The organism is Mesorhizobium sp. B1-1-1, from assembly GCF_006442955.1.
Taxonomy (GTDB): Bacteria; Pseudomonadota; Alphaproteobacteria; order Rhizobiales; family Rhizobiaceae; genus Mesorhizobium.
This window is the reverse complement of record NZ_VFWW01000020.1, coordinates 1-56,540: the sequence shown is the minus strand read 5'-3', so window position 1 is coordinate 56,540 and position 56,540 is coordinate 1. Positions and strand designations below refer to the sequence as shown.

Genomic DNA, 56,540 nt, shown 5'->3' with positions numbered 1-56,540 from the left:
TGGCCGCGCGCGGCGGCTGCGCCGCGACGCACGACTCCGGCCCTGGCGGCTCCGCCGCCGGGCGCGCCCGTCCCCGTGGCTCCGCCTCCCGCAGCGCCGGACGAAACCGTCGGCTCGCTTGAGCCGGGCGTGGCCGTTCCCGAGGCTTCGCCTGCGGTCGCCGGCGCGGCGACGGCGCCAAACCCTGCCGCGACTCCGAAGGCGGCCCGGCAACGTGACTATGTGGCCTCGATAGCGCCGGTGCGTTGACGATGCTCATGGACCCTCTCAATCCGTTCTCCAACGCAAAGGGCGGCGCGGCGCTTACCCTCCTGGCGTCGGTGCACGGCGACAGCAACCAGTTCGGTGGCGTGGCGCCTCAGGCTGGTTCTGGCAGAGCGCCGTCGTGCTCCAGCAATGACCTTGTCTTCGGTCGGACCGGAGAAAGCGACGTTGCTTCAACTTTGATCGATCCCGAGGCCCGAATATTAGGCAGCACTTGCGATGATCTCCCCACATTACGAGGGGACTGTAACAATGAATCCGCATTCTGTCTTTGTTGCGGGCGTCGTCTTGGCGTCGGCGCCTGCCCAGGCCGGCAACGAACTGGTTATCCTGGCCCAGCACGGGTTGTCCAATTCGCTCATGCTCGGCGTGAGCGGCAGCCTCAATGCGGTGTCCGTTCTTCAGGCCCACCACGGTCTCGGCGCGGCGAACGTGATCGACGTCAACATCGAGAGCGATTTCAACGGCGGCCCGCTTGGCCCGTCCTTCATCGGAGCGATCCTCTCGGCTGGCTTCACGCCCGGTTCGATCACACAGAGCGGATTCGACGACCACATCATCGCCAGCGTAACCGGCAGCTACAATCTCTTCGCTTTCGCGCAGGAGGGCAGCGGCGACCGGCTTACAGCCTCGATCTCGGGCATGGCAAATCAGGCAGCCGTCACCCAATCCGGAAGAAATAACGTCGTGGGATTTTCACAGTCCGGAAACGGCAATACGGTCAGCGTCTCGCAGACATCCTGGTGACGCAACACAGGGAGCTTGTTCGCATCATGCGCAAATCTACGGCTGTTCTGGCGAGCGCTCTGGTCTTATGTTCCTCTCCGGCCTTTGCTGGCGACAATAACGTCCTGAAGATCATCCAGACCAGCCCTCCTGGCGCGCTCGAGGGAAACGTCCTGTCGTCAGACCAGTCGCGCGCCACCGGTTCGCTTGTCGCCGGCCCGACGCAGCAGATGATCGATAACGCGCTCGGCGGCACGCTTGCTGTCGGCGACCTGTACCGGATGGACCAGGCGACTGCGCCGTCCGCGCTTCAGACAGGCCAGGGCAACACCGCAACGCTGACCATCGAAGGCGATGGTGGTCAGTTGTTTCTTCTCCAGGACAATTCGGCTGGCGGGACGTTGGGCAATTCGGCTCAGTTGAGCGCATTTGGAGCCGATTCCCTTGGCGCCGTCCTGCAGCTCGGCGATGGCAACGATGCATCGCTGACCGTAGGCGGTGGCGCAACCGGTCTGATCGTGCAGAACGGCAGCGGCAATGCCAACTCACTCACCGTGGGTTCTGGTGGCAGCGGCGAGATAGTTCAGAACGGCAACGGCAACACCTTCTCCACGTCCGTGGCGGCCAACACCGCCGTGACCATCACGCAGAACGGCAACAATCTTAGCCCGGTAGGCGTGACAGGCATGCAGGTGTTCTCGACGGCGCCGGGAACAGTTTCGATCACCCAGACCGGTTTCTAGCGATGCGCGGCGCGGCTGCACTCGTCGTGGGTCTTGCCGCCGCCTGCGGTGCAGGCGGCGCGGTGGCGCAGCACGGAGGCGCCGTCGCGGTCCCCTCCATCGCCATCGTGCCCACGGGCGCCGGGGTCCAGATCACTGCATCGGCCGTCGGCCTTGGCGTTGTGGAGATCGAGGGCTCGGTTGAGATCGACCGGACGGGCGGCTCGGGCACGATGACCACGCGCCAGAACCGCACACTGAGGCTCTCCGCCGGCCAATCCCAGGACATAGCCAGGACTGCGCTGTCTCTCGCCAAGGGCGACCACATCTCCATCAGGGTTGTTCTCCGGCAGGACGGCAGGGTCGTCGGCCAGGCCGAGGTTTCGGCGGGCGAGCCCTGAGGAAGTCGCTAGCTCCCTAATTTTCGACTTTCGCGCAGCGGAGAGGGCATCATGAAGGTTGCGAGATTTTTGACCGTCGTTCTGGCCGTGGCGGGCATGTCGTTCCCGGCCACGGTGGTACGGGCGCAGTCCGTGGACCAGTTCGTTCAGGCATTCAGCGGCACCTGGCAGCTCGTTGATGCGCGCTATTCCAACCTTCCCTCAACTTGCCACATGGCGCTGGGGTCGACAGCCGATGCGAACGGCCGCTTCGCCATTAAGGGGCTGGGCTGCCGCGGCGATGCCGCTCTGGTCAGTTCCTGGGGCGTGAGCGAGGGTCAGATGGCCCTGTTCGATGCGGCCGGAGCGGTGATCGCCCGTCTTGGCGGCAACCAGCGGCGGATCAGCGGCACCAGCGTATCGGGCGCTCCGCTGATCTTCGAGAAGGTCGGTGTTGCCGGAACGGCGGCCATGCTCAAGACTGCCAAGCGGGCCGGGGGCTGCTTCTATTCGGGCTTCACCGGCAAGTGCGCGGATGCGGCACAGGCCGCGCCTCCCGCGCCGGAAGGCGCCAGCGTCCAGGTCCTGGTTAACCTGAACGTCCGCGCCGAGGCGCGCGACGACGCCGAGGTGGTCGGCGTGGTTCCGTCGCAAACCTGCGTCACGACCGAACTGTGCATGACGGCGACCGACGGCGCCTGGTGCCGCGCCAAGTTCGGGGAGAGGACCGGATGGATGCGCAAGTTGGCCTTGCGCCAGAACCGCTGGGCCATCGTCACCTTCGACAACTCTTGCCCCAAGCAGGGCGGCTAACTCTCTATGAGGTCTTTCGGTACGCGGACGTGAACATAGTAGATGCCATTTCGGATGATTGTGTTTGGTATCTTGCGCATGTCGTCCATTCCTCGACTGTATCACAGCGTGTGTGACAGTCGAGGTGGGTCAAACCCTTGGAAAATAACGCTTCAGGAAAATCAGCGGCTTAGGGGGAAATGGTGCCCAGAGGCGGATTCGAACCACCGACACGCGGATTTTCAGTCCGCTGCTCTACCAACTGAGCTATCTGGGCCTGTTCCGGCTAACGAAAACTCGCGCTCCGGATTTCATGGAAGCGCCGTGGGCGTCCCTTGAAAGCGCGTGGGTTATAGCATGGGAATCCGGCCTGTCCAGCGCCCAGATGTGGATTTCCGGCAGGAAAAGAAGTGCCGCCCGATGCGCTGGTTTCCGCGCCACGCCGCCGCTATCTGGCGCCCGCCAATCCCTTGCGAAAATCCGTAGGTGTCATGCCGGCGAGCTTCCGGAACGACTTGTTGAAGGCGCTGAGCGAACCGAAGCCCGAATCCATCGCGACCCTGAGCACATTGGCGTCCTGGTGCATGAGCAGCGCCTGCGCATAGCTCAGCCGCAACAGGTTGACATACTCGTTGAGTGTCATGCCGGTCGATTTCTTGAAGATGCTCATGGCGTATTTGGGATGGAGGTCGGCGGCCGCCGCTATGTTCATGCAATCGATGTCGTAGAGGAAATTCTCGGCGATGAAATCGCACATGCGCCCGACATTGCGCGACGACTGCTGGTCGAACGGGCTGCCCGCTTCCTGTCCAGCCGCGTTTTCCGGCACCAGCCTGTAGGGCTCGAACCGCACCCGCTCGAGCCGCAGCAACAGTTCGTTGACGGCGTGCTCGGCCTTGGCCGGGTCGCCGGAGCGGGCGTAGCGGTTCCATCGGTCGAAATTATCGTTGTCGGACTGATCGGTGGCGCTGGTCACCAGCGTGGCACCCGTCATCAGCCGGTGACGTATGTCAGCCGGCAGATGCAGCCGGAAGAAATGCACCAGCGGCAGATGCGCGCCGGCATAGATGGCGTCGTCGCTCAAATCGTCCATCTGGTGCGGCAGTCCGCCCCAGAACAGGCACATCTCACCGGCCGAAAGCGAGATTTCGTGGTCGTTCATGCGGTAGTGCACGCTGCCGCGCACGATGAAGTTCACCTCGACCTGCGCATGCCAATGCGGCTTGAGCATCACCAGGGGAGCGGTGTGGAACATCTGCAACAGCAGCGGCATTCCTTCCACGCTGCTGGCGCCAGGCTGGTAAAAGGGCCGGTCCGGCATCTTACTTTCCGCCAATTTCGTATTCCCTTTGTCGGGGACAAGCCTTCCGCGCCGCATAGTCTAGCCCGGCTCGCAGAGAGAGCAAATGAAATGGGAGGATTTCAATGCGCATCACACTGTCCTGCGCCGCGCTCGCGCTTGCCTTGGGTTCAGCCCCGGCCTTCGCGCAATCGGGCGAAATCACCATCTGGAGCTGGAACATCGCCGCCTCGTCGCTGAAGGCGACGATTGCCGGGTTCAACAAGCTGCATCCTGACATCAAGGTCACCGTCCAGGATCTCGGCAACCAGCCGACCTATGACAAATCGATCGCCGGCTGCGCCGCCGGTGGCGTCGGCCTGCCTGATGTCGTCACCATCGAGAACGGCGAGGCCGAGAATTACTGGAGCCAATTTCCCGATTGCTTTGTCGACCTGCACACGCTGGGCTACAGCGCAGAGGACCAGGCGAAATTCCCCGATTTCAAGCGCACCGAGCTCGAAGTCGGCGACAAGGCCTATGCAATGCCGTGGGATTCCGGCCCGGTCGCCGCCTTCTACCGCCGCGACTTCTACGAAAAGGCCGGCGTCGATCCGGCGTCGATCAAGACCTGGGACGATTTCATTGCCGCCGGCAAGAAGATCCAGGCCGCCAATCCCGGCGTCACGATGACCAACGCCGACTTCAACGGCGACACCGAATTCTTCCGCATGATCTCCAATGAACAGGGCTGCGGCTATTTCTCCGAGGATGGCCAGTCGATCACGGTGAACCAGCCGAAATGCATCGATACGCTGGCCAAGATCAAGGAGATGAAGGACGCCGGCGTCATCTCCTCGGCCGACTGGGGCACCAAGATCACCAACAACACCGCCGGCACCGTCGCCACCCAGGTCTATGGCGGCTGGTATGAAGGCACCATCCGCACCGAATCGGCTGGCGAAAACGGCAAATGGGGCGTCTACCTGATGCCGAGCCTTACCGCCGACGGGCCACGCGCCGCCAATCTCGGCGGGTCGTCGCTGGCCATCGCTTCCGGGTCGAAGAACAAGGAAGCGGCTTACGAGTACCTGAAATACACGCTCGAAACCAATGAGGGCCAGATCACCATGCTGAAGGAGTTCGGCCTCGTTCCCTCGCTGGTCTCGGCGCTGAACGACCCCTACGTCTCTGAAGGCCTGCCCTATTGGGGCGGCCAGGCGGTGTGGAAGGACATCCTCGCCACCCTGCCCAAGATCGTCCCCAGCCGCGGCACGCAGTTCCAGAGCGACGCCGAAATCATCATGCGTGCGGTGCAGACCAAATATCTCGCCGGCGGCTATCCCGATGCCAAGGCGGCACTCGACGATGCCGCCGGCCAGATCGCGGCGGCGACCGGACTGCCGGTCAAGTCATAACCTCCCAGACGGGGTCCGGGCGGGCATGCGCCGCCCGGACCCGACCTCGGCCCGCGGGGCTTCCTCGCGGGACGTGTGAAATGTCGCATGTCCCGACTAACCGGTTGCCGCTGCGCGCGGGACCACAGCTTGAAACGCCGACGAGAGGAGGAGGAGCACGATGCGCAACCGCAACGCCACGGCCTATCGTTTCCTCGCGCCCTATTTGCTGATCTTCTCCGTCTTCTGGGTATGGCCGATCATCTCTTCGTTCCTGATCTCGTTCCAGGCGACGCGCACCGTGCCCTGGCGCTTTGCGCCCGGCTTCAACTGGGGCCGGCTGATCGGCGATCCGGCCTTCTTCAATGCCTTGAAGAACACGCTGCTCATCCTCGTCATCCAGGTGCCGGTGATGATCGCGCTGGCCATGGTGATGGCCGTGCTTTTGAATTCGCCGCTCCTGAAGGCGAGGGGACTTTACCGCTTCGCCTTCTTCGCTCCCGTGGTGGTCGGCGAGGTCGCCTACTCCGCGGTGTTCCGGCTGATGTTCAACCTCGATTTCGGCATCATCAACAAGCTCCTGAACAGCGTCGGGCTGCCCAAGATCGACTGGTTCTCCAATGTCACGCCGGCCATGGCGCTGATCATGATCGCGGTCACCTGGCGCTGGGCCGGCTACAACGCCATCATCCTTCTGGCCGGCATGCAGTCCATCCCCGAGGACGTCTACGAGGCGGCGACGCTCGACCGGGTCAGCAAGCTCAAGCAGTTCTTCTTCATCACCTTGCCGCTGTTGAAGCCGGTCATCGTGTTCTGCACCGTGCTGTCGATCATCGGCACCATGCAGCTGTTCACCGAGCCGTTCCTGATCACCGAACGCGGCGGACCGGGCGGCGGCACCGAGACGCTCGGCCTGCTGCTCTATCGCCAGGGCTTCCGGTCGCTCAATTTCGGCTACGCCTCGGCCGTCGCCTACACCATGGCGGGGCTGGCGATCGCCATCACGCTGGTGCAACTGTGGCTGACGAGGGAACCGAAATGAGCTCGCTCGCCTCGGCCAGGCTGAAGCGCAGCCTCTTGCTGCATCTTTTCCTCACGCCACTGGCGCTGATCTGGCTGTTTCCGCTATGGATGATGGTCGTGTTCTCGACCATGCCGGACAACGGCATCTTCAGCCCCGGCATCGAGTTGCTGCCGCACGGCAATTTCGTGGACAATTTCAACAACCTGCAGCGCGACACCGACTTTGTCGGCGCGATTTTCATCTCCGTCTCGGTGGCGGTCACCTACACTTTTCTGTCGGTGCTGCTGACGTCGATGGCCGGCTGGGCGCTGGCGCGTTACCGGTTCGTCGGCAAGGGCTTGGTCGTCGCCATCATCCTGGGCACCATCACGCTTCCCTATGCGGTGGTGCTGATCCCGCAATTCATCATGGTGGCGCGCGATTTCAAGCTCGCCAATACCTGGGTGGCGCTGATCGTGCCGCCGCTGTTCAATTCGCTGGGCGTGCTGTTCATGCGCCAGAGCTTTTCCATGATGCCCGATGACCTGTTCGATGCCGCCCGCGTCGAAGGCGTGAAGGAGTGGCGCATCTTCGTCTTCATCGCGCTGCCGCTGGCGCGGCCGATGCTGGCCGCCCTTTGCATCATCCTGTTCCTGGCGTCCTGGAACAATTATCTCTGGCCGCTTTTGATCAACAGCCAGCCCGGCGCGATGACCGCACCGGTGGCGCTCGGCACGCTGATCGGCCTCACCAAAGTGTCGTGGGGCGGCATCATGGCGGGCGCGGTAATGCTGACGGTGCCGATGCTGATCGTGTTCGTGCTGCTGCAACGCCATTTCATTGCCGGCATCGCCGCCGGCGCGGTCAAGTAAGGGTAGGCATGGCAACCGTCACGCTCACGAATGTCGTCAAGCGCTTCGGCGTTTTCGAGGTCGTCCATGGCGCCAACATCGACATCAGGGATGGCGAGTTCGTCGTGTTCGTCGGCCCGTCTGGCTGCGGCAAGTCCACGCTGCTCAGGATGATCGCCGGGCTGGAGGATATCAGCGATGGCGAGATCGCCATCGGCGGCAAGGTGGTCAACGATGTCGAGCCGGCCGACCGCGGCATAGCCATGGTGTTCCAGTCCTATGCGCTCTATCCGCATATGAACGTGGAGCAGAATCTCTCCTTCGGCCTGCGTATGACCGGCAATCCGAAGGCCGACACCGACCGCAGGGTGAAACGGGCGGCCGAGATCCTGCGCATCAGCGAATTGATGGAGCGCCGTCCGAAGAAACTCTCCGGCGGCCAGCGCCAGCGCGTTGCCATCGGCCGCGCCATCGTGCGCGAGCCGCAGGTGTTCCTGTTCGACGAGCCGCTGTCCAACCTCGACGCCGAACTGCGCGTCCAGATGCGGGTCGAGATCTCGCGCCTGCACAAGGAGCTCGGCACCACCATGATCTATGTCACGCACGACCAGACCGAGGCGATGACGCTCGCCGACCGGATCGTCGTGCTGCGCGGCGGCCATGTCGAGCAGATCGGCCGCCCGCTCGATCTTTATGACAATCCCGACAATCAGTTCGTGGCCGGTTTCGTCGGCTCGCCGAAGATGAATTTCATCAAGGGCCGCGTCGTCGGCTGCGATGCGCGCGGGGTCGTGGTGGAACTCGCTGGCCAGGAGAAGACCCGCATCACGCAGCCGTTGAAGGGCGCCGCGTCCGCAATCGGCAGCAAGGTCATCGTTGGCGTGCGACCCGAACATTTTGGCAGCGCCGGAGAAGGCGACGCCGATCTTGCCGTCACCATCGATGTGGTCGAGCACCTGGGCGGTACGAGCTTTCTCTACGCCAGAACGGCCAATGGGGAGGACGTGGTGATCCAGCGCGACGCGGCCAAGGTCCCCGAGACATCAGAGATCATCGTATCCATCCGCAAATCCTACCTGTTCGACGAAAAAGGGCTGCGGCTGCGCTGATCGGCTGCCCTTTCCCATCCCGCAAGGAGAATGACAATGACTGCAACCACGCCCATCCGCTGGGGCATTCTCGGCCCGGGCAGCATCGCCAAGGCCTTCGCCGGCGGCGTCGCCGGCTCCCGCAACGGAAAGCTGGTCGCCATCGGTGCGCGCGATCCGGGCAAGCCGAGTTTGGCGCAGAGCTTTCCCGGCGCGCGCATTCTCGAGGGCTACGAAGCGTTGCTCACTGACGCGGAAATCGACGCGATCTACATTTCGGTCCCGCACCCGGGCCACGCGCAATGGGCGATCCGGGCGGCGGACGCGGGAAAGCATGTGCTGTGCGAAAAGCCGCTGGCGCTGACCGCCTTCGAGGCCGACGCCATGATGCATGCGGCGCGCAAGGCCGGCACCTTTCTCGGCGAGGCCTTCATGTACCGGCTGCACCCGCAGACGCTGAAGCTGGTGGAACTGATCAAATCCGGCGTCATCGGCGAGATCAGGATGATCAAGTCGAGCTTCGGTTTTGCCATGCCTGATTTCATGCCGCAGCACCGGCTTTATGCCAACGACCTCGCCGGCGGTGGCATCCTGGACGTCGGCGGCTATCCCGTCTCGATGGCGCGGCTGATTGCCGGCGCCGCGGCCGGCAAGCCGTTCCTCGAGCCGGACAAGGTGACCGGCGTTGCCCATCTTGGCCAGTCCGGCGTCGACGAATGGGCCTCCGCGCTGCTGCATTTCCCAGGCGGCATCGTCGCCGAGGTCTCCTGCAGCATCTCCCTCAACCAGGACAATGTGCTCAGGATTTTCGGCACCAGGGGCCGCATCGAAGTGCCGGATTTCTGGTTCGCCGGCGGCGACCGCGATGTCGGCCTCGGCCGGATCGATGTGATCGGCGCGGACGGCGTGCGCGAAACCATCAGCGTGAACGAAAAGCGTCACGTCTATTCCTTCGAAGTCGACGCCGCCGGGGACGCCATCCTTGCCGGCCGGCAGGAGTTCGCCTGGCCGGGCATGGCCTGGGCCGACAGCCTCGGCACCTTGCGCGTGCTCGACAGATGGCGCGCGGCTGTGGGGTTGGAGTACGAGATCGAAAAGGCCTCGCGACGCACCAACACCATCGCCGACCGGCCCTTGCGATCCGGCGGCACGGCGATCGCCAAACGCGCCATTCCGGGCCTGTCGAAGCCGGCCTCGATCGTGGCGCTCGGTTTCGAGGATTTCCGCACTTTCTCCTCGGGTTCGATCCTGCTCGATGCCTTCTTCGAGGCTGGCGGCAATCTGTTCGACACCGGCTATGTCTATGGCGGCGGCTACACCGAGACGCTGCTTGGGCAATGGCTGAAGAACCGTGGCGTGCGTGAGCAGTCGGTGGTCATCGCCAAGGGGGCACATTCGCCGCTTTGCTATCCCGACGTGATCGGCAAGCAGCTCGTCCAGTCGCTCGACCGTCTGCAGACCGACCATGTCGATATCTATTTCATGCATCGCGACAATCCGGACGTGCCCGTCGGAGAATTCGTCGATGCGATGGACCGCGAGGTCAAGGCAGGCCGCATCCGTGGCCCGTTCGGCGGCTCGAACTGGACGATGCAGCGCATGGACGAGGCGATCGCCTATGCCGAGCGCACCGGCAAGCAAAAGCCCGGCGCGCTCTCCAACAACTTCTCGCTGGCTGAAATGCTGGAGCCGATCTGGGCCGGTTGCGTGACCTCCTCCACCGATGACTGGAAGGCCTGGCTGACCGCCCGGCAGATGCCGAATTTCGCCTGGTCGAGCCAAGGGCGCGGCTTCTTCACCGAACGCGCCGGGCGCGACCGGCGCGACAATGAAGAACTGGTGCGGGTCTGGTACTCGGAGCGCAATTTCGGCCGCCGCGACCGGGCGATCGAACTTGCCGCGCGGCTGGGCAAGAGCCCGATCCATATTGCGCTCGCCTATGTGCTCAACCAGCCTTTCCCATCGGTGCCGTTGATCGGCCCGCGCACGCTGGGCGAACTGGACGACAGCTTGCGCGCCCTCGACATCGCGCTTTCACCTGCCGATCTCCAATGGCTGGACGGCGGCAGCCGGCAAGCGGCGTAGTGCATGTCATGCAAGGCTGCGCTGGACGGCGACGGGGTCAGGTCTCGTCGTCGGACACCCTGATGTCGCGCCTGGCCGGAACCCTCATGCTGGCATACATGCCGGTGGTGCGGAACTGGCCCGGGCTAATGCCGTAACAGCGGCGGAAGACCTTCGAGAAATAGTTCGCGTCCTCGAAGCCGCACAGGATGGCGACTTCCTTCACGGGCAGGAAGTCAGCCTTGGTCAAAAGCTTGGCGGCGCGTTGCAGCCGCTGCTGCAGTACGAACTCCGCGGGCGGGATGCCTTCGCTCTCGGCGAAGCAGCGCGAGAAGTGCGCCCGGCTGAGGCCGCTGATCTGGACGAGGTCCGCTACCGGCAGCGGCCTGTCGAGATTGGCGTTGATGTGGTCGATGACCGGCTGCATGGCGCTCTGCTTCTCCGCAAAGGCGTGCGAGCCGAAGACATCGTCGTAGAGCGCCATCGCCGCCTCATAGGCGATCGCTGAAGCCGCCCCCGGCGCAGCGGCCCCGTTGATGAGACGCAGGCTGCAATCGGCGAGATGATCGATCGTCTCCGGCTGCAGCCGGAACACCGGACCCGAGACGTCGAGGATCGATTTGTGGATGCGCAGCGCCTCCTCGCCATTCATCGAGATCCAGAAATATTCCCAGCGCTCGTCCTTGGCCAGCCAGTAGCGGTGGTTGTGCGGCACCAGCACCAGCAGCGTGTCGTTCTGCTGCAGGCGATAGTCGCGGTTCTCATAGCGAAGCCGGCCGCTTCCGTTGATCGTGTGCTGGAGCACGGTGAATGGCGTCTGGCCGCGCTTGCGCCCGTCCCAATCATAGATTTCGCCTTCGCGCACTTCGTAGCCGGTGCTCGTCGGCATGGCATGCAGGCGCTGGCGACCGCGCGGCAGCGAGATCGTGCGCATCGACTGTCCGTTGGCGATCAGATCCCGCAGCACAAAATTACCCTTGAAAGCATAATCCTTCTCTGGCCGCGCTCGCGAATAAGCGCATAATCCATCCCCGAAGAACGTGAAGAACCCGCGGTCGAGGAGCGGGCGGGAGGAGAAAAGCCGGAATTCGGCTCGATTGGCACGCGCGCCTTGGCGTGTGGCCATATCCTCCCTTGCTGCTCCTTGCCTAGCATCCGATCGGATCGAGGTGAAGGTGATGAGTTTCAAAATCGCTATTATCGGCGCCGGCAGCGTCGGCTTCACCAAGAAACTGTTCACCGACATACTGTGCGTGCCGGAATTCAAGGGTATCGAATTCGCGCTGACCGATGTCAGCGAGCACAATCTCCAGATGATCAAGGCGATCCTCGACCGGATCGTCGAGGCCAACAAATTGCCGACCAAGGTGACGGCGACGACAGACCGCCGCAAGGCGCTCGAGGGCGCTCGTTATGTCATCAGCTGTGTGCGGGTCGGTGGCCTCGAAGCCTATGCCGACGATATCAGGATCCCCTTGAAATACGGCATCGACCAATGCGTCGGCGACACGATCTGCGCCGGCGGCATCCTCTATGGCCAGCGCAACATCCCGGTGATCCTCGATTTCTGCAAGGATATACGCGAGGTCGCCGAGACCGATGCGAAATTCCTCAACTATGCCAACCCGATGGCGATGAACACCTGGGCGGCGATCGAGTACGGCAAGGTCGACACGGTCGGGCTGTGCCACGGCGTCCAGCACGGCGCCGAGCAGATCGCCGAGGTGCTGGGCGCGAAGTCGCCTCGGGAGCTCGACTATGTCTGTTCCGGCATAAACCACCAGACCTGGTTCATCGAGTTGCGCCTGAACGGTCGCGAAATCGGCAAGGACGAGCTGGTCGCCGCCTTCGAGGCGCATCCGGTCTATTCCAGGCAGGAGAAACTGCGCATAGACGTGTTGAAGCGCTTCGGCGTTTATTCGACCGAAAGCAACGGCCATTTGTCCGAGTATCTTCCCTGGTACCGCAAGCGCCCGGACGAGATCACCCGCTGGATCGACATGTCCGACTGGATCCATGGCGAGACGGGCGGCTATCTCCGTTATTCCACCGAGACCCGCAACTGGTTCGAGACGGAATATCCGCAATTCCTCGAAGCGGCGTCGAAGCCGATCGATCCGTCAAAACGCTCCAACGAGCATGCCAGCCACATCTTGGAGGCGCTGGAGACCAACCGCGTCTATCGCGGCCACTTCAACGTCAAGAATGACGGTGTCATCACCAATTTGCCGCAGGACGCCATCGTCGAATCGCCCGGCTTCGTCGACCGCTTCGGCATCAACATGTCGGCCGGCATCACCTTGCCGGAAGCATGTGCCGCGACCTGCATATCCTCGATCAATGTCCAGCGCATGTCGGTGCATGCCGCCATATCCGGCGACATCGACCTGCTCAAGCTTGCCGTGCTGCATGACCCGCTGGTTGGTGCGGTATCGACACCGGAGGAGGTCTGGCAGATGGTCGACGAAATGGTCGTCGCCCAAGCGGCCTGGCTGCCGCAATTTGCGCATGCGGTTCCGGCGGCAAAAGAGAGGTTGTCGAAATCCAGGGTCAAGACCCGCGAATGGGCGGGCGCCGCTTGGCGCAGCGTCCGCTCGATCGAGGAGTTGCGCGCCGAAAAGGCCGCGCTGAAGCAGGCCGGCTGAAAACCCAGGTGGCGGCGACGGGCCTGCGGGAGACAGGTCCGCCGCGGTCGCCGTCCGGGCAGAAGACGAGCAGCAGCAAAACAAAACGTCCGAACACGAGGGAGGAGACAATGAGGAACCTACGCAGCATTGGCATGGTCGCGGGACTGGCGCTGGGCGTTTCCGTCCCGGCGCTTAACGCTTTCGCCTCCGAGCCGACGGTCCCGCCGGTACCGGCGGCGTTTCCGGCCGAAGGCAAGATCACTTATGTGCCGCGCGACTCCATCCTGGAGTTCAAGGCGCTGCCCGACTATCACGAGCCGGACTGGGTGACCGAGAAATACGTCAAGGCCGGCAAGCTGCCGCCGGTGAAAGACAGGCTGCCGAAGGAGCCCTTGGTTTTCAAGACGGGCAACATGCCTGATGGCATCGGCGTCTACGGCGATACAATGCGCCACGTTATCGGCGGGCGGCCGGAAGGCTGGAACTACGGCGCCGGTCAGACGCAGGGATGGGGCGGCATCGATATCGGCCTGTCCGAATGCCTGACGCGCACCGCGCCGCTGTTCCAGGTCGAGGCCAAGGACACCGAACCGCTGCCCAACCTCGCCAAAAGCTGGGACTGGTCGGCGGATGGCCACAAGCTCACCATGCACCTCGTCGAGGGTGCCAAATGGTCCGACGGCGCGCCCTTCAACTCAGACGACGTCATGTTCTACTGGGACGACGAGGTCGTCGATCCCAATGTCTCGCCGCTCAATGGTGCCACCCAGGAAACGTTCGGCGTCGGCACCACGCTCAAGAAGGTCGACGACTACACCGTCGAGTGGACCTTCAAGGAAGCCTTCCCGAAACAGTATCTCTACGCGATGGCCTACGGCACTTTCTGTCCTGGCCCCGCGCACATATCGAAGCCGCAGCATCCGAAATATTCGAAGAACACCTACGACCAGTTCAAGAACGCCTTCCCGCCGGAATATATGAACATGCCGGTCATGGGCGCCTGGGTGCCGGTTGAATACCGGCCAGACGACATCATCGTCATGCGCCGCAATCCCTATTATTGGAAGGTCGATGAGAAGGGCAATCAGCTGCCCTACCTCAACGAATTACATTACAAGCTGTCCACCTGGGCCGACCGCGATGTCCAGGCGGTGGCCGGCTCGGGCGATTTCTCCAATCTGGAGCAGCCGGAGAACTTCGTCGCCTCGCTGAAGCGGGCCGCGGAGGCGAATGCGCCTGCACGCCTGGCGTTCGGTCCACGGCTGATCGGCTATAATCTGCGCCTCAATTTTTCCGCTAATGGCTGGGGCAACCCGGACGAGCGCGGTCAGGCGATTCGCGAGCTGAACCGCAATGAGGATTTCCGCAAGGCCGTTACCATGGCGCTCGACCGCAAGGCGCTTGGCAACTCCCTGGTCAAGGGGCCGTTCACCGCCATCTACCCCGGCGGCTTGTCCTCCGGCACCAGCTTCTATGACCGCAAGTCGACGGTCTACTATCCCTTCGACCTCGAGGGCGCTAAGGCCGAACTCGCCAAGGCCGGACTCAAGGATACCGATGGCGACGGTTTCGTGAACTTCCCGGCCGGCACGGCCGGCGGCAAGAATGTCGAGATCGTCATGCTGGTCAACAATGACTACGGCACCGACAAGAGCCTCGCCGAAGGCGTTGTCGCCCAGATGGAGAAGCTCGGGCTGCGGATCGTGCTCAACGGTCTCAACGGCACCCAGCGCGATGCCTCGCAATATTCCGGGCGCTTCGACTGGCTGATCCGGCGCAACGACCAGGAGTTGACCTCCGTCGTGCAGAACACCGTGCAGCTCGCTCCCGTCGGCCCCAAGACCAGCTGGGATCACCGCGCACCTGAAAGCGGCGAGGTCGACCTGATGCCTTTCGAGAAGGACCTCGTCGACATCGTCAACAAATTTGTCACGTCTGAGGACAATGACCAGCGCGCCGCCCTGATGAGAGACTTCCAGAAGATTTCGACGGAGCACGTCTACAATGTCGGCCTGACGGAATATCCCGGTGCGCTGATCGTCAATAAGCGCTTCTCCAACGTTCCAAAGGGCACGCCGATCTACATGTTCAACTGGGCAGAGGATTCGATCATTCGAGAACGGGTCTTCGTGGCGGCCGACAAGCAGGCGAAATACGAATTGTTCCCGGAAGAGCTGCCCGGCAAGCCTGGAGACAAGGGCCCGATGTAAGTTTACCTCCCCTGACTGAGACCTCCGGCCGCGCCGCTGGCGCGGCCGGACAAAGGCAACCTCCGAACGCACCAAAAAGACGCGATCGGCAAGACGAGGAAGCGACCGTCCATGCTGCGATTTCTGCTCATGCGCATAGCGTCGGCAATCCCGGTCCTTGCCATACTGAGCCTCGTCACCTTCGCCATCATCCAGGCACCGCCCGGCGACTATGCCGACTACATCCGCTCGCAGCTGATCAACCAGGGAGGCGCTTCCTTCGCCGAAGCCGACGCTCAGGCCAACGCCTACCGGAGCGAACATGGCCTCGATAAGCCGCTGCCCGTCCAGTATCTCAACTGGATCGGCGGCATCGTCACCCGCGGCGATTTCGGCTACAGCCTCTACTACAACAAGCCGGTAGCCGACGTCGTGGGCGAGCGCCTGCCGCGCACCCTCATCCTGGCGCTTGTGTGCCATCTGCTCGCCTCGGTGCTCGGCATCACCTTCGGCATCTGGGCGGCAACCAGGCAATACACCTGGATCGACTCGACACTTTCGGCCATTTCCTTCCTCGGCATGACGGTGCCGCGCTTCCTGATGGCGCTGATCATCGTCTATCTCCTGGTCTTCCAGTTCAACGTCTCGGAGATAGGCAGCTTCTTCTCGCCGCAATATGGCGGTGCGCCATGGTCGTGGGCCAAGTTCGTCGATCTGGTCAAGCATGTCTGGCCGGTGGTCGCGATCGCCACCTTCGGCGGGCTCGCCTACAACATGCGCGTCATGCGCGGCAATCTGCTCGACACGCTGAATGCGCAATATGTCGAGACGGCCAGAGCCAAGGGGCTGACCGGCAGCGCCGTCGTCATGCGACACGCCGTGCCCAATGCGCTGCATCCGCTGGTCATGTATCAGGGCGTGGTGCTGCCCTACATGCTGACCGGCGAAATCGAGACGGCGATCATCTTCGCGCTGCCGACCGTCGGCCCGGCGATCGTCGGCTCGATGGCGGTCGGCGACGTCTATGTCACCGCCACTTTCATGATGGTGCTGTCGGCGACGCTGATCGTCGGCAACATCATCGCCGACATGTTGCTGGTCCTGCTCGATCCGCGCGTGCGCCAGTTCGGGGAGAGCTAGATGTTGGCCCGCGATACATCGCCACCGCCGCTGCCGGCCGAAGGACCCGTCGAGAGACCCGCGCGCGGCAACGAGAGCTACACCGCGCTCGTCTGGCGCCGGCTGAAGCGCTCCTGGACCGGCATGGCGGGGTTCTGGCTCGTCGTGCTGCTGATCCTCATGGCGGTATTCGCCGAGTTCCTGGCGCCGATGGACCCGAAGGTGACCGATGTCGCCTTCGCGCCGCCGCAAACCCCTATTTTCCACGACAGGGACGGCAATTTCGTCGCCCGGCCCAGGGTCTATGCGCTGGCGGATTCGGCGGATCTCGATCCGGTCACCTTCCAGCCCATCGTCGGTCCCGACTATGATCATCCAAGACTGCTCGGCTTCTTCGTCGAGGGCGCGCCCTACAGGCTCTTCGGGCTCATTGCGGCGAACCGGCATTTCTTCGGTTCGATGAACGGCCAGCCGGTGCATTTCCTCGGCACCGACAAGTTTGGACGCGACGTGCTCTCGCGCGCCATCCACGGCTCGCGAGTCTCGCTGATGATCGCGCTGACGGTGGTCTTCATCATCACCGTCATCGGCACTACGGTCGGCATGGCTTCCGGCTATTTCGGCGGTCGGTTCGATGTCTGGATGCAGCGCTTCGTCGAACTCGTGCTGGCCTTCCCGCAGCTGCCGCTCTATCTGGCGCTGACGACGCTGATCCCGGTCACCGCGCCCACCAACGTCTTCCTCGCCTTCGTCATCATCGTCATGTCGGCGCTGGGCTGGGCGCAGATGTCGCGCGAGGTGCGCGGCAAGACGCTGGCGCTTGCGCGCATTGAATACGTACGCGCCGCCATGGCGGTCGGCGCCACCGACCGGCGCATCATCATGCAGCACATTTTCCCCAATGTGATGAGCCATGTGATCGTCGCGGTGACGTTGGCGATCCCGACGGTTGTGCTGCTCGAATCCTTCCTCGGTTTTCTCGGCTTCGCGGTGAAGCCGCCGCTGATCTCGTGGGGGCTGATGCTGCAGGACACCGCGACCTACTCCGTCATCGGCACCTATCCGTGGATCCTGTCGCCGGTCGGTTTCGTGCTGGTCACCGTCTTTGCCTTCAACGCGCTGGGCGACGGGCTGCGCGACGCCGTCGATCCTTATTGAGGTGGCTGGGATGACGCTCGCGCTCGCCGAACCCTTCGCACCTTCCGTCCGGCACGACCATGACGGACGCCAGGGAGAACCCGTGATCGATGCCCGCAACATCGAGGTCGTCTTCAAGGTCGAGCACGGCACGGTCGAGGCGGTCAAGGACGTCTCGTTCCAGCTCTATCGCGGCGAGACGATCGCCATCGTCGGCGAATCCGGTTCCGGCAAATCGGTGACGGCGCGCACCGTCATGGGATTGCTGTCCCGGCGCGCCACCGTGTCGCCGAGATCGACCGTCTGTTATGATGGGCAGAACATCCTGAAGTTCCCCGAAAGCGCCCGGCGCAAGCTGCGCGGCAACCGCATCTCGATGATCTTCCAGGAGCCGATGAGCTCGCTCAATCCGATCTATACGATCGGCAGCCAGATCGTCGAGGCGATCAGGGTTCATCGCAAGGTCGGCCGGCGGCAAGCCTGGGCACGGGCGCTCGAACTCCTGCAGCATGTCCAGATCCCGGATCCCGTCGCGCGGCTCAAGCAATATCCGCATCAGCTCTCGGGCGGCCAGCGCCAGCGCGTGATGATCGCCATGGCGCTGGCCAACGATCCCGACGTGCTGATCGCCGACGAACCGACGACGGCGCTCGACGTCACCGTCCAGGCACAGATCCTGAACCTGATCCGCAATCTGCAGAAAGAGCTGCGCATGGCGGTGATCCTGATCACCCATGACCTCACGGTCGTGCGCAAATTCTCCGACTACGTCTATGTCATGCAGCATGGCGAAATGCGCGAACACAACGTCACCGAACGTCTGTTCTCCGACCCCCAGCATCCCTATACAAAGCGGCTGCTCGCCTCCGAACCGCGCGGGCGGCCACAACCGCTGCCGGAGGGCTCCGGCACCATTCTCGAAGCGAACGGGGTGCGCGTCTGCTTCATGCTGCGCCACGGCACTTTCCTCAAACCGGACTGGCGCGAGCTGGTCGCCGTCGACGATCTCGATCTCAAGCTTTGTCGCCACGAAACGCTGGGGCTGGTCGGCGAATCCGGGTCCGGCAAGACCACTTTTGGCCAGGCGCTGCTGAGGCTGATCGATGCCAAGCGCGGCGAGATCCGTTTCGACGGCCAGCCTATCCAAGGTCTGTCTCGCAATGAGATGCGGCCGCTGCGGTCGCGCATGCAGATCGTCTTCCAGGATCCCTTCTCTTCGCTCAACCCCCGCATGACGATCGGGCAGATCATCGAGGAAGGTCTGGTCGTTAACAGCATCGGGGCGACGCGGCGCGAGCGGGTCGAGCGGGTGCGCGAGGCGCTGGTCAGCGCCGGCATGCCGGGCGACATCCTTTCGCGGTTCCCGCACGAATTCTCCGGCGGCCAGCGGCAGCGCATCGCGATTGCGCGCGCCATTGCATTGGAACCGGAATTCATCCTGCTCGACGAACCGACATCAGCGCTCGACCTCTCCGTCCAGGCGCAGATCATCGATCTCTTGCGCAAGCTGCAGGACGAGCGCGGCCTGAGTTATCTCTTCATCTCGCACGATCTCAAGGTGGTTCGCGCTCTGTGCCACCGCGTCATCGTCATGCAGCACGGCAAGATCGTCGAACAGGGACCTGTCGACGAGGTCCTCACCAATCCCAAGACCGCCTACACCGAACGGCTCGTCCGGGCCGCTTTCGACGTGGCCTGAACACATGCCGGAGGTTAGCGTGGCAAGACATTCCAGGATCACTTTCATCGGCGCCGGCTCGACCGTGTTCATGAAGAACATCGTCGGCGACGTGCTGCAGCGGCCGGCGCTTTCGGGCGCGACGATCGCGCTGATGGACATCGATCCGCAGCGGCTGGAAGAGAGTGCCGTCGTCGTCAACAAGCTGATCGCGACGCTCGGCGTGAAGGCGAAAGCGGAGACCTATTCCGACCAGCGCAAGGCGCTGGCCGGTGCCGATTTCGTCGTCGTCGCCTTCCAGATCGGCGGCTACGAGCCCTGCACCGTCACCGACTTTGAAGTGCCGAAGAAATATGGCCTGCGCCAGACCATAGCCGACACGCTCGGCATCGGCGGCATCATGCGAGGCCTGAGGACCGTGCCGCATCTGTGGAAGATCTGCGAGGACATGCTCGCCGTCTGCCCCGAGGCGATCATGCTGCAATACGTCAATCCGATGGCGATCAACACCTGGGCGATATCGGAGAAATATCCAGAGATCAGGCAGGTCGGGCTGTGCCACTCGGTGCAGGGCACCGCGATGGAACTGGCGCACGATCTCGATCTTCCCTACGAGGACATCCGCTATCGCTCCGCCGGCATCAACCACATGGCCTTCTACCTGAAGTTCGAGCACCGCCAGGCCGACGGCTCCTACCGCGACCTCTACCCGGATCTCCTGCGCGCCTATCGCGATGGCCGCGCGCCCAAGCCCGGCTGGAATCCGCGCTGCCCCAACAAGGTGCGTTACGAGATGCTGACCCGGCTCGGTTATTTCGTCACCGAAAGCTCGGAGCATTTCGCCGAATACACGCCCTATTTCATCAAGAGCGGTCGTCCCGACCTGATCGAGAAATACGGTATCCCGCTGGATGAATATCCCAAGCGCTGCATCGAGCAGATCGAGCGTTGGCAGGGACAGGCGGAGGCCTACCGTTCGGCCGAGCGCATCGAAGTCGAGCAGTCGAAGGAATATGCCTCCTCGATCATGAATTCGGTCTGGACCGGCGAGCCGTCGGTGATCTACGGCAATGTTCGCAACAATGGCTGCATCACCTCGCTGCCCCGCGAGTGCGCCGCCGAGGTGCCGTGCCTGGTCGACGCCTCCGGCATCCAGCCGACTTACATCGGCGACCTGCCGCCGCAATTGACGGCGCTGATCCGCACCAACATCAACGTGCAGGAACTGACGGTGCGGGCGCTGACGAGCGAGAACCGGGAACACATCTACCATGCGGCGATGATGGATCCGCACACGGCAGCCGAGCTCGATCTCGACCAGATATGGTCACTGGTGGATGAGCTTCTTGCCGCCCACGGCGACTGGCTGCCGGCCTGGGCACGCGTGAGCCGCAAGATCCAAGCGGCCTGATCAAGCGTCGCTCTTGCTTATTTCGGCTCGTCGGCGTCGGGTTCTTCCTCGTCGTCGCGGGCTTTGATGACATAGGCGCCCTTCAGCCAGCGGTTGAGGTCGATGTCCTTGCAGCGCTTGGAGCAGAACGGGTAGGTCTCGCGCGCCGAAGGCTTGCCGCATTCGGGGCAGGGGCGCCTTGGCCGCAGCGGCGTCACCTTGTCGTCCGCGCTCATGGCCGCGCCGAGGACCAGTTTTGATGGACCTTGAAGCCTTCGCCCGAAAGCAACGCTACGGTCTCGTAGAGCGGCAAGCCGACGACATTGGTGTAGGAGCCGACCAGCTTGACGACGAAAGCGCCCGCAAGCCCCTGTACGGCATAGCCGCCGGCCTTGCCGCGCCATTCTCCCGACGCGACATAGGCGTCGATCTCCTCGCGCGGCAGCCGCTTGAACCGCACGCGCGTCTCGACCAGCCGCTGGCGCAGTTTGCCGCCGGGCGTGATCAGGCAGATGCCGGAATAGACCCGGTGCGAACGCCCCGACAGCAATCCGAGGCAGTTGGCGGCATCGTCGAGCGTCTCGGCCTTGGGCAGGATGCGCCGCCCGACAGCGACCACCGTGTCGGCGGCCAACACCAAGGCCGGCGCGTAGTCGGTTTCCGACTTCAGTGAGGCAAATGCCTTTTCGGCCTTTTCCTTCGACAGCCTTTTGGCCAGCGAGCGCGGATGCTCGGCACGCAGCGGCGTCTCGTCGATGTCGGCGGGCAATATGCGGTCCGGTTCGATGCCGGCCTGCTGCAGGAGTTCGATGCGGCGCGGCGAACCCGAGGCAAGCACCAGCTTCAGCAAAATGCTCATCGCGGACCAGTCGGCCTTGATCTTACTTGAAACGATAGGTGATGCGGCCCTTGGTCAGGTCGTAGGGCGTCATCTCGACCAGGACCTTGTCGCCGGTCAGCACGCGGATGCGGTTCTTGCGCATGCGGCCGGCCGTATGGGCTATGATTTCGTGTTCGTTTTCGAGTTTCACCCGGAACATGGCGTTGGGCAGCAGTTCCGTGACGACACCCGGAAACTCGAGGACTTCTTCCTTCGGCATTCGATACCTTTGCTTGGATGGTTTCCCGGCGTTTAGAGCATGATGCCGAAAAGTATGAAGCGGTTTTCGGACGACATCATGCTCTACTTCTTTGATCTAGAGTCGGAAGCTGTCAGGTCGAAGAGACCCAACCGCATCCGACTCTAGCCGGAAATTCGGCGGAACCTATATGATAATCGTCGGCTTGTGAACACGCTTAATCCGTCGCGTTTTTTGCTTCTGGAAGCAAAAAACGTCGGCCTATGCGCAACTTCAGCCGTTCACGCACATCGCGATAGGCCGCGATGATCTGCTCGCGCGTGCCGCTGGCGCCGGTTGGATCCGGCGTCGGCCAGTATTCGACCTCGACGGCGAGCGAGCGGGTGAGCTCCAGCGCGGCATGGTGCGCCTCCGGCGCGAGCGTGACGATGAGATCGAAATAGTCGTCTTCCAGCTCGTCCATCGTCCTTGGGTGGCGCTCGCCCAGCGACAGGCCTTCCTCGGCAAGCACGGCATCGACGAACGGGTCACGCTCGCCGCTGCGCACGCCCGCTGAGGCGACGAAGGTGCTGGCCGGCAGCATGCGCCGCGCCAACAGCTCGGCCATCGGCGAGCGCACGGCATTCATGCCGCACAGGAACAGGATCGAACGGGGCTGCGCGCCGGCGGTCAGGGGTTAACCCCGCCAATGGAGCACGCAGACCAGCGTGAACAGCCGGCGCGCCGTGTCGAAATCGATGTCGATCTTGCCGGCGAGCCGGTCCATCAACGTCTGCGAACCCTCATTGTGCAGGCCGCGGCGACCCATGTCGATCGCCTCGATATGGCTCGGCGTCGAGGAGCGAATGGCGTCGTAATAGCTTTCGCAGATCATGTAGTAGTCCTTGACGATGCGCCTGAGCGGCGTCAGCGACAGGATATGGGTGACCACGGCGGAACCGTCGTCGCGCGTCACGGCGAAAACCAGGCGGGACTCGGCCAGCGACAGCTTCAGCCGGTAGGGGCCGGCGCCGCTGTCGTTGACCGGTTGAAAACTGTTCTCCTCGATCAGGTCGAAGATCGCCACCGCGCGTTCGTGCTCGACGTCGGGCGTCGAACGGCCGATCGATTCATCGAGTTCGACATCGATCAGCCTCGCACGGGTTTGATCGGAGCCCGACATGGCGCCTACATGTTCAGCCGGATAGCGACGGAGCGTCCATGCGCGTCGAGCCCTTCGGCCTTGGCCAGCGCGATCGCGGCGGGCGCCAGCGCGCGCAATTGCTCGGGCCCGAGCTTCAGGATCGAGGTGCGCTTGACGAAATCGAGTACCGAAAGGCCTGACGAGAAACGCGCCGAGCGTGCCGTCGGCAGCACGTGGTTGGAACCGCCGACATAGTCGCCGATGGCTTCCGGCGTATGGCGGCCGAGAAACACGGCACCGGCATTGTGCATCCGCGACAGGAAGCCCTCGGCGTCGTCGATTGCCAGTTCGACATGCTCGGCCGCGATGCGGTCGACCAGCGGCAGCGCCGCCTCGATCGCCTCGACCTCGATCACCGCGCCGAAATCGCGCCAACTCGCCGCTGCCGTCTCCGCCCGTGGCAGGTTTGGCAGCTGCCGTTCGACCGCCTCCTCCACCGCCTTGCCAAAGGCCGGATCGTCGGTGATCAGGATCGACTGCGCGGACGCGTCATGTTCGGCCTGGGCCAGGAGATCGGCGGCGATCCAGTCGGGATCATTGTCGCCGTCGGCCACGACCAGCACTTCCGAGGGGCCGGCGATCATGTCGATGCCGACGGTGCCGAACACCTGGCGCTTGGCCGCCGCGACATAGGCATTGCCAGGGCCGACGATCTTGGCGACCGGCTTGATCGTCTCGGTGCCATAGGCCAGGGCAGCGATCGCCTGGGCGCCGCCGACGCGATAGATTTCCGGCACGCCGGCAAGGTCGGCCGCCACCAGCACAAGCGGATTGATGACGCCGCCGGGTGCCGGCACCACCATGACGATGCGCTCCACGCCGGCGACCTTGGCCGGTATGGCGTTCATCAGCACCGAACTCGGATAGCTCGCAGTACCGCCCGGCACGTAAAGCCCGACCGCCTCGACCGCGGTCCAGCGCCAGCCGAGCTCGACGCCCGCGGCGTCGGTAAAGCGGTCGTCCTTCGGCCGCTGCCGCTCGTGGTAGGCGCGGATGCGGTCGCGCGCGAATTCGAGTGCCTCGATCGTCTGGTGGTCGCAAGCGGCATAGGCGCGGGCGATCTCGTCCTTCGACACGGCAATGCCGAGTTCCCTGAGGTCGGCCCTGTCGAAGCGTCTGGTAAAGTCGACGAGGGCGGCGTCGCCGTCGGCGCGCACGCGCGCGATGATCTGGCGCACGGCCGCGTCGACATCGGCCGACACTTCTCTCTTGGTGGTGAGGAAAGCGGCGAAACGCTGTTCGAAATCGGCGTCGGACTGGCGAAGCGTGATGGCCATCGCTCAGGCCCTGTGCACGGGACGCGACGTGGCTTCCCACGCGCCGCCGACATCCGCAAGGCGGGCCTCGATGCATTCGACATCGAGCATGATTGCGCCGCCTCCCGAAAAGATCAGCTCGACTATGCCGGCCGGCTTGCTGATCTCGATGAAGCTGATCGCCAGCAGCGACAGCACTTCGGCCGGCTTGTCGCGGGCTATGCCGCTGGTCTTGGCGCCCAGAACCCGATCGAAATGCAGCACGGCCTGGCGCCGTTCGTTGTGCTGGCGAAAGAAGCCCGATTTGGCCTCCCAGACGAAACGGTTCATGGTCAGCACGAAACGCTTGGCCGCGGGAAGGTATTCAAGGTCCGAGACTTTCATCACGGCGTCCTGGACATGGGCGGAGACGATGCTCAGGTCCTGGTCGTCGAGGGCGATAAGCTTAAGGCCGTTCATGCGGATTTCGCACCTGAAAATTGACTGTTCAGCCTTCTGTTAGAGCATGATCCCGAAAAGTGGAAACCGCTTTTCGGAAAAGATCATGCTCAAGCAGGAATCCGGAGGTCGTTCCGGTCCGCGCAGCCGTGAGGCGGGCGGCGATCGGCCTAAGCCGAGATCCGTTCGATCACCGCGCCGCAATTGGACAGCTTTTCCTCCAGCCGCTCGAAGCCGCGGTCGAGATGATAGACGCGGTTGACAGTGGTTTCGCCTTCGGCCGCCAGGCCGGCAATGACCAGCGAAACGGAAGCGCGAAGGTCGGTCGCCATGACAGGCGCGCCCTTCAATTTCGGCACGCCGTCGACGATCGCCGTCTGGCCGGAAAGCGTGATGTGGGCGCCCAGACGCGCCAGTTCCTGCACATGCATGAAGCGGTTTTCGAAGATCGTCTCGGTGATGCGCGACTTGCCCTTGGCCATGGTCATCAGCCCCATGAACTGCGCCTGCAGATCGGTGGGGAAGGCCGGGAAGGGCGCCGTCGTCACGTCGACCGGTGAAATGCCGGCGCCGTTGCGCTTGACGCGGATGCCGGAATTGGTCGGCGTGATCTCGGCGCCCGTCTGCGCGATCACGTCCAGCGCGGTCTGCAGCAAATCGGGACGCGCGCCCTCGAGCACGACGTCGCCGCCGGTCATGGCGACGGCCATGGCATAGGTGCCGGTCTCGATCCGGTCCGGGATGACGCGCACGCGCGCGCCCGACAGCGCCTCGACGCCGTCGATGGTGATGGTTGGCGTGCCGGCGCCGGAAATCTTGGCGCCCATGGCATTGAGGCATTCGGCGAGGTTGACGATCTCGGGCTCGCAGGCGGCGTTTTCGAGCACCGTCTCGCCCTTGGCGAGCGCCGCCGCCATCATCAGCACATGGGTGGCGCCGACCGACACTTTCGGAAAGACGTAACGGTTGCCGACGAGGCGGCCATTCCTGGTCTTGGCGATAACGTAGCCGGTGTCGACGTCGATGTCGGCGCCCAGCGCCTGCAGGCCTTCCAGGAACAGGTCGACCGGCCGCGTGCCGATGGCGCAACCGCCCGGCAGCGACACCTTGGCCTCGCCCATGCGGGCCAGCAGCGGGCCGATGACCCAGAACGAAGCGCGCATCTTTGACACCAGCTCGTAAGGGGCCGTCGTGTCGACGATGTTGCGGGCGGAAAAATTGATGGTGCGCGAATAGCCTTCATTCTGCTTTTCGCGGCGTCCGTTGACCGAATAATCGACGCCGTGATTGCCCAGGATGCGGATCAGCTGCTCGACATCGGCCAGATGCGGCACGTTTTCGAGCGTCAGCGTGTCGTCTGTCAGAAGCGACGCGATCATCAGCGGCAGGGCGGCGTTTTTCGCGCCCGAGATCGGAATGCTTCCGGCGAGCTTGTTGCCGCCGACAATTCTGATGCGATCCATGAAGACTATCCCCTCGGCCCCGAAAGCCGGTTTCAATCGTTTGAGTATCGGCCCGTCTAGACCATCGGCCAACCTGGTTCAAGAAATAGGATTTCCTGGCACCCGACCCAAGAGTGGCGGATTTGAGTTAATCTTTTTGTATTTCCTTCGCCGCGCCGACCCCGTCCGGCCGCTTGTCGGCGTCCCCGGCGCGCCGCTTGTCGGCGTCGCCGGCGCGCCGCGAGCGCGACTGTGCCTTGCGTTTCAGCAGATTCGCGCGCAGCTGCTCGGCGAGCCGGTCCTTGCGGCCGGTGCCGCCCTTTTTCGGTGGAATTGTCTTGTCGTTCATCGTCCCGTCCTAGCCGGCGGCCGGCCAGGCCGCTATTTCAGGCATAACCAACATTGTGGCGCGGCCATGTCATCAAAACGTATCCGGCAAAGGCTTTCACAGATGCTTTGCACTTGGCCTTGCGCTTGCCGGTTCGATATGGCAGAAGCCCCGCCATCAGCGGCTGCGGTAGCTCAGTGGTAGAGCACTCCCTTGGTAAGGGAGAGGTCGAGAGTTCAATCCTCTCTCGCAGCACCAGACTGCCCGACATTTTCAGCGCCATCCGTCCCATTCTTAAGCCCTTGCGGCACGAACGGGCAAAAAAAGGCGCATCCGGCACCTGAATCCGAGATTTCGCGCAAGGTTGGTTCTCGTCGCGCTTTCATGGCGGGAGCAAATCGGCCTGCTTGCTTTCCTCCGCGACGAGCGCCGGCCCATAGCGGGCGACCGCTTGGCGCCCTTCCGCCCCCCACCCGCCCGATCGGACGGTTGAAAACATCGGCATTGGCGACCCGGGCGAGTCCCGCTCCGGTCAGTGCCTTGAAGCATGATCTGGCGCGGCCGTCGTCCCGATCAGAGTCGCAGGGCGAAGCGCCGTCCGCGCAGACGGCGCTGGTTGCGGCTTCATCGGAACGCAAATGCCGATATCGGGATTTGCGCTGGTCGCCCGATCGTGATTCAAGTCGGCGATTCCGAGGGCTTTCCCGCTGGAGCGCAGCATGACCTTGATCACACGCCGTCGACTTCTGAAATCGGCAGCGTTTGCCGGTGCGGGCGGGCTCGCCGCGATGGGGAGGCTTGGCGGCTGGGCCGCCGCCACGCCCGAGCCGGTGGTACTGCGGACGGCCAAGATCCAGGCCAGGCTGGTGGAGATCGGTCCGACCCGGGACGTGCTGACCTATGGCAGCGCCGGGATGCCGCCTGTGCTGAGGATGAAAAAGGGCGAGCCCTTCGCCGCCCGGCTCGTCAACGCCATCGACGACCCGACGACGATCCATTGGCACGGCGTTCGGGTCCCCAACAGGATGGACGGCGTTCCGTTCCTGGTCCAGCCCTATGTCTATACCGGCGATCATTTCGACTACGCCTTCACGCCGCCCGATGCCGGCACCTTCTGGTACCACCCGCATTGCAACACGCTGGAGCAGATGGGGCACGGCCTGACCGGCGTCATCGTGGTCGAAAATCCCGGTGATCCGAAATTCGATGCCGAAATCGTCCTCAATCTGCGCGACTGGCGCCTCGGCGACGATGGCCAGTTCATCGACCAGTTCCGGCCGCGCGATGCCGCGAGAACCGGCACCTATGGCACGGTGCGCACGGCCAATTGGCTCGACCAGCCGCACTATGACGCGCCGGCCGGCGGGCTGGTGCGGCTGCGCGTCGCCATCACCGACGTGACGCGCATCCATGCCTTTCGCGTCGACGGCGCGGAGGCGACGGTGATCGCGCAGGATGGCAATCCGGTGCCGCAGCGTTTTTCGCCCGATGCCTTGCTGCTTGGCCCGGGACAGCGCATGGAACTCGCCATCCGCATGCCGGACGCGGAGGGCGCGGTCGTGAGCCTGCGGGACGTCAGGGGCACCAAACCCAAGGTGCTGGCGACCTTGCGTGCGGTCGGCCAGTCGCTGAAGCGCGACATTCGTGATGTCGCGCCGCTGGAGGCCAATCCGGTGGCGGAGGTCGATCTCTCCGCTGCCCAGCATATTTCGCTGGCGCTCAGCGCCACGGCCGAGAACATTCCGAGCGACGGCATATGCGGTTCGCTCGGCTACAGTTTCTGGGCCATCAACAAGGTGCCGTGGCCGGGTGACACGCCGGATCCGACCGCGCCGCTGGCCGAATTGAAGCTTGGCAGGAGCTATGTCATCGACATGGAGAACCTGACGCCGCAATCGCATCCGATGCATTTGCACGGCATGAGCTTCAAAGTGCTGTCATCCTCGACTCGGCCCGTGCAGCCGCTGATTTCAGACACCTATCTCATCCAGCCCAACGAGAAGGTGAGCCTCGGCTTCGTCGCCGACAACCCCGGCGACTGGCTGCTGCACTGCCACATCATCGAGCATCAGAAATCGGGCATGACGAGCTACGTCAGGGTGACCTGAAACCGAGCGCGTGCCGCGGCCTACTTGCGCAGTTGCGCCTCGATCTCGTCGAGCACCTTGTCTTTGCCGATGCCGGTGAGGAAGGCGAGGCCCTTGATGACCGGCTTGGTCACCGAAGCCGAGATCGGCGTCGTGGCGACGATGAAGTCGACGCTGTCGGCCAGCCCCGGCACTTCGGTCGCCTTGGCCTGCTGGGCGTTGAAGGTCAGGCCGCGTTGCTTCATCGCCTCGGTGACGGCGACGTTGACCGCGGTCGAGGTGGCTATGCCCGTGCCGCAGGCAAAGAGAATTGTTTTCTGTCTGGACATCTCTTTCTTCTCCTTGTTCAGCCGAGCACGGCCCGAACGTCGTCTAGCGTCGTGGCCGACCTCAGGCCGTCCAATGCATCTGGATTCTGGATGGTGGCCATGACGGCCTGCAGCGCTTCAATCTGCTTGTCCTTGTCATTGATGGCAAGCAGGAAGACGAAGCCGACCGGCAGCTTCTCGTCAGGGTCTTCCATGTTGGCGAAGACGACGGGGTGCTTCAATGTGCCCAAAGCGATCCCGGGCTTCAGGACATGTTCGGGATCGGTGTGCGGCACCGCGACATTGTCGGGGCGCTCCAGCGGCAGTCCTGTCGGGATGGTCAACTCGCGACGCACGACCGCGTCGGCATAGGAGTTCTTGACATAGCCGAGCGTCTCGAGCCGGCCGGCCAGGATGCGGATGATCTGCTCATTGGTCGAGGCATCGGATCCGAGCACGATCGCTTCGGGGTCCAGAAGCTGCATGAGTCCGTCAGACATGTTTTTGCTCCGTCGATAAAATCGTGCGCCCGGGGAGGGCGCACGATCATTTCAAACGTCAGGCGTGATGAGGCTCAGGCCGTGCCTTCGGCCGGCTCGTCCTCGGCGCCCGCTGCCCGTTCCCAGCCGAGCGTGTTGCGGCGATAGAGGACGAACAGTGCCGCGATGACCACGGCGATCACGACGATGCCGGTAAGGCCAAGTCCCTGGATCGCCTCGATGATCACATAGGGCACCCACAGGAAGCCGTCGACGACGGAGGTGATCTGCAGCGCGTCTGCCGGCAGCTTGAAGCCCGAGGCGACGGCAGCACTTGTGAACAGCGGCGCCAGCGCGTTGGCGACGTAGAAGCCGATCGCCAGCGTCACCGTGCCGATCACCACCATGCGGAACACATTGCCTTTGACCAATGGCGCGGTCATGGCGACGATGAAGGGAATGACCGCCAAGTCGGCGAACAGGATGACGCGGTTGCCCGGCAGGATCACCGACAGGATGATCGCGATCGGCACCAGGATCAGCGATGACGAGATCGCGGCGGGATGACCGATCAGGATCGCCGAATCGAGGCCGACGAGAAGCTCGCGGTCGCCCGTGCGCTTGCGCACGAATTCCTGCGCCGCGTCGGAAACCGGGATCAGCCCTTCCATCAGGATCTTCACCATGCGCGGCAGGAGCAGCATGACGGCTGCCAGGGTCATGCCGGTGCCCAGCACCTTGGCGAACACCGTGCCGAGGTCACCCGCATTGTAGAAAGCGATGGCGCCAAGCACGAGACCGATGATCAAGCCGAGCACGACAGGTTCGCCGAACACGCCGAACCGGCGCTCGATGGTCTCGGTGTTGATGTTGATGCGGTTGATGCCGGGAATGCGGTCCATGATCCAGTTCAGGATGATGGCGATCGGCAGGATCTGCGCGGAAGCCAGGTGCGGCACCGAAATGCCGGGCACGCCGTAGAACTGCTGCACTGCGCGCGCCGACCAGTCGGCGAACAGCAGCGACAGTGCCGCGACCAATGCCGCGATGGCGATGCCGTAGGCCAGATTGTCGGTCGCCGCCACGACCAGCGAGCCGACAAAGGCGAAGTGCCAGAAGTTCCAGACGTCGACATTGAGCGTGCGCGTCATGCGCGTCAGCAACAGCACGATGTTGACCAGGATGCCGACGGGGATGACCCACAGGCCGACCGACGAGCCGAAGGCGATGGCGGCCGCCGACGGCCAGCCGACATCGATGATGTCGCGATGAATGCCGGTGTTGGTGACGATGGCCTTGGCGACGTCGCCGATCGACGTGAACATCAGGCCAAGCACGAGGTTGATGCCGATGAAGGCGACGCCGATGGTGACAGCGGCGCGAAAAGCCTTGCTGACCTTTGCGCCCAGAACGACGGCTATGATGAAAATGACGATCGGCAGCAGCACTGTTGCGCCGAGCGTGTCGATGGCCCCTTTGAGGCCCGCAAGAATAGTGTCCATTTGTCCTCCCCTGGAGCACCGAGCCCGACCCCCGGGTTCGAAATGATGCTCCGTTGACCTCCAACGCCTTTGCCGCCAACCTCGGCGCAAAGGCACTCCCCGTTCTGCCCGCGAGGCGGAATGCGTCCCGCTCGGTGATGCGGGATGAACATTTGCCTTCGCTGGCGAACGAATGTTTTATTGAGGCAGTTCAAGGCAATGTCAATTGGCAAGTCTTTGAACCCAAGGCATCCGGGCTGACGGAGCCTTCGCCTGTGCGCTCTTGACGGAGCATTGAACGGAAAAACCCGCCTGTGCGGCGGGCCCTTGGCGCAACTCAGCACCATAGGCAAATATGTAGCATAGTTGCCCTCACCCGGTCAAGAAAAAATTCCTATCATGAGAAGCCGCCGGCACAGCGGACTGGCAGTCGTCAGGTCTTTGTCGCCGAGTTCGGAGCCCCGCTTCGGTCCAGTCGGGACTGGGCCGAGCGCCTCTATACCGCGCGATTTCATGGGAAATTGACTGTCGAGGCCAGTTTCGTTGGCAAGGAGGAGCTATTCCCTGCTAATCCGACGCGAACCAGGAAGCTGTGGACATCCCCGCATGACCAATGTCGCCTTGACCGGGCTCGCCCGCGATCTCGCCAGCCGTGCCGCCGAGGGCCGCCCGGTACGCATCGGCGTCATCGGTTCGGGCGAAATGGGCACCGATCTGGTCACGCAAGGCATGCTGATGCCCGGCATTTCGGTCTGCGCGGTCTCGACAAGACGTCCGCACACGGCACGCGAAGCGATCCGCATCGCCTATGGTGACGAAGCGATGGCCGTCGAAGCCGATACCACTTCGAAAGTCACCGCGGCGATCGAGTCGGGAAAGATCGCCATCACCTCCAACGAGATGCTGGTCACCAATCCGCTGATCGACGTCGTCATCGACGCCACCGGCAAGCCCGGCGTCGCCGCCGACTTCGACCTGATGGCGATGCAGCATGGCAAGCATCTGGTGATGATGAATGTCGAGGCCGACGTCACTATCGGCTGCTATCTCAAGCAGCAGGCAGATCGCCTCGGCGTCGTCTATTCGGTCGGCGCCGGAGACGAGCCCTCGAGCTGCATGGAGCTGATCGAGTTCGCCTCCGCACTGGGCCTGACCATCGTCTCGGCCGGCAAGGGCAAGAACAACCCGCTTAACCACGATGCCGTGCCCGACGACTATCGCGAGGAAGCGATCCGCCGCAACATGAACCCGCGCATGCTGGTCGAGTTCGTCGACGGTTCGAAAACCATGGTCGAGATGTGCGCCATCGCCAACGCCACCGGGCTGGTGCCCGATGTGCCCGGCATGCACGGCCCGAAGGCCGACCGCGACGACCTCGTCAAGGTGCTCATTCCGCGCGAGCATGGCGGGCTGCTCACGAAAAAGGGCGTTGTCGACTACACGGTCGGCAAGGGTGTCGCACCCGGTGTCTTCGTCATCGTCGAGGCGACCCACCCGCGCATCGTCGAGCGCATGGACGACCTGCATATCGGCCACGGTCCCTATTACAGCCTGTTCCGGCCCTACCATTTGACCTCGCTGGAAGTCCCGCTGACGGCAGCCCGCATCGTGCTCTTCGGCAAGCCCGACATGGTGCCGCTGCCAAGGCCGGTCGCCGAGGTATGCGCCGTCGCCAAGCGGGATCTGCTCGCCGGCGAAACCTTCGATGCGATCGGCGAGACCTGCTATCGCTCCTGGACGATGACCGTCGAAGACGCTCGCGCCCGGCGTGCCGTGCCGGTCGGCCTGCTCGAGGGCGGCAAGGTGCTGAAACCGGTGAGGAAAGGCGAGCTGTTGACGGCCGACAACGCCGCACCCGACCGGGCGACGAGACTGTTCGCTCTGCGCCGGCTGCAGGATGAGATGCTGTACGGAAAATAAGCCCGTTGTGGCGCTGTCATGACAGATGCACTATATTGTAATGGCAGATGACGCTGAGGATCGACCAATGAACCTCCAGATCAGGGACCCGCGTGCACGTGAGCTGGCACAGCGGCTCGCCGCCAAACGCAAGATTTCGATGACCGAGGCGGTGATCGAAGCTCTTGAGTCCGAACTGAAACGGGAAAGTGGACGCGCTCCGTTGGCGCAGCGGCTGGCTACCATCGCTGATGAACTCAAAGCCAGAGCTGGTCATGGCGGCCGGCCCGTAGACAAGGATGAGATCGATGAGATGTGGGGCCACTCTTGATGTTTGTCGACACCTCGGTGGTCGTCGCAATTCTTTCGGGAGAGGGAGATGCTGGCGAGTGGAGCAACCGCATCGCGGTAGCACCTCGCAAAATTACTTCCGCGTTGGTGGTGCTCGAAGCGGCTATGCGGCTTTCAACTATGCTGGCCGTTGAGCCGCTTGTCGCTGAAGTGGCGATAGAGGCTTTTCTGCGCGAGTCCGAAATCGAAATCGTTCCGATCGACGCCGGCGACGCCAAGCTCGCGGTCCAAGCTTTTTCAGACTATGGAAAAGGACGCGGGCATCCCGCCCAACTCAACCTGGCCGATTGCCTGTCCTATGCATGCGCAAAGAGTCGTGGCTCTGCTCTGCTCTACAAAGGCAACGACTTCTCGCATACCGATCTGGCCTAGGGAGTCTGCTCTATTTCCCCAGTTCGATCGACCGCAGCCGCGCCGCTTCCACCGCTTGCGTGAGGAGATTGGTCAACCGGTCCTCGCCCATCAGCACACCAAGCGCCGCCGCCGTCGTGCCGTTCGGGCTGGTCACCTGCTGGCGCAGCAGGCCCGGCTCCTCGCCGCTTTCGGCGGCGAGGGAGGCGGCACCATAGACGGTCTGCATGGCGAGCAGCCTGGCGGTCGCCGCCGGCAGGCCCGCCTTCTCGGCGGCGACGGTCAGCGCTTCGATGAAATGGAAGATATAGGCCGGCCCCGATCCCGACACGGCGGTCACCGCATCCATCAGTCCCTCCTCGTCGATGGTGGCCACTTCGCCGCTGGCCGACAAGAGGTCGGCGACGAAACGCTTGGTGTCGTCGGAAACCAGCGGATTGGAAAACACCACCATCATGCCCTTGCCAATGGAAGCAGGCGTGTTGGGCATGCAGCGCACAACAGGCGCGCGGTCGCCCAGGATTTCCTCGAAGGTGGCGACCGGCGTGCCCGCGGCAATGCTGACGAAGGTGGTGCGCCCTTCGCCGAAACGTTTGTAAGCGGCGGTGACGTCGCGGATCACCTGGGGCTTCACGGCGATGACGATGAGATCAGGCACGGCACCGGCCGGGATATCGGTGGCGTCGGCAGCCGTTCCGCATCCCAGTGCGGCCGCGCGCTGGCGCAGGTCGGCATTGGGCTCGACCACGAAAACGGACGACGGTGCAAGCTTGCCGGATTTCAGCCAGCCCGAGAGCATGGCGTAACCCATATTGCCGCAGCCGGCGAGAACAAGCCTGATCGTCATCGAAAGCCCTCCGAGGAAAGGCTTCACATAAACGCTCGCGGATCAACGGGGAAGCCCTGTCAGGTGGAGTGGCCCAATCTCGCGCCACGACCGCCGTTGCGCAGCGCGACCGGGCGCAGCGAAACCTGTCTGAGCCCAAGCACACCGAGCACGAAGAACAGCCACACCGGATCGCCGCGATGGAAGAAGAAGCTTTCGAGGAAGGCGTTGAGCGCGGCGAACAGCACAACCATCATGAAGAAGTCGCCGAGATAGATGTTTTCCTTGCGCAAGGGAATGCGCATGTAGTCGCGCAAAGGGGCGATCAGGAAAGTGTAGACCGCCACGCAAAGGGCCGGAATGCCCATCAGGACCGCGATGTCGAGATAACCGTCATGGCCGTGCACGATGGTCCTGATATCCCACGGTCGGTCGAAGGGCTGATCCTGGTTGAGCAGCAGCGGCGTTCCCCAGAAACTCTCATAGCCGTAGCCGGTCCACGGTTTCTTCGCCAGCATCTCGCCGGCGAACTCCCAGAGCGTGGTGCGCCCGGTATAGGTCAGGCCGGGGAAATAGATCGCCGCCAGCTGTTTCACCGGCGGCAGGAAAACGATGCCCAGCGTGCCGACCGCGGTAGCGATGATCGCCAGCGCGAACAGGATCGGCGTGCCGAGCCGCATGCCCATGAGGCTCGGAAACATGACGATCAGGATCGAGAACGGCACCAGGCCGGCCGTGGTCTTGGATCCGGTGTGCAGCATGAACACCATCGCCGCGACGAAAATTCCGGCGCCCCAGAACCGCTGCCCGCGCCGGAAGAGATAGAGGCCGGCGAAACTGAAGCAGGCCATGACCGGACCGGCGATGTTCTTGTGGGTGAACACGCCGCGCCACAGGCCGGCATGTTCCGGTTCTTGCGAATCGGCCGTGTGCATTGCCTCGTGCGGAAAGGCGATGAGGCCGAGGTAGGAAAGGCCCATGACCGCCACCGCGGTGAAGATGATGACCTTCGAGAAGGAGTCCGCATCGCGCGGCAGCACAAGGATCGTCGCCATGGTCAGGATGCCGATCATGGTGAAGGAGGCGGCGCGCATCGCCGAGGGCGGGTCTGTCGCCAGCACCACCGACAGGAAGAAGAAGCCCAGCATCAGCATCCAGGAAGGGCTGAGCAGCGAGCGCACGATGCGCGGGTCGGCGAAAGCCATCAGCGAAAAGACGGAAACGGCGCCGAGCGAGCCGAAGCCGAGCTGGTTGACGATGTCGCCGCCTTCGCCGGTGAGTTCCGCGCCCGCGGGCTGGAACGGGCGGAAGGACACCAGGATGACGGTGAACAGCAGCGCCGCGATCGCGGTTGCCACGCCGTCGCGCGTGAACGCGGCGCCGAGCGGCGCGCGCTCAGTTCTTTTCAGGCTGGCGGTATTGCTCATTGGCATATCCGAATTCGGCCAGCACGCGGCCCAGCGCCACATGGACAGGGTAGATTGCGGCCGCGGGCGATCCTGTCCGTGCCAGCCTGGCGGCGCCGCGAAATGGCGAGGCGGCAAGCAGGGCCAGGCTCTTCAGCAACACCTTGACGCCGGCCAGCGGGGTGCCGGCGCGTTTCTTCTTTTCGACCAGCGTCGAGATCACGCCGTTGCGCAGGCTGCGGGCGCGGATCCAGTCGGCCTCGACCCGACGGGCCGGGACTGTCTCGGTCACCCTGGCCTCGGCGCACCAGCCAAGCACAAAGCCGCGCTGCGCCGCCCGGCTCAGGAAGTCGGAATCGCCGCCGCCCATGAAATTGAATCTCAGGTCGAGGAACGGCGGCCCCATGGCGGTAAGCACGTTGCGCCCGACCAGGAGATTGCCGGACGAATAGAGCGCCGGCACGAGGCCCGTCTTGCGGTAGGGCGGCGCGAAGACCGGATGCTTGGCCCAGCGCGCATGGGCGGGATCGGCAAAGTCGGGCACTTGCGGGCCGCCGACAATATCGGCGCCAAGGCTTTCGGCCGCCCCGCACATCCGTTCCAGCCAGTGCGGATCGGCTATCTCGTCATCGTCGATGACCAGCAGGTGCCTGAAATTCGGAAAGTGCAGGATCGCCGCCTGCCAGCCGGCATTGTAGGCGCTGCAATTGCCGCGCTGATGCGCGATGATCACCATGCCCGGTATCTCGCCGCGCTCGAACAGCGGCAGCGACGCCTGGGCGCCGGCCCGAGCCTCGGCCTCGTTCTCAATGACGATGACGGCAAAGGGCCTGCCGGTCAGCTGCGCGCGCAGCGACGCCAGCGTTTGCAGGACCTGGTCCGGCCGCTTGAAGGTCGGCAAGGTGACGACGGCTTCGACGGCCTCCGTGTCAAGCCGGGGGGATCGTCCCGCGATCGATACCGAACCGTCCGATGGCAAAGGGATCATCCGTGTCAGCCGCATGGTGGGTCGAGTTCTGTTAGCACCATGACGATAACGTTTCGTTAATCACCTTTCACGGAGTGGCTCTTCAAGCCGAGGTTTTGGGTCGTCGATGCGCGCGCGTTTAATCAAGGGTTCACCGCGCTTTGCTACCGGCTGCACCACAGGATAGGTGAGATGCATCTGCTGTTCGCCACATCGATCGTGCCCGATGGCGCTCTCGCATCGGGCTACGAGATCGCCAATGCTGCAATCATCGCTGCCTTGCGGCGCGCCGGCGCGCGCGTCACCGTCATCGGCTTCATCTGGCCGGGGAAAGCCGCCGCCGATCCTGAAAGCACCATCGTTCTGGGTGCCGTCGACGTGCGCACCGAAAATGCTTCAGCGCTGCAAAAGCTTGCCTGGGTCGGCAAGGCGATGCTTTCGGGCCTCACCTTCGCGTCGGCCAAGGTGCGTGCGGTCTCCGATGCCGAAGTCCTCGCCGCCATCGAGCGCGCCGGCCCCTTCGACGGCTATGTGCTTAATTCCGTGCAGTTCGCCGGCGCCTTCGAAAAGCTCTTCGACGAGCGGCCTTCGATCTTCGTCGCCCACAATGTCGAGCATCTTTCGGCGCGGGAAAATGCCGCTGCCGCCCCGGGCATCTTCCAGCGCCTGTTGTTCCGCCGCGAGGCAAGGCTGCTCGAGAGCGTGGAAGAGCGTCTGTGCCGCCGCGCGCGTTTCGTCTTCACGCTGGCCGAGGAAGACCGTTCGGCACTTGGCGTGGCCTCCGACGACCGCTCGGCGGTGCTGCCGCTGGTGACGGGCGCCACGCCACCGGCGCGTAACGGCCGGCGCAAGATTGAGTGCGACGCCGCGCTGATCGGCACCTGGACTTGGCAGCCGAACCGCATCGGGCTCGGCTGGTTCCTGGACAAGGTGGTACCGCATCTGCGCCCGGACTTCCGCATCAGGATCGCCGGCAGCATGCCGTCTGACATCGCCTCGACGCATCCCGGCGTCGCTTTCGTCGGACGCGTGCCGGACGCCCAGGCTTTCATACGCGGCGGCGCCGTCATCCCGCTCATCAGCACCGCCGGCAGCGGCGTGCAATTGAAGACGATCGAAACGTTCGAGCTCGGCCTGCCCGCCGTCGCCACCAGCCACGCGCTGCGCGGCATCGACCATCGCCCGGTCAATTGCGCGGTCACCGACGATCCGGTCGCCTTTGCCAAGGCGCTGGAGACCGCGGCGGCCGACATAAGCGACGTTGACGGCAGCGCGTTCCACCGCCGGCAGCTCAAGGCGCTCGACGCCGCCATCCGGCTTGGCCTGGAGAAGCTCGGTCCGGTCATGCAGGAGGCGTTTGCATGAACATGCACGCCGCCCGCGCCGCATTCGGGCCCGACACATTGAAGACGATCTTCGGCATCTCCGTGCTCGCCATTCGCTGGGACGACGCGATCGCCCTGCTGACGCGGCTGATCGTGGAACGACGCTTCACCAAGGTCAGCTTCCTCAACGCCCATAACGCCAATCTCGCCTACACCGATCCGGTGTTCGCCCAGGCGCTCGACGATTTTCTCATCCTGCCGGACGGCATCGGCGTCGATCTCGCAGCGCAGCTTCTCTATGGCGCGCCGTTCCCGGACAATCTCAACGGCACCGACTTCGTGCCGGCCTTTCTGCGGTCGGTGACCCGGCCGCTGACCGTGGGGCTGCTCGGCGCGACGCGCGTCAATGCCGAGGCCGCGTCGAAGAAGCTCGCGGCGATTGCCGTCCAGCACAGATTCGTGGTCATCCATGACGGCTACTTCTCCGCTGCGCAGGAGCCGGAAATCATCGAACGCATCGCCGCGCTGCGGCCTGATATGCTGCTGGTCGCCATGGGCGTGCCGCGCCAGGAATTGTGGATCGAACGGCACATCGACGAGCGCCACTGCACGCTGCCGGTCGCGGTCGGCGCGCTGCTGGATTTTCTCAGCGGCGCCGTGCCGCGCGCGCCCTTGTGGATACGGCGCCTCAGGCTGGAGTGGCTGTTTCGCCTGGCGGTCGAGCCGGGACGGCTCTGGCGCCGCTATGTGGTCGGCAACCCCTTGTTCCTGTGGCGGGTCCTCAAACAGAAATTGTTCCGGCCCCAAGCCGGAGACGTCCGTTGAACGAGAGGTTCGTTCCGGGCGCGATCGCCGAACCCGGACTGCTTCGGGCAACGCCGACGGCAGCCATGGTGACGGCAAGCTATGCGCCGGATTTCGAGCGTTGCCGCCTGCTCTGCGAAACCCTCGACCGCCACGTCACGGGCGTCGCGCATCATTACATTCTGGTCGAAGCCCGGGACGTTAAATTGTTTCGCCGGTTGGAGAGCGCCAACCGATCCGTCGTCGACGAACGTGAGTTGCTGCCGCGCTGGCTGCATGTCTTCGACGATCCGCTTAGTCTGTTCCGGCGGCGCGTCTGGCTCAGCCTGAAGACGCAGCCGCTGCGCGGCTGGCACGTGCAGCAACTGCGCCGCATTGCAGTTGCGGCGCACGCATGCCAGGACGTCCTGGTCTTCTGCGATTCCGACGTCGCCTTCCTGAAGCCCTTCGATTGCGGCGCGTTCTGGCGCGACGGCAAGGCGCGGCTGTTCCGCCGTGACGGCGTGCTTGCGCAGGACGGTCATGACGAGCATCGCACATGGTCGCGCAATGCCGGCTCCGCGCTCGGCATCGATCCGTCGAGGAATTCGGTTCACGATTACATTTCGACGCTGATCGCCTGGCGCCGCGACACCGTGCTGGCCATGTGCAGTCGGATCGAGGAGGTGCATGGCCGAAACTGGGTCGAGGTCGTCGGCTCGGCGCGCAAATTCTCCGAATGCATGATCTATGGCCGCTATGTCGACGATCTGCTGGACGGCGCCGGTCACTTCCATGGCTCGGAAGAATTCTGCCGCGTCCACTGGACCGGTGAGGCGCTGTCGGATGATGAATTCCGTCGCTTCGTTGCCGCCATGGCGCCCGAACAGGTGGCGATCGGCATGCAGTCCTTCATCGGCACCGATACCGGCCGCATCCGCCGGCTGATCGGGCTCGACCGATCCTGATCCTGAAAAGCGAACCGGTTCTCGGAAAGACTGCCCAGATGAAGGATCAGATCGCCTTCGCCGGCTTGCGTAGCGCCGAATAGGTCAGCAGCATCGACGCGAGATAGAGTAGCAGGAAGACGACGTTGAGCGACAGCACCAGCTTCGATGTGTCGGCAATTGTTGTCAGCACATAGGTCAGCAGCAGCGCCTTGAGGGCGGCGAGCAGGCCGAGATTGAGCGCCCGCACCAGCGTCTGGCCGCGCGCGAACAGAAGCTCCGCCTGGTATTCGACCAGATTGCGCAGTCCCGGAACGCCGATCGCAAGCGCCACAAGGGGAGCGGCCTCCGAGACGTTCTTGCCGAGCGCCCCGGGGAAGAAATGCAGCACCACGGCAAGCACCAGCAGCGCCAGCGTCGAGACCGCGAACACGCCGCCTTCGATGCCGCTCTTGACCGCCAGCCGTGACAAGAGCTCCGGGGCACGCATCATGCGCTGCACCAGCATCATGGAGAAGGTGCGGATCGGGATCGCCGTCAGGTCGACCAGCCGCATGATGATGGCATAGATGCCGGCCAGGTGCGGCCCACCGATCGCCAGCACCAGAAGCTTGTCGAACTCCATCTGCAGGTAGAACAACACCTCGGCGCCGGCGACGTAGATCGAATCGGCGAGCCGCCTGAGATAGAGCTCGCCGCGCAGCCGCAGCCGTTGGCGCGGATAGAAGAGGCCGAACGCGACCAGCAGCGAGGCCGCGTTCGCGCCGATATAGAACCAGGACCACACCCAGACGCTGTGTTGCGCCCAGAACATGAACAGCACCGCGCCGGCTGCCCGCAACGCCGTCGCCAGGATCGCCAGCACGGCGGCACGGCCGAATTTGCCGAGACCGTTGTTGACGATCAGCGCCACCTCCACCGGCCGCCACAGAAGCGCCTCGGCAAAGACGATTGCCGCGAACACCGGCAGCGGCACGGTGCTGGCAAAGAAGATCAGGTAGACGATGTAGGAGGCCGCAGCGAGCAGCGGCAACGAGACGATGCCCAGCAGCAGGAAGCCTGCGGTGAAGGTGCCAATCAGGTTGGGGCGGATGGTGGCGGTGCGGTAGAGTGCCGAGATGAAGCCGAAGGCCAGAAGCCGCGACAGCATCACTCCGGCGGCCGAGGCGGTGGCGAACATGCCAAACTCGGCGATGGAAAGCGTATTGGCCAAGGCGATGAAGTAGGCGAGTGAAAACACCAGCCGCCCGCCGGCGCCGCTGATCGCTGAAAAATAGTCGCGAACCATCCCCCGTCTTTCGGCCACGAAGGTGCCGATCCGGGCGAGGGGCCGCCTCTGCGGTATGTCGCTGGCCTCAGTCATAGGTCAGGGAAAGGCATAGGCGGCAAAGTTTAACGTGCCCTTCTGAAATCTTCCTGCATCTGCTGAAATTCCAAGCAGCCGGCATCAAGCAATGCTTTCGGCCGCCTAAAATTAACCTTTTGTTTTCTATGCTTGTTTAGCGTGGCTTAACAAATGGCCGACTGCCGCTGTCTGGCGGCTGAAAGTAAGCTCCGCGACAATGGGCGACAGGGAAAATCGTGAGGACTGGAGGCGCGAGCGATCCTTGCTGGCGCTTGGCCAAGCCGTGCGCGGTGAGGACGAGGCATCGCTGGTCTCGCTAGGGGATCGGGCAAATCCGTCATGGCGCGAGGATGCCGCCACACGTCATCGCCTGGCGCGTTCGCAGCGCGAGGCGAAGATGAATCCGGCGCCTTCCGCATCCACCGCAACGCAACGCTTGCAGCCGGGCGGCGAGCCGGCTCCGGCGTCCGCCGGCATTTCGCGTTCGCACGATGGGGCCGGTATCGGCGGTTCGGACTCGGCGATGCCGTATGAAGAGACGGTTCCTGAGATCGCCTCGAGCGTTGATTCCCCGCGCAGCACATCCGAACCGCTGAGCGCGAGCGAAGCGGGAACATCTCCTGGCGAGGATGCCGACAGCCAGCAATGGAAGCCCCTGATCGATCCGATGCAGGTGGTTCGCGGCGTCGCCAGGTCCAAAGCGCTGATCATCACCACGACGGTACTGGGCGCGGCGCTCGGCGTTGCGATTGCCCTGTCGACGCCGAAGAAATACGAGTCCACCACCGAACTGATCGTCGACCCGCGCGACCTGAAGCTTACGGATCGCGATCTCACCCAGGCGGTGGTCATGCCCGACGCGGCGCTCGTCAACGTCGAGAACCAGATCAAGTTGCTGACCTCCGGCACCGTGTTGAACAAGGTTGTCCAGGAGCTCGACCTGGTCGACGACCCCGAGTTCAACGGCCAAGGCAATGGCGGCCTGGGCGTCATGTCGCTGATCCGCTCGATCCTGTTGCGCCAGGACGGACCGGGCGGTGTCGACCAATCCCGCCGCCTTTCCCTTGCCATCGTCAACCTGGCCGAGAGCGTTTCGGTCGAGCGCGGCGGCAAGACCTCCGTGATCACCATCGGCGTCACCACGCAGGACGCCCAGAAATCGGCGCTCATCGCGGAAACGATGACGAAGGTTTTCCTGCAGACTTCGGGTGAAATCCAGTCCGACACTGCCGGCCGGGCCAACAACGAACTGACGGCGAAACTCGACGAGATGCGCAAGGGCGTCGAAGCCGCCGAGCGCAAGGTCGAGGATTTCAGGGCCACCCATGATCTTGTCGACGCGCAGGGCCATCTGATCAGCGACGACCAGATGCTCAAGCTCAACGAGCAGCTTTCCGTCGCCCGCGCCCGCACGCTGGAGCTGAACGCCCGCGCGGCCTCGGCACGTCAGGTCAACGTGAATTCGGTGCTCAGCGGCACCTTGCCTGAAGAGATCAACTCCAACTCCATGAGCGATCTGCGCTCGCAATACGCAACGCTCAAACAGGAGGCTGATCGGGCAGCGGTCCGGCTCGGACCGCGCCATCCCGAGCGCCAGGCGCTCGAGGCCCAGCTCACCGGCGCGCGCGAACGCATCGTCGCCGAACTCAGCCGCATCGCGTCGTCGCTGCAGGTTGACCTGAAACGCTCGGTCCAGCTCGAACAGGACCTTGCTTCCCGCCTGGCGCAGATGAAGGTGCGCAGCGGCGACGTCAACAGCGACCTTGTCTCGATGCGCGAACTGGAACGCGAGGCCTCGGCCAAGCGCTCGGTCTATGAGCAATATCTCCTGCGCGCCAAGGAGACCGGCGAGCAGAAGAATATCAACACCGCCAATATGAGCGTAATCTCGCCCGCCTCCATTCCGCTGGAGCCGAACGGGCCGTCGCGCGCCGTGGTGGCGCTTGCCGGCCTGCTGCTGGGCTTTGCCTCCGGCGTCGGTCTCGGCGCCATGCGCGGCGCCTATGAAAGCCTGCGTGAGACCGCCAGGTCACGATCCCGCCGTGACCGCAAGATAGAGGAGCGCCGGGCGCCGCTCGATGACCAGGCATTCCGGGCGCCGCCTCCGCCGGCGCCGCCGATACCGCAAGCATCGCCGCCGCAATCACCGCCGCCGCCACCAGCATCAGTGCCGCCGCTTGCCGCGCAGCCCGGAGCCGCTGCCACCGAGGGTCCAAGCCGGATCGGCTTGCTGATGTCGAGGCTGCGCAAAGCCGTGTCCCGCAAGCCCGCCACCGAGGCGCAGGACGATGCGTTTCCCGGTGCATCTGCATCGGCCGCTGTCGCCGAAGAGGGCCGGCCGGCGAGCACTCCGGCATTTCCCGACTATCCGGCTCCGGATTCCGCCTCTGGACATCGCCCGCCAGCTCCAGACTATCCGCGGCCATCTTTTCAGCCAGACGCGGACGCCGGCTATACGCGGCCCATGGGACCGCCATTGCGGTCGCCCCTGGTGCCGCAGCAGGCGATGTATCCGGCCTCGTCCCATCCCTATGCGCAGCCCTTGGTCTATCCGCACATGCAGCCTTGGCAGACGCGGTCGGCGGCAGGCCATCCCCAGGCCACGGCGCCCTATGGCGCGCCCATGCCCTACCCGGCCGCACCCGCTCCGGCTCAGCCGTCGGCCTATCCCGCCGCGCCGCTGGAGCAGCCCGCCGCCGCCGAGAAGGGCGCCGAGCAGGCGTCGATCGAGGAAATTCGCGCCAGCCTGCGCGAATTTCGCGAGGCTGTTCGCGAGCTTACCGAGAGCCGCGCGGGCCGCCGCTATTTCTGAGCCACAAGATAGTCTCCTGTGTCGAACAAAAGCGCGCCGGTTTCGCGTAAACGGCATCGGACGGCGCTTTGACGGGATTGCGTGTTCGAATTTTCGTCAAAATGCCGCGCGGTGTCTTTGCTGGGGACGCAGCCCGGCTGGCCGGGCCATGCAGGCTTCGGCGCACGCTTGAGAAAAGGATCCAAAGCGCCGCATTTTCGGACGCGGCCGGTTTGGCGGAACGTATCGAGGGGTGATTCATATGGCCGAAGTGATTGACGGCAAAAGCGTTGCCGAAGACGTGGTGCGGACGGTGAAGACCTTGACCGCCGAGCTTGTCGCCAAGGGCAAGATCCAGCCCGGTCTCGCCGTGGTCATCGTCGGCGAGGATCCGGCGAGCCAGGTCTATGTCGCCTCCAAATCCCGCACCGCCAAGGAATGCGGCTTTCATTCGGTCCAGCACACGCTGCCGGCGGATACCTCCCAGGAGGCGCTGCTCAAGATCATCGCCGACCTCAACGCCGATCCGGCCATCAACGGCATCCTGGTGCAGCTTCCGCTTCCCGCCCACATCGACGCCGGCAAGGTCATCCAGGCGATCGCGCCGCAGAAGGATGTCGACGGCTTCCATTTCATCAATGTCGGCAAGCTCGGCACCGGCGAACTCGACACCGCTTTCGTTCCCTGCACGCCCGCCGGCTCGATGCTCCTGATCGAGCGCGTGCGCGGCAAGGATCTGTCGGGCCTCAATGCCGTCGTCGTCGGCCGTTCCAACATCGTCGGCAAGCCGATGGCCAATCTCCTGCTTGCCGCCAATTGCACCGTCACCATCGCGCACAGCCGCACGAAGGATCTGCCGGGACTGGCCCGCACCGCCGACATTCTCGTCGCCGCGGTTGGCCGGCCGGAGATGATCAGGGGCGATTGGGTGAAGCCCGGCGCAACCGTCATCGACGTCGGCATCAATCGCATCCCGGCCCCGGAGAAGGGGGAGGGCAAATCCCGCCTCGTCGGCGATGTCGCCTATGCCGAAGCGGCCAAGGCCGCCGGCGCCATCACGCCCGTGCCCGGCGGCGTCGGGCCGATGACCATTGCCATGCTGATGGCCAATACGTTAGCCTCCGCCTACCTTGCGGCCGGGTTGAAACGGCCCTCCTTCTGACCACCAGAAAGCAGCAGCTTTGCCGAACCCAACTATTCCCTTGGAACGGCCGGTCATGAATGATCCCGTTCAAGGCGGCCGGCAATTCGCATTCCTGCTGGTCGACAAGTTCTCCATGTTCTCGCTGGCCGCCGCGATCGACACGTTCCGTTCGGCGAACCGGCTGCTCGGCCGCGATTTCTACGGCTGGACGACGGTATCGGCCGATGGCGATCCGGTGATGGCGTCCAACGGCTTGCCGCTCAAGATCGACTATGCGGTTGCCGACCTTCCGCCGGTCGACATCCTCTTCGTCTCGGTCGGGCTGACCACGGAGTTTCCCGGCAAGAGCAAGGTTCTGGCGGCGCTGCGCAGCTGGGGCCGGCGCGGCAATGCGCTCGGCGCGCTGTCGGTCGGATCCTATTTGCTGGCCGAGGCCGGCCAGCTCGACGGCTATCGCTGCACCATCCATTGGGAGAACCGCGCCGGCTTCGTCGAGCGCTTTCCCGACATCAACTGCACTGGCAACGTCTTCGAGATCGACCGCAAGCGCTACACCTGCGCCGGCGGCACCACCTCGATCGACCTGATGCTGGAGATCGTGCGCGGCGACTTCGGCTCGAACCTCGCCAATGGCGTCGCCAACCAGTTCCAGCACGAGCGCATCCGCTCGGCCGGCGACCGCCAGCGCGTCGGGCCGGAGCGCGATCTCACCGGCAAGTCGGAGAAGCTCAGGCGCATCGTCGAGCTGATGGCCGACCATCTCGACGAGCCGCTCTCGGCGGTGCAGCTCGCCAAATCGGCCGGCCTTTCGGTGCGTCAGGTGGAGCGTTTGTTCCTGCGCCACCTCAACGTCACGCCCGGCCGCTACTACATGCGGCTGCGGTTGGAGCGGGCGCGCGAATTGTTGCGCCAGACCAACATGCCGATCCTCGATGTGGCGATCGCCACCGGCTTCACCTCGCATTCCTATTTTGCCCAGAGCTACCGGCTGCAGTTTGGCCGCCCGCCTTCCGAAGAGCGCCGCACCACCTACTAAGCCGCGGACAAGCCGCGTCCGGGCTTGTGTCCCAGGGTGGGCTCAAATAGCTTCAGCCGGCGGACGGGGCGGCTACTCAGGAGATTTTGATGGCGGGACTTGCACGGAGCGTCGCTGCGGCGTTTCTCCTTTTGTCGATGACGACATTCGGCTTTGCCGCGAACAAGCTCATCATCATCCTCGACGCTTCAGGGTCGATGTGGGCGCAGATCGACGGCAGGCCCAAGCTGGAAATCGCCCGTGAGTCGCTGAGAAGCGTGCTGCAATCGGTTCCCGCCGACGATGAACTCGGTTTCATGGCCTATGGCCATCGCAAGAAAGGCAGTTGCGAGGACATCCAGCTGATCGTACCGCCGCAGGCCGGCGCGGCGAGCGCGATTTCGGCCGCGGCCGACAGCATGAAATTCCTCGGCAAGACGCCGCTGACATCAGCCGTCAAGCAGGCGGCCGAAGCGCTGAAATACACCGAGGACAAGGCGACCGTCATTCTCATCACCGACGGGCTCGAGACCTGTGGCGGCGATCCTTGCGCGCTTGGCAAGGAACTCGAATCGTCCGGCGTCGATTTCACAGCCGACGTTGTCGGCTTTGGCCTTACGGCCGACGAAGGCAAGCAGATCGCTTGCCTCGCCGACAACACCGGCGGCAGGTACATCCAGGCGTCCGACGAGAAGGCGCTGCGGCAAGCTTTGGTCGAAACCGTCGCCGCACCGGCGCCGTCACCGCCCCCCGCGCCGGCGCCGGCAACCGAACCGGCGCCAGCGCCAGCGCCTGCGCCGGAGCCTGCAAGGCCTGCTTTCAATTTCCAGCCGACCGTGGTGATGGCCGAAGGCGGCGAGCCGATCACCGACGGCAATGCCTGGGAGATTTACAAAGCCAACCCCGACGGCTCGCGCGGCGAGTCCGTCACCACCGAATATGGCAGCTATAGCGGCAAACTCGATCCCGGCGACTATATCGTCGTCGCGCGCGACGACGAAGCCAAGGTCGAGCAGAAGGTCAAGATCGAGGCCGGCCAGGTCCAAAAACCGCTCTTTATCCTGAACGCCGGCACATTGATCATTCACCCGCATGCCAGCCAGGGTGCCGAGATCAGCAGCGAAGCCCGCGTCGATTTCGCCTATCCCGGTGGCAGCACCACCCATTACGGCGACACCCAGGCCATCGTGCCGGCGGGCGAACAGAAGGTGACGGTGCAGATCGGTGCCGGCACGGTGACGGAAACAATCCAGCTCGCCGCCGGGCAGACCGTAGAAAAGGACGTCGTGGTCGGCGTCGGCCAGGCCATGCTCAATGCCTACTATACGTCTGGCGGCGAGAAGGCCGACAATTCGGCCATCGGCTTTGAGATCGTCAAGGCGAAGAAGAAGATCGACGGCAGCCGCGACAGCGTCGAGCACTCCTATGGGGCCGACAGCAAGTTCTGGCTGCCGCCCGACGACTATGTGGCGGTGACAACGCTCGATCTCGCCGTCGTCGAGCAGCCTTTCAGCATCAAGCCCGGCGACAGCCAGGACGTGAAGGTCGTGCTCGATGCGGGCGTGCTCGCAATATCGGCGCCCGGCGCTTATTCGATTGAGGTGTTTTCGTCGAAAAAGGACATCGATGGCAAGCGCAAATCGCTCGGCTTCAACTACGGCGACAACTGGCAGCAGACGATCCCCGCCGGCGATTATGTCGTCGTCCGGCATATGTCGGATGAGGGTCATGACAAGGAGATGCCGGTGACAGTCAAGGCTGGCGAACGGGCCGAGATCACGGTTCAGTAGGGTTTGGTTGTCAGCAACAGAAGGGGCGGCCCACGAGCCGGCCTACCAGGCCGGTCTCGATTGGCGAACCGTCAAGTCAATCAACGACACCTACGACATTCCGGCCGTGCTGAAAGCTCGACCATGGCCGAGATGCGATGAATGTGCTGCCCGAAATCGCCGGCGCTTTAGCCGGCCGAGCGAAGGTTTACCCAGCGGCTCCAGTTACCATACCGAGCGGTTTAAGCGCCTTTCCTCTGTGGGTTTGTCGCGCTCCTAAAACCCTCGACATTTCACGAGTGAAAAGGGGATTTGCGGTCTATACGGAAATCCCGTATGATTGTAGCCCATGACGCAGGACAGGTTCGACTCTGCCAAGGATGCGGCGAACCGCGAAAAGCACAAGTTACCGCTAGCCTTTGGCGATCGGATTTTTGAGGACGACAACCATCTGATTATCCCCTCCATCCGAGAGATCGACGGCGAGGAACGGTTCAAGGTGGTCGGCATCGTCGGGGAGAAGCTGTTCACCGGGGTCTTCGTCTGGCGGGGTGAACAGCCCCGCTTCATCTCAGTGAGAAGGAGCAACAAGGGTGAAGAACGAGCATATCTCGCTACCTGCTGACCTGGCTGACGCCGAAGACTTCGACGTGACGGCCGAGGCGATGGACCGGGGCCAGCGCGCCCGCCTGATCCGCAAGACGAGGACCGGGCTTGGCCTGTCGCAGTCCGAGTTCGCCAGCCGCTTCCGGGTTCCGGTCGGCACGCTACGCGATTGGGAGCAGGCGCGGGCAACCGCGCCGGATTTCGCTATCGCCTATGTGCGCGTGATCGGTCAGCATCCGGACATGGTGGCGAAGGTCGTCGCATAGCTGGCGTTGCCGAGGAGCTTCGGCTTGCATGTCGTAGGTTTCGGCAGCTTCGCGAATTTGCCCATATGGCGAGCTGGCAAAAAATCGCGATTTTGTGGTGATTCGGAGGAATCATGAACAGCGAGCGTACGCCGCCAGCGGAGAGCAGTTGCATTCCAGAAGCACAGTGGGACGAGTTATCTACGGAAAGCCTTGCGCTTTGCCCTTTCGGCCACGTCCGATTGTCAGAAATCCTAATCTTCGCAACAAAATAACCGACTTTGACGACGATCCCCGCGACAAGCAAGTAATCCACATTTCAGCTACGGCGGCCAGGAGCCGTCCCTTTTCATTGCAGCGCGAATTCCGCTGCGTCGGTTCCAAACGCGCTGGCCCCATGGTCGGCTCGACCCACCAGCTGCCGGAATCCGGCGAAGAGCTCACGGCCAAAGCCGAACTCATTGCCGATGAGATCGGCTTCCGCCGTCCGACGTAGCGCGAATTCCGCTGCCGGTACCAGCACTTCAAGCGTGCCGGCATCGGCATCCAGCCGGATGATGTCGCCGTCGTGGATCCTGGCGATCGGGCCGTCCTCGACCGCTTCCGGCGTGACATGGATCGCCGCCGGCACCTTGCCGGAGGCGCCGGACATGCGCCCGTCCGTGACCAGTGCGACGCGCTGGCCGCGATCCTGCAGGATGCCGAGCACGGTGGTCAGCTTGTGCAGTTCCGGCATGCCGTTGGCCTTCGGTCCCTGGAAGCGGATGACGGCGATGAAGTCGCCGGTAAGCGTGCCGGCCTTGAAGGCCTCGTTCAGCCCTTGCTGGCTGTCGAACACCTTGGCCGGCGCCTCGATGATGCGCCGCTCCGGCTTCACGGCCGAAGTCTTGATGACGGCGTGGCCGAGATTGCCCGAAAGCACTTTCAGGCCGCCTGTCGGCTGGAACGCTTTCTTGAACGGCGCCAGCACCTTTTCGTCGCCGCTCGCGCGCGGCGAAGCTTCGCGCACCACATTGCCGTCAGCGCCGAGCCTTGCCTCGACCGCGTAAGGCCGCAGGCCTTCGCCCCATACCGTCTGCACATCTTCATGCAGCACCCCTTCGTCGAGCAACTCGCGAATGAGAAAGCCGAGCCCGCCCGCGGCATGGAAATGGTTCACATCCGCAAGCCCGTTGGGATAGACGCGCGCCAGGAGCGGTACCGCTTCCGAGAGGTCGGAAATATCCTGCCACGTCAGCGCAATGCCTGCGGCTGCGGCCATGGCGATCAGATGAATGGTATGGTTGGTCGAGCCGCCGGTCGCGTGCAGGCCAACCACGCCGTTGACGATGGAACACTCGTCGATCATCCGCCCGACCGGCGTATAGGCGTTGCCAAGCGCGGTGATCGCCAGCGCCCGCTTGGTCGCCTCGCGGGTCAAGGCGTCTCGCAGCGGCGTTCCCGGATTGACGAAGGAAGCGCCTGGCGTGTGCAGGCCCATGATCTCCATCAGCATCTGGTTGGAGTTGGCCGTGCCGTAGAAGGTGCAGGTCCCCGGTCCATGATAGGACTTGGACTCGGCCTCCAGCAGTTCGGCGCGGCCTGCCTTGCCCTCGGCGTAGAGCTGGCGAACCCTGGCCTTTTCATCGTTGGGCAGGCCTGTCGTCATCGGCCCGGCCGGAATGAACACCGCCGGCAGATGGCCGAAGGTCAGTGCCGCGATCACCAGCCCGGGCACGATCTTGTCGCAGACGCCCAGATAAACGGCGGCGTCGAACATATTGTGCGACAGGCCGATCGCGGCCGCCATGGCGATGACATCGCGCGAGAACAGCGAAAGCTCCATGCCCGGCTGCCCCTGGGTGACACCGTCGCACATCGCCGGCACGCCGCCGGCAACCTGGGCGATGCCGCCGGCCTCCCGCGCCGCTTCCTTGATCAGCGCCGGGAATGTCTCGAAGGGCTGATGCGCCGACAGCATGTCGTTGTAGGAGGTGATGATACCGAGGTTCGGCACCTTGTCGGCACCCAGCGCCACTTTCTCCGAGGGGCTGCACACGGCAAAGCCATGGGCAAGATTGCCGCAGGACAGCACCGCCCGGTTGGCGGTCTGGTTCGATGCGCTGGCGATGCGGCCGAGATAGCGCTCGCGGCCCGGCTTGGAGCGTTGGCGGATGCGCTCCGTGATGGCTTCGATATCGCGTCTTGCGGTCATGGCGTTCGGTCCTTTCAAGCGAGGTCCCGGAAACATCCTCCCGCCGTTTGCCGGGACCAGATAAGTCTAGAGTTAGGGTGCCCAGAAAACCTCTACAGGCCTGGGGGCGGCGTCGAGCACGGCGCGGATCGGCTTTCGCGGACCGGGTGCCACCGCGCCGTCGAAGGCGGTGCGTTTGTCCTCGCCCTCTATGTGCAGCGCCAGGAAGCCGGCATCGACGATGCGCGCCAGCGACAGGGTCAGCCGCGGCTCGCCGGCGCTTGCCGCATGAACCGGCAGCACGATCCTGTGCGAGGACGGGTCGAGCAATTTCGCCAGATCGTCGGCGTCGGGAAAGAATGAGGCGGTATGGCCGTCAGGTCCCATGCCGAGCACGGCGACGTCGAGCGGCCAGGGCAGGGACTGGAGCGCCGCATTGTCCGATCTCGCGGCATCCTCGATGCTGACGGCTTCGTGATAGAGCGGCACGAACCGTGCCGCCGCAGCCGCGTTCTGCAACAGATTGGCGGCCACCAGTCCGGCATTGGAACGCGGCGAGGAGGCCGGCACGAAGCGCTCGTCGATCAGCGTCACCGTTACCTTGTCCCAGGCGATCGGTATTCCCGACAGGGCAGCAAAGAATTTTGCCGGCGTCGTGCCGCCGGAAACGGCCAGTAACGCCGTGCCGCGCGCCGCGATTGCCTTTGCCAGCCGGTCGGCGACGCGCTCGGCCAGCGCCGCCGCCAGTTCCGCGCGGTCGGAAAAGCCATTCCAGTTGTAGCTGGCGCTGTTCAATTGCTCTCGTGCCATGTCCGCCCGTCACGTTCGATCAGCGCTATCGAGGCCGAAGGTCCCCAGGTGCCCGCCGTATAGCCCTGCGCCTCCTGCCTGGCGCTTTCCCAGGCGTTCTGGATCGGGTCGATCCACCTCCACGCGGCCTCGACCTCGTCGCGGCGCATGAACAGCGTCTGGTTGCCGCGCACGACATCCATGATCAGCCGTTCATAAGCGTCCGGCGCGCGGCCGTCGAAGGACTGCGCGAAGCTCATGTCGAGCGAAATCTGCCGCAGCCGCATGCCGCCCGGACCCGGGTCCTTGATCATGATGAATTGCTTGACGCCTTCGTCGGGCTGCAGCCGGATGACCAGCTGGTTGGCGAAGATCGGCCCGGCGCTGTCGCCGCCGAAGATCGAATGCGGGATCGGCTTGAACTCGATGACGATCTCCGAGACCCGGGTTGCCAGCCGCTTGCCGGTCCTGAGGTAGAACGGAACGCCTGCCCAGCGCCAGTTGCCGATCTCGGCCTTGATCGCGACGAAGGTTTCGGTGTTGCTGTCCTTGCCGAGCTCCTCGACATAGCCTTTCACCGGCCCGCCTGCGGAAGCGCCGGCGCGGTATTGTCCACGCACCGTGTGCTTCGGCGCCTCGTTGCCGTTGATGCGCTTGAGCGCGCGCAGCACCTTCAGCTTCTCGTCACGCACGGCGTCGGCGTCCATCGACGATGGCGCTTCCATGGCCACCAGGCAGAGCAGTTGCAGCATATGGTTCTGCACCATGTCGCGCAGCGCGCCGGCCTTGTCGTAATAGGTGACACGATCTTCCAGGCCGACGGTCTCGGCGACGGTGATCTGCACGTGGTCGATATGGGCGGAATTCCACAGCGGCTCGTAGAGCGCATTGGCAAAACGCAGCGCCATCAGGTTCTGCACCGTTTCCTTGCCGAGATAATGGTCGATGCGGAAGATCTGGCTTTCGTGGAAATCGTCGCCGACCAGATCGTTGAGCGTTTGCGCCGAAGCGAGGTCGCGGCCGATCGGTTTCTCCAGCACGATGCGCGAATTCGGCGTGATCAGATCGTGTTCTTTCAGCTTGTGCGAGATGTCGCCGAACAGCGCCGGCGCCACCGCCAGATAGAAGGCGCGGATGCAGTCGCTGTCGCCGATCGCCTTCTTCAGCCTGTCGAACCCCGCGCCGCTCGTGGCATCGGCCGGGACATAGGAAAGCCGCGCCAGGAAGGTTTTGAGCTCCTTGGGATCGATATCGGCCGCCTTGACGTGGTCGGAAATAGCCTGCTTGGCGAAAGCCCGAAATTCGTCATCACTCATCTTCGAACGCGACGTGCCGATGATGCGGGTTGGCTCGGAAAATTGATGGTCGCGCTGGCGATAGTAGAGCGACGGCAGAAGTTTGCGTTCCGACAGGTCGCCGGTGCCACCGAAAATGATGAAGTCGAAAGGGTCGACGGGGATGATCTGGCTGGTCATGGTCTATCCGCTTTGACGCCGGTCGCGAGTACGCGGCTGATATATTCTAATCGATTTAAATTTTCCAGTGCCATGGTGTCACATCGACGACCGATCGCTACATATTTGCATCGGTCCAGATGTGCGCTTGACACTGGCACCAAGCAAAGGCTTGTCGGCAAACGACAACTCCGCCAAGCCTTCGCAGTTGCAGCATAGGACGTGAATGTGACGAAAGCTAAGGGAGAATCAGCGCTTTGCCTGTCGTGGCACAGGCCATGACGCCGGCAGCCCACGGTAAAAGCCACGCGATGAACCCAGGGAGCGGAAAAACATGCGTCTGAAGGACAAGGTCGCCATCGTCACCGGGGCCGCTTCGGGTTTCGGCGAGGGCATTGCCCGTCGCTTCGCCGAGGAGGGCGCCAGGATCGTCGTGGCCGACCTCAATGCCAAGGGCGCCGAACGCGTAGCCGGCGAGATCGGCGAGGCGGCGATCTGGACCCAGACCGACGTTTCGCAGCGCTCCGAATTCGACGAGATGGTCCATGCCGCCAAAAGCGCCTTCGGCCGTATCGACATCATGGTCAACAATGCCGGGTTGACCCATCGCAATGGCGACATGCTCGAAGTCGACGAGACGACGTTCGACCTGATCACATCGGTGAACATGAAGGCCATCTATCATGCTGCCCTTGCCGTCGTGCCGATCATGGATCGGCAAGGCGGCGGCGTCATCCTGACCACGGCCTCCACCGCTGGCCTGCGCCCTCGGCCCGGCCTCACCTGGTACAATGCTTCGAAGGGCTGGGCGATCACCGCCACCAAGTCGATGGCGGTGGAACTCGCGCCGAAGAACATCCGCGTCAACTGCCTGTGTCCGGTGGCCGGCGAGACCGGCATGCTGGAAAAATTCATGGGCGCCGATACACCCGAAATCCGCGAGAAATTCCGCGCCTCGATCCCGCTCGGCCGGCTTTCGACCCCGCTCGACATTGCCAATGCGGCACTGTGGCTGGCCTCCGACGAGGCCGCCTTCATCACTGGCGTTGCGCTGGAGGTCGACGGCGGTCGCTGCATCTGACGCACACCGTCATCGCTGCGCCAAAGATCGGCTCGGCCGTGCCTGCCTTGATCGTGGCGCTGGTGCGTCAGGCGCCGGTCTTGATGTAGGTTTTGTAGACCCAGCCTGTCTTGCCGTTGTAGACGATCTGGCACCAACGCTTGCAGCTCATCACTTGCACCGAGGTCTTGGCGGGCACCGTGACGATGGCGGCCGCATTCTTCTTCGGGCCGCTACGCATAGTCACGGCCCTGAGGATGCGCCCGGTGCCAGCTGCGGCCGCTTTGCGCGGTTCGGCCTTGCTGTCGTCATGCTGCGCGGCAGATTGCTGCGACGCTACTTGTGGTTGCGCGGCCGGAATGGCGGCGGTCTGCGCGCCATCGGGACTGCTGCCCGCCGCCGGGGCCGGTGCGGCGACCTTGGCGAGCTCGGTGGCGGCGTCGGTGTCGGCAGCGGGTTGCGCGAATGCCGCCGCCGCCGGCTTGTCAGGCGTCTGCCCGGCCTTGCTCGCCGACTGGCCGGAAGCAGCCGGTGCGGTCTTCGATTGGGAGGCGGTCCAGCGCGGGTCGTTCGCCGCGAGCGCCGGAATGGCGGCTTCCGAGACAGCCACGGTCGGCGAGACCTGGTCGGACTTTCGCGCCGCTTGCGGCACCGCCGCCGCGGCCGCCGTGATCCCCGCTGCCGCGATCTTCGTCGTCTTCACCGGAACGGCCGGAATGGCTTGCTCTGGATTGGCAACCGCTTGCCGCTCGTTCGCCGGCAACGCCAGCCACAGTGCCACCGCGGCCACGCCGAGCAGCGCGGCCGTGCCGACCGCGGCAATCACCAAATGCGAGTTCGAACGGACTCCCTGCCAGAATGACGGGCGCATGTCGTAGCCGAACTGCATGGCAAAGCGCCGACGTTCCGGAGCACCGAAACTGAAGGGCTCTCTCACTCTTGCCACCTCCATAAGGGGCCGATGTTCTTCGATCAAACACCGCAACGCGTGCGTCGATCACACCGGTCCCAAATCAAACAGCGGGCGGGCCCGCAGAAAATCCCCGTCTATATTCGCCCAGAGATTGCACTTTTTGCCCGCGATTGTGGCATCAGTGCGCCATTGCTGAAGATTCTGCAACGCTTGGATGTCGCGGTCCCCACGATATTACTCAACAATTGTTAAATCCTGTCGCGCAACGCGAACCAGTTGAGCGCCAGGAAAAGCAGCGGCGCGCGCAAGCGCCGGCCACCGGGGAACGGCGGAATCTTCAAATCCTCGATCAGCTTTAGCCGGTCGCGGTTGCCGGCTACCGTTTCGGCATAGAGCTTGCCGAAGAAGTTCGACAGCATGACGCCGTGACCGGAATAGCCGCCGGCCGAGATCACATTCGGCATCACTTCCCGCACGAACGGCTTTCTCGGCACCGTGATGCCGACATAGCCGCCCCAGCCATGCGTGATTTCGACGTCCCTTAGTGCGGGATAGAGTTCCGCGATCTGGCGGCGGATATGGATATGGATGTCCTTGGGGTCGTTGACGCCGTAGACCTCGCGTCCGCCGAACAGCAGCCGGCCATCCCTCGACTTGCGGAAGTAGCGCACGACGAAGCGGGAATCATCGACGGCCTCGCCGCCCGGCAGCACGTTCGAATCCGCTCCAAGCGGCACGGTCGCGCCGATGAACGAGCCGATCGGCATGATGTGCGCGGCACTCACCGGTTCGAGCGTGCCGCCATAGGCATTGACCGCGATCAGGCATTTCTGCGCTGTGATCGTCCCCCTGGCTGTCGAAACCTTCACCGTGCCGCCGCTCGAAACAATGCCGGTCGACGGCGTCGCTTCGAACAATCGTGCGCCGGCCTGTGCCGCCGCCCGCGCCGTGCCGATCACCAGTTTCATCGGATGGATATGGCCGGTGCCGGTGTCGCGCGTCCCGCCGAAATAGGCTGTCGAGCCCAGCCGCTGCGCAGTTTCCGTCGCGTCCATGAACGAAATGTGCGGATAGGAGAAGCGGCTGGCCATGATCTCGGCATGCGCCTTGTAGTCGTCGACATAGCGCGGCTTGTGCGCAACCGAGAGCTGGCCCGGCATGTAGTCGATATCGATCTGGTTGGCGGCGGCGAATTCGAGCAGATGCGCCTTCGCCTCCTCGGCGAGGTCGAACAGTGCCTTGGCGCGGGAAAACCCGTACTCGGCCTCCAATTCCTCGGCCCAGGCGCGCTGCCCCGTGCCGAGCTGGCCGCCATTGCGCCCGGAAGCGCCGTCGCCGAAGCGATACGCCTCGATCAAGACCACATTGCTACCAGCCTTGGCCAGATGCACCGCCGCCGACAAGCCGGTGAAACCGCCCCCAACGATAACGACGTCGCAGCTCCGGTCACCGTCCAGCGCCGGATACTCGGGTCGCGGGCCGGCCGTGTCCTCGTACCAGGAACGGCCGGGGGAGATCGGGGATTGGTAGGGCATGATGCTCACGGAGTAGGGCAGTAGGGCAGTAGGGCAGTAGGGGAGTAGGGGAGTAGGGG

General features: G+C 63.8%; 53 protein-coding genes, 2 tRNA genes and 1 pseudogene (1 of these 56 running past the window's edge). 32 read left to right on the top strand and 24 right to left on the bottom strand.

Features of this window, described 5'->3' with window-relative positions:
• From FJ986_RS29445 to FJ986_RS29425, 5 genes are all read left to right on the top strand, one after another.
• Positions 1-249, top strand: partial view of a CsgG/HfaB family protein gene (locus tag FJ986_RS29445; protein ID WP_181181937.1) — the 3' portion only. The gene continues 948 nt to the left of window position 1, outside the view; 249 of the gene's 1,197 nt are visible here — the last part of the coding sequence; its start codon lies beyond the left edge, outside the window; its stop codon occupies positions 247-249.
• 267 nt (positions 250-516) lie between these two features.
• Positions 517-1,011, top strand: a complete 495-nt coding sequence (locus FJ986_RS29440) for a hypothetical protein (protein ID WP_181181936.1) — start codon at positions 517-519, stop codon at positions 1,009-1,011.
• Between the two features lie 26 nt (positions 1,012-1,037).
• A complete protein-coding gene (locus FJ986_RS29435) occupies positions 1,038-1,733 on the top strand; it encodes a hypothetical protein (RefSeq protein ID WP_140525781.1) in 696 nt (231 codons plus the stop codon).
• A 2-nt stretch (positions 1,734-1,735) separates the two neighbouring features.
• Entirely contained in the window at positions 1,736-2,113 is a 378-nt protein-coding gene (csgH, locus tag FJ986_RS29430) for a curli-like amyloid fiber formation chaperone CsgH (protein WP_140501008.1), read from the top strand.
• Positions 2,114-2,164: 51 nt separating this feature from the next.
• A complete protein-coding gene (locus tag FJ986_RS29425) occupies positions 2,165-2,905 on the top strand; it encodes an AprI/Inh family metalloprotease inhibitor (protein WP_140525780.1) in 741 nt (246 codons plus the stop codon).
• 180 nt (positions 2,906-3,085) lie between these two features.
• Here the strand turns inward: FJ986_RS29425 and FJ986_RS29420 are convergent.
• Both FJ986_RS29420 and FJ986_RS29415 read right to left on the bottom strand, forming a co-directional pair.
• Positions 3,086-3,161, bottom strand: a tRNA-Phe gene (locus tag FJ986_RS29420).
• 171 nt (positions 3,162-3,332) lie between these two features.
• Positions 3,333-4,205 carry a helix-turn-helix domain-containing protein gene (locus tag FJ986_RS29415; protein ID WP_140567748.1) on the bottom strand — a complete coding sequence of 291 codons (873 nt, stop codon included), beginning with the start codon at positions 4,203-4,205 and terminating at the stop codon, positions 3,333-3,335.
• Positions 4,206-4,309: 104 nt separating this feature from the next.
• Here FJ986_RS29415 and FJ986_RS29410 point away from each other — a divergent pair, with 104 nt between their 5' ends.
• The 5 genes from FJ986_RS29410 to FJ986_RS29390 all read left to right on the top strand — a co-directional run bounded on the left by FJ986_RS29410 (position 4,310) and on the right by FJ986_RS29390 (position 10,587).
• Positions 4,310-5,581: an extracellular solute-binding protein gene (locus tag FJ986_RS29410; protein ID WP_140567750.1), complete on the top strand. Its 1,272-nt coding sequence runs from the start codon at positions 4,310-4,312 to the stop codon at positions 5,579-5,581.
• Positions 5,582-5,741: 160 nt separating this feature from the next.
• The gene (locus FJ986_RS29405; RefSeq protein WP_140501017.1) at positions 5,742-6,602 is read left to right on the top strand and encodes a sugar ABC transporter permease; all 861 of its coding nucleotides are present in this window, start codon (positions 5,742-5,744) and stop codon (positions 6,600-6,602) included.
• Entirely contained in the window at positions 6,599-7,435 is an 837-nt protein-coding gene (locus tag FJ986_RS29400) for a carbohydrate ABC transporter permease (RefSeq protein ID WP_140513329.1), read from the top strand. The genes FJ986_RS29405 and FJ986_RS29400 overlap by 4 nt, the downstream gene beginning before the upstream one ends.
• Positions 7,436-7,443: 8 nt before the next feature.
• Positions 7,444-8,523: a sn-glycerol-3-phosphate ABC transporter ATP-binding protein UgpC gene (gene ugpC, locus FJ986_RS29395; protein WP_140501021.1), complete on the top strand. Its 1,080-nt coding sequence runs from the start codon at positions 7,444-7,446 to the stop codon at positions 8,521-8,523.
• A 36-nt stretch (positions 8,524-8,559) separates the two neighbouring features.
• Positions 8,560-10,587 carry an aldo/keto reductase gene (locus FJ986_RS29390; protein ID WP_140676754.1) on the top strand — a complete coding sequence of 676 codons (2,028 nt, stop codon included), beginning with the start codon at positions 8,560-8,562 and terminating at the stop codon, positions 10,585-10,587.
• A 37-nt stretch (positions 10,588-10,624) separates the two neighbouring features.
• Here FJ986_RS29390 and FJ986_RS29385 read toward each other — a convergent pair whose 3' ends face one another.
• Positions 10,625-11,500: an AraC family transcriptional regulator gene (locus FJ986_RS29385; protein ID WP_140501110.1), complete on the bottom strand. Its 876-nt coding sequence runs from the start codon at positions 11,498-11,500 to the stop codon at positions 10,625-10,627.
• A gap of 244 nt (positions 11,501-11,744) precedes the next feature.
• On the opposite strand from FJ986_RS29385, the gene FJ986_RS29380 reads away from it, so the two are divergent.
• The 6 genes from FJ986_RS29380 (at position 11,745) to FJ986_RS29355 (ending at position 20,727) form a co-directional block, all read left to right on the top strand.
• The gene (locus FJ986_RS29380; protein WP_140676752.1) at positions 11,745-13,211 is read left to right on the top strand and encodes an alpha-glucosidase/alpha-galactosidase; all 1,467 of its coding nucleotides are present in this window, start codon (positions 11,745-11,747) and stop codon (positions 13,209-13,211) included.
• Between the two features lie 110 nt (positions 13,212-13,321).
• Complete coding sequence (locus tag FJ986_RS29375; RefSeq protein WP_140676749.1) at positions 13,322-15,403, top strand: ABC transporter substrate-binding protein; 2,082 nt, start codon at positions 13,322-13,324, stop codon at positions 15,401-15,403.
• A gap of 111 nt (positions 15,404-15,514) precedes the next feature.
• Positions 15,515-16,522 carry an ABC transporter permease gene (locus FJ986_RS29370; RefSeq protein WP_140676746.1) on the top strand — a complete coding sequence of 336 codons (1,008 nt, stop codon included), beginning with the start codon at positions 15,515-15,517 and terminating at the stop codon, positions 16,520-16,522.
• Complete coding sequence (locus tag FJ986_RS29365) at positions 16,523-17,659, top strand: ABC transporter permease (protein ID WP_140676744.1); 1,137 nt, start codon at positions 16,523-16,525, stop codon at positions 17,657-17,659.
• Between the two features lie 10 nt (positions 17,660-17,669).
• Positions 17,670-19,337 carry an ABC transporter ATP-binding protein gene (locus FJ986_RS29360; protein ID WP_140676741.1) on the top strand — a complete coding sequence of 556 codons (1,668 nt, stop codon included), beginning with the start codon at positions 17,670-17,672 and terminating at the stop codon, positions 19,335-19,337.
• A gap of 19 nt (positions 19,338-19,356) precedes the next feature.
• Positions 19,357-20,727, top strand: coding sequence for an alpha-glucosidase/alpha-galactosidase (locus FJ986_RS29355; protein WP_140676739.1), 1,371 nt, complete (start codon positions 19,357-19,359; stop codon positions 20,725-20,727).
• A 17-nt stretch (positions 20,728-20,744) separates the two neighbouring features.
• On the opposite strand, the gene yacG is transcribed toward FJ986_RS29355, so the two are convergent.
• The 9 genes from yacG to FJ986_RS29310 form a co-directional block, all read right to left on the bottom strand.
• Entirely contained in the window at positions 20,745-20,942 is a 198-nt protein-coding gene (gene yacG / locus FJ986_RS29350; protein WP_140501037.1) for a DNA gyrase inhibitor YacG, read from the bottom strand.
• Positions 20,939-21,565: a Maf-like protein gene (locus FJ986_RS29345; RefSeq protein ID WP_140501039.1), complete on the bottom strand. Its 627-nt coding sequence runs from the start codon at positions 21,563-21,565 to the stop codon at positions 20,939-20,941. The genes yacG and FJ986_RS29345 overlap by 4 nt, the downstream gene beginning before the upstream one ends.
• 22 nt (positions 21,566-21,587) lie before the next feature.
• Entirely contained in the window at positions 21,588-21,806 is a 219-nt protein-coding gene (infA, locus tag FJ986_RS29340) for a translation initiation factor IF-1 (RefSeq protein ID WP_006200926.1), read from the bottom strand.
• A gap of 196 nt (positions 21,807-22,002) precedes the next feature.
• A complete protein-coding gene (locus FJ986_RS29335; RefSeq protein ID WP_140501041.1) occupies positions 22,003-22,413 on the bottom strand; it encodes a low molecular weight phosphatase family protein in 411 nt (136 codons plus the stop codon).
• 48 nt (positions 22,414-22,461) lie between these two features.
• Positions 22,462-22,947: a UPF0262 family protein gene (locus FJ986_RS29330; RefSeq protein WP_140501043.1), complete on the bottom strand. Its 486-nt coding sequence runs from the start codon at positions 22,945-22,947 to the stop codon at positions 22,462-22,464.
• 5 nt (positions 22,948-22,952) lie between these two features.
• Entirely contained in the window at positions 22,953-24,245 is a 1,293-nt protein-coding gene (gene hisD, locus FJ986_RS29325; protein WP_140501045.1) for a histidinol dehydrogenase, read from the bottom strand.
• A gap of 3 nt (positions 24,246-24,248) precedes the next feature.
• A complete protein-coding gene (locus FJ986_RS29320; protein ID WP_140501047.1) occupies positions 24,249-24,683 on the bottom strand; it encodes a DUF2948 family protein in 435 nt (144 codons plus the stop codon).
• Between the two features lie 149 nt (positions 24,684-24,832).
• Complete coding sequence (murA, locus tag FJ986_RS29315) at positions 24,833-26,125, bottom strand: UDP-N-acetylglucosamine 1-carboxyvinyltransferase (protein ID WP_140580338.1); 1,293 nt, start codon at positions 26,123-26,125, stop codon at positions 24,833-24,835.
• A gap of 127 nt (positions 26,126-26,252) precedes the next feature.
• Positions 26,253-26,453, bottom strand: coding sequence for a hypothetical protein (locus FJ986_RS29310; RefSeq protein ID WP_140676736.1), 201 nt, complete (start codon positions 26,451-26,453; stop codon positions 26,253-26,255).
• Positions 26,454-26,615: 162 nt separating this feature from the next.
• Between FJ986_RS29310 and FJ986_RS29305 the strand changes: the two genes are divergently transcribed.
• Both FJ986_RS29305 and FJ986_RS29300 read left to right on the top strand, forming a co-directional pair.
• A tRNA-Thr gene (locus tag FJ986_RS29305) sits at positions 26,616-26,690 on the top strand.
• A 461-nt stretch (positions 26,691-27,151) separates the two neighbouring features.
• A complete protein-coding gene (locus FJ986_RS29300) occupies positions 27,152-28,540 on the top strand; it encodes a multicopper oxidase family protein (RefSeq protein WP_140580335.1) in 1,389 nt (462 codons plus the stop codon).
• Between the two features lie 20 nt (positions 28,541-28,560).
• Here the strand turns inward: FJ986_RS29300 and FJ986_RS29295 are convergent, their stop codons facing one another.
• The 3 genes from FJ986_RS29295 to FJ986_RS29285 form a co-directional block, all read right to left on the bottom strand.
• Positions 28,561-28,848: a PTS sugar transporter subunit IIB gene (locus FJ986_RS29295; RefSeq protein WP_140513359.1), complete on the bottom strand. Its 288-nt coding sequence runs from the start codon at positions 28,846-28,848 to the stop codon at positions 28,561-28,563.
• A gap of 17 nt (positions 28,849-28,865) precedes the next feature.
• Positions 28,866-29,327, bottom strand: coding sequence for a PTS sugar transporter subunit IIA (locus FJ986_RS29290; protein WP_140525565.1), 462 nt, complete (start codon positions 29,325-29,327; stop codon positions 28,866-28,868).
• Positions 29,328-29,401: 74 nt separating this feature from the next.
• On the bottom strand, positions 29,402-30,808 hold the full coding sequence (locus FJ986_RS29285) for a PTS transporter subunit IIC (RefSeq protein ID WP_140525566.1): 1,407 nt from the start codon (positions 30,806-30,808) through the stop codon (positions 29,402-29,404).
• Between the two features lie 585 nt (positions 30,809-31,393).
• Here FJ986_RS29285 and FJ986_RS29280 point away from each other — a divergent pair.
• From FJ986_RS29280 to FJ986_RS29270, 3 genes are all read left to right on the top strand, one after another.
• Positions 31,394-32,707: an NAD(P)H-dependent oxidoreductase gene (locus FJ986_RS29280; RefSeq protein WP_140525568.1), complete on the top strand. Its 1,314-nt coding sequence runs from the start codon at positions 31,394-31,396 to the stop codon at positions 32,705-32,707.
• A gap of 67 nt (positions 32,708-32,774) precedes the next feature.
• On the top strand, positions 32,775-33,017 hold the full coding sequence (locus tag FJ986_RS29275) for a type II toxin-antitoxin system VapB family antitoxin (RefSeq protein ID WP_140525569.1): 243 nt from the start codon (positions 32,775-32,777) through the stop codon (positions 33,015-33,017).
• On the top strand, positions 33,017-33,409 hold the full coding sequence (locus tag FJ986_RS29270; RefSeq protein ID WP_140501065.1) for a type II toxin-antitoxin system VapC family toxin: 393 nt from the start codon (positions 33,017-33,019) through the stop codon (positions 33,407-33,409). The genes FJ986_RS29275 and FJ986_RS29270 overlap by 1 nt, the downstream gene beginning before the upstream one ends.
• A gap of 10 nt (positions 33,410-33,419) precedes the next feature.
• Here the strand turns inward: FJ986_RS29270 and proC are convergent, their stop codons facing one another.
• Genes proC through FJ986_RS29255 form a run of 3 tightly spaced genes read right to left on the bottom strand, consistent with a single transcriptional unit; the run spans position 33,420 to position 36,608 of the window.
• Positions 33,420-34,235, bottom strand: coding sequence for a pyrroline-5-carboxylate reductase (proC, locus tag FJ986_RS29265; RefSeq protein WP_140501067.1), 816 nt, complete (start codon positions 34,233-34,235; stop codon positions 33,420-33,422).
• 59 nt (positions 34,236-34,294) lie between these two features.
• Positions 34,295-35,641 carry an O-antigen ligase gene (locus tag FJ986_RS29260; RefSeq protein WP_140525570.1) on the bottom strand — a complete coding sequence of 449 codons (1,347 nt, stop codon included), beginning with the start codon at positions 35,639-35,641 and terminating at the stop codon, positions 34,295-34,297.
• The gene (locus FJ986_RS29255) at positions 35,610-36,608 is read right to left on the bottom strand and encodes a glycosyltransferase (protein WP_140676733.1); all 999 of its coding nucleotides are present in this window, start codon (positions 36,606-36,608) and stop codon (positions 35,610-35,612) included. Before FJ986_RS29255 ends, FJ986_RS29260 begins: the two co-directional genes overlap by 32 nt.
• A gap of 171 nt (positions 36,609-36,779) precedes the next feature.
• On the opposite strand from FJ986_RS29255, the gene FJ986_RS29250 reads away from it, so the two are divergent.
• Genes FJ986_RS29250 through FJ986_RS29240 form a run of 3 tightly spaced genes read left to right on the top strand, consistent with a single transcriptional unit; the run spans position 36,780 to position 39,663 of the window.
• Positions 36,780-37,952 (top strand): glycosyltransferase family 4 protein, encoded by a 1,173-nt coding sequence (locus tag FJ986_RS29250; RefSeq protein WP_140666566.1) that lies wholly within the window; start codon positions 36,780-36,782, stop codon positions 37,950-37,952.
• Positions 37,949-38,737: a WecB/TagA/CpsF family glycosyltransferase gene (locus tag FJ986_RS29245; protein ID WP_140676731.1), complete on the top strand. Its 789-nt coding sequence runs from the start codon at positions 37,949-37,951 to the stop codon at positions 38,735-38,737. Before FJ986_RS29250 ends, FJ986_RS29245 begins: the two co-directional genes overlap by 4 nt.
• Entirely contained in the window at positions 38,734-39,663 is a 930-nt protein-coding gene (locus FJ986_RS29240; RefSeq protein WP_140525574.1) for a DUF6492 family protein, read from the top strand. Before FJ986_RS29245 ends, FJ986_RS29240 begins: the two co-directional genes overlap by 4 nt.
• A gap of 46 nt (positions 39,664-39,709) precedes the next feature.
• On the opposite strand, the gene FJ986_RS29235 is transcribed toward FJ986_RS29240, so the two are convergent.
• Positions 39,710-41,005 carry a lipopolysaccharide biosynthesis protein gene (locus FJ986_RS29235; protein WP_140562182.1) on the bottom strand — a complete coding sequence of 432 codons (1,296 nt, stop codon included), beginning with the start codon at positions 41,003-41,005 and terminating at the stop codon, positions 39,710-39,712.
• 199 nt (positions 41,006-41,204) lie between these two features.
• On the opposite strand from FJ986_RS29235, the gene FJ986_RS29230 reads away from it, so the two are divergent.
• From FJ986_RS29230 to FJ986_RS29200, 7 genes and pseudogenes are all read left to right on the top strand, one after another.
• Entirely contained in the window at positions 41,205-43,799 is a 2,595-nt protein-coding gene (locus FJ986_RS29230; RefSeq protein WP_140676728.1) for a GumC family protein, read from the top strand.
• A 241-nt stretch (positions 43,800-44,040) separates the two neighbouring features.
• A complete protein-coding gene (folD, locus tag FJ986_RS29225) occupies positions 44,041-44,940 on the top strand; it encodes a bifunctional methylenetetrahydrofolate dehydrogenase/methenyltetrahydrofolate cyclohydrolase FolD (RefSeq protein ID WP_140501082.1) in 900 nt (299 codons plus the stop codon).
• A 55-nt stretch (positions 44,941-44,995) separates the two neighbouring features.
• Complete coding sequence (locus FJ986_RS29220; protein WP_140501084.1) at positions 44,996-45,958, top strand: GlxA family transcriptional regulator; 963 nt, start codon at positions 44,996-44,998, stop codon at positions 45,956-45,958.
• Positions 45,959-46,047: 89 nt separating this feature from the next.
• Entirely contained in the window at positions 46,048-47,727 is a 1,680-nt protein-coding gene (locus tag FJ986_RS29215; RefSeq protein ID WP_140676725.1) for a VWA domain-containing protein, read from the top strand.
• A 40-nt stretch (positions 47,728-47,767) separates the two neighbouring features.
• Positions 47,768-48,059 (top strand): annotated as a pseudogene (locus FJ986_RS31040) (hypothetical protein); the annotation flags it as partial.
• Positions 48,056-48,331 carry a BrnT family toxin gene (locus FJ986_RS29205; RefSeq protein ID WP_140501088.1) on the top strand — a complete coding sequence of 92 codons (276 nt, stop codon included), beginning with the start codon at positions 48,056-48,058 and terminating at the stop codon, positions 48,329-48,331. The pseudogene FJ986_RS31040 and the gene FJ986_RS29205, both read left to right, overlap by 4 nt.
• Entirely contained in the window at positions 48,300-48,578 is a 279-nt protein-coding gene (locus FJ986_RS29200) for a helix-turn-helix domain-containing protein (protein ID WP_140513384.1), read from the top strand. Before FJ986_RS29205 ends, FJ986_RS29200 begins: the two co-directional genes overlap by 32 nt.
• Before the next feature lie 328 nt (positions 48,579-48,906).
• Here the strand turns inward: FJ986_RS29200 and edd are convergent, their stop codons facing one another.
• The 3 genes from edd to zwf all read right to left on the bottom strand — a co-directional run bounded on the left by edd (position 48,907) and on the right by zwf (position 52,994).
• Complete coding sequence (gene edd / locus FJ986_RS29195) at positions 48,907-50,751, bottom strand: phosphogluconate dehydratase (protein WP_140501092.1); 1,845 nt, start codon at positions 50,749-50,751, stop codon at positions 48,907-48,909.
• Between the two features lie 72 nt (positions 50,752-50,823).
• Positions 50,824-51,540, bottom strand: coding sequence for a 6-phosphogluconolactonase (gene pgl / locus FJ986_RS29190; protein WP_140676722.1), 717 nt, complete (start codon positions 51,538-51,540; stop codon positions 50,824-50,826).
• On the bottom strand, positions 51,522-52,994 hold the full coding sequence (zwf, locus tag FJ986_RS29185) for a glucose-6-phosphate dehydrogenase (RefSeq protein ID WP_140501096.1): 1,473 nt from the start codon (positions 52,992-52,994) through the stop codon (positions 51,522-51,524). Before zwf ends, pgl begins: the two co-directional genes overlap by 19 nt.
• Positions 52,995-53,307: 313 nt before the next feature.
• Between zwf and FJ986_RS29180 the strand changes: the two genes are divergently transcribed.
• Positions 53,308-54,054 carry an SDR family oxidoreductase gene (locus tag FJ986_RS29180; RefSeq protein ID WP_140676720.1) on the top strand — a complete coding sequence of 249 codons (747 nt, stop codon included), beginning with the start codon at positions 53,308-53,310 and terminating at the stop codon, positions 54,052-54,054.
• A 67-nt stretch (positions 54,055-54,121) separates the two neighbouring features.
• Here the strand turns inward: FJ986_RS29180 and FJ986_RS29175 are convergent, their stop codons facing one another.
• Together FJ986_RS29175 and FJ986_RS29170 are read right to left on the bottom strand one after the other, a co-directional pair.
• Complete coding sequence (locus FJ986_RS29175) at positions 54,122-54,970, bottom strand: SH3 domain-containing protein (protein WP_246681849.1); 849 nt, start codon at positions 54,968-54,970, stop codon at positions 54,122-54,124.
• A gap of 224 nt (positions 54,971-55,194) precedes the next feature.
• Positions 55,195-56,481 (bottom strand): FAD-binding oxidoreductase, encoded by a 1,287-nt coding sequence (locus tag FJ986_RS29170; RefSeq protein ID WP_140676717.1) that lies wholly within the window; start codon positions 56,479-56,481, stop codon positions 55,195-55,197.
• Positions 56,482-56,540: the final 59 nt, after the last annotated feature.

Coding starts and splice junctions, on each gene's coding strand:
- folD (WP_140501082.1), top strand. CDS start 44,041: ATGGCCGAAGTGATTGACGGCAAAAGCGTTGCCGAAGACGTGGTGCGG.
- proC (WP_140501067.1), bottom strand. CDS start 34,235: ATGACGATCAGGCTTGTTCTCGCCGGCTGCGGCAATATGGGTTACGCC.
- csgH (WP_140501008.1), top strand. CDS start 1,736: ATGCGCGGCGCGGCTGCACTCGTCGTGGGTCTTGCCGCCGCCTGCGGT.
- FJ986_RS29390 (WP_140676754.1), top strand. CDS start 8,560: ATGACTGCAACCACGCCCATCCGCTGGGGCATTCTCGGCCCGGGCAGC.
- FJ986_RS29275 (WP_140525569.1), top strand. CDS start 32,775: ATGAACCTCCAGATCAGGGACCCGCGTGCACGTGAGCTGGCACAGCGG.
- infA (WP_006200926.1), bottom strand. CDS start 21,806: ATGCCGAAGGAAGAAGTCCTCGAGTTTCCGGGTGTCGTCACGGAACTG.
- FJ986_RS29335 (WP_140501041.1), bottom strand. CDS start 22,413: ATGAATGCCGTGCGCTCGCCGATGGCCGAGCTGTTGGCGCGGCGCATG.
- FJ986_RS29220 (WP_140501084.1), top strand. CDS start 44,996: ATGAATGATCCCGTTCAAGGCGGCCGGCAATTCGCATTCCTGCTGGTC.
- FJ986_RS29205 (WP_140501088.1), top strand. CDS start 48,056: ATGACGCAGGACAGGTTCGACTCTGCCAAGGATGCGGCGAACCGCGAA.
- hisD (WP_140501045.1), bottom strand. CDS start 24,245: ATGGCCATCACGCTTCGCCAGTCCGACGCCGATTTCGAACAGCGTTTC.
- ugpC (WP_140501021.1), top strand. CDS start 7,444: ATGGCAACCGTCACGCTCACGAATGTCGTCAAGCGCTTCGGCGTTTTC.
- FJ986_RS29300 (WP_140580335.1), top strand. CDS start 27,152: ATGACCTTGATCACACGCCGTCGACTTCTGAAATCGGCAGCGTTTGCC.
- FJ986_RS29410 (WP_140567750.1), top strand. CDS start 4,310: ATGCGCATCACACTGTCCTGCGCCGCGCTCGCGCTTGCCTTGGGTTCA.
- FJ986_RS29375 (WP_140676749.1), top strand. CDS start 13,322: ATGAGGAACCTACGCAGCATTGGCATGGTCGCGGGACTGGCGCTGGGC.
- FJ986_RS29295 (WP_140513359.1), bottom strand. CDS start 28,848: ATGTCCAGACAGAAAACAATTCTCTTTGCCTGCGGCACGGGCATAGCC.
- FJ986_RS29310 (WP_140676736.1), bottom strand. CDS start 26,453: ATGAACGACAAGACAATTCCACCGAAAAAGGGCGGCACCGGCCGCAAG.
- pgl (WP_140676722.1), bottom strand. CDS start 51,540: ATGGCACGAGAGCAATTGAACAGCGCCAGCTACAACTGGAATGGCTTT.
- zwf (WP_140501096.1), bottom strand. CDS start 52,994: ATGACCAGCCAGATCATCCCCGTCGACCCTTTCGACTTCATCATTTTC.
- FJ986_RS29360 (WP_140676741.1), top strand. CDS start 17,670: ATGACGCTCGCGCTCGCCGAACCCTTCGCACCTTCCGTCCGGCACGAC.
- FJ986_RS29245 (WP_140676731.1), top strand. CDS start 37,949: ATGAACATGCACGCCGCCCGCGCCGCATTCGGGCCCGACACATTGAAG.
- FJ986_RS29385 (WP_140501110.1), bottom strand. CDS start 11,500: ATGCGCACGATCTCGCTGCCGCGCGGTCGCCAGCGCCTGCATGCCATG.
- FJ986_RS29380 (WP_140676752.1), top strand. CDS start 11,745: ATGAGTTTCAAAATCGCTATTATCGGCGCCGGCAGCGTCGGCTTCACC.
- FJ986_RS29345 (WP_140501039.1), bottom strand. CDS start 21,565: ATGAGCATTTTGCTGAAGCTGGTGCTTGCCTCGGGTTCGCCGCGCCGC.
- FJ986_RS29170 (WP_140676717.1), bottom strand. CDS start 56,481: ATGCCCTACCAATCCCCGATCTCCCCCGGCCGTTCCTGGTACGAGGAC.
- FJ986_RS29435 (WP_140525781.1), top strand. CDS start 1,038: ATGCGCAAATCTACGGCTGTTCTGGCGAGCGCTCTGGTCTTATGTTCC.
- FJ986_RS29180 (WP_140676720.1), top strand. CDS start 53,308: ATGCGTCTGAAGGACAAGGTCGCCATCGTCACCGGGGCCGCTTCGGGT.
- FJ986_RS29425 (WP_140525780.1), top strand. CDS start 2,165: ATGAAGGTTGCGAGATTTTTGACCGTCGTTCTGGCCGTGGCGGGCATG.
- FJ986_RS29440 (WP_181181936.1), top strand. CDS start 517: ATGAATCCGCATTCTGTCTTTGTTGCGGGCGTCGTCTTGGCGTCGGCG.
- FJ986_RS29260 (WP_140525570.1), bottom strand. CDS start 35,641: ATGAGCAATACCGCCAGCCTGAAAAGAACTGAGCGCGCGCCGCTCGGC.
- FJ986_RS29285 (WP_140525566.1), bottom strand. CDS start 30,808: ATGGACACTATTCTTGCGGGCCTCAAAGGGGCCATCGACACGCTCGGC.
- FJ986_RS29215 (WP_140676725.1), top strand. CDS start 46,048: ATGGCGGGACTTGCACGGAGCGTCGCTGCGGCGTTTCTCCTTTTGTCG.
- murA (WP_140580338.1), bottom strand. CDS start 26,125: ATGGATCGCATCAGAATTGTCGGCGGCAACAAGCTCGCCGGAAGCATT.
- FJ986_RS29250 (WP_140666566.1), top strand. CDS start 36,780: ATGCATCTGCTGTTCGCCACATCGATCGTGCCCGATGGCGCTCTCGCA.
- FJ986_RS29320 (WP_140501047.1), bottom strand. CDS start 24,683: ATGAACGGCCTTAAGCTTATCGCCCTCGACGACCAGGACCTGAGCATC.
- FJ986_RS29330 (WP_140501043.1), bottom strand. CDS start 22,947: ATGTCGGGCTCCGATCAAACCCGTGCGAGGCTGATCGATGTCGAACTC.
- FJ986_RS29255 (WP_140676733.1), bottom strand. CDS start 36,608: ATGATCCCTTTGCCATCGGACGGTTCGGTATCGATCGCGGGACGATCC.
- yacG (WP_140501037.1), bottom strand. CDS start 20,942: ATGAGCGCGGACGACAAGGTGACGCCGCTGCGGCCAAGGCGCCCCTGC.
- edd (WP_140501092.1), bottom strand. CDS start 50,751: ATGACCGCAAGACGCGATATCGAAGCCATCACGGAGCGCATCCGCCAA.
- FJ986_RS29365 (WP_140676744.1), top strand. CDS start 16,523: ATGTTGGCCCGCGATACATCGCCACCGCCGCTGCCGGCCGAAGGACCC.
- FJ986_RS29400 (WP_140513329.1), top strand. CDS start 6,599: ATGAGCTCGCTCGCCTCGGCCAGGCTGAAGCGCAGCCTCTTGCTGCAT.
- FJ986_RS29290 (WP_140525565.1), bottom strand. CDS start 29,327: ATGTCTGACGGACTCATGCAGCTTCTGGACCCCGAAGCGATCGTGCTC.
- FJ986_RS29405 (WP_140501017.1), top strand. CDS start 5,742: ATGCGCAACCGCAACGCCACGGCCTATCGTTTCCTCGCGCCCTATTTG.
- FJ986_RS29370 (WP_140676746.1), top strand. CDS start 15,515: ATGCTGCGATTTCTGCTCATGCGCATAGCGTCGGCAATCCCGGTCCTT.
- FJ986_RS29415 (WP_140567748.1), bottom strand. CDS start 4,205: ATGCCGGACCGGCCCTTTTACCAGCCTGGCGCCAGCAGCGTGGAAGGA.
- FJ986_RS29235 (WP_140562182.1), bottom strand. CDS start 41,005: ATGACTGAGGCCAGCGACATACCGCAGAGGCGGCCCCTCGCCCGGATC.
- FJ986_RS29280 (WP_140525568.1), top strand. CDS start 31,394: ATGACCAATGTCGCCTTGACCGGGCTCGCCCGCGATCTCGCCAGCCGT.
- FJ986_RS29270 (WP_140501065.1), top strand. CDS start 33,017: ATGTTTGTCGACACCTCGGTGGTCGTCGCAATTCTTTCGGGAGAGGGA.
- FJ986_RS29230 (WP_140676728.1), top strand. CDS start 41,205: ATGGGCGACAGGGAAAATCGTGAGGACTGGAGGCGCGAGCGATCCTTG.